Origin of the sequence: Streptomyces apricus, from assembly GCF_008369065.1 — a bacterium.
GTDB classification, from domain to species: domain Bacteria; phylum Actinomycetota; class Actinomycetes; order Streptomycetales; family Streptomycetaceae; genus Streptomyces; species Streptomyces apricus.
Genome location: NZ_VDFC01000004.1, coordinates 234,306 through 287,289, shown reverse-complemented (window position 1 = coordinate 287,289; position 52,984 = coordinate 234,306). Strand labels below are relative to the sequence as shown.

At 71.3% G+C, this 52,984-nt stretch carries 54 protein-coding genes; 33 read left to right on the top strand and 21 right to left on the bottom strand.

What is annotated here, in order from left to right; all coding sequences use genetic code 11:
* Positions 1-21: 21 nt before the first annotated feature.
* Entirely contained in the window at positions 22-273 is a 252-nt protein-coding gene (locus tag FGF04_RS02020; protein WP_149509408.1) for a DUF397 domain-containing protein, read from the bottom strand.
* 148 nt (positions 274-421) lie between these two features.
* On the opposite strand from FGF04_RS02020, the gene FGF04_RS02015 reads away from it, so the two are divergent.
* Together FGF04_RS02015 and FGF04_RS02010 are read left to right on the top strand one after the other, a co-directional pair.
* On the top strand, positions 422-1,423 hold the full coding sequence (locus FGF04_RS02015; RefSeq protein ID WP_149509407.1) for a C40 family peptidase: 1,002 nt from the start codon (positions 422-424) through the stop codon (positions 1,421-1,423).
* Positions 1,424-1,607: 184 nt separating this feature from the next.
* On the top strand, positions 1,608-2,309 hold the full coding sequence (locus tag FGF04_RS02010; RefSeq protein WP_149509406.1) for a phosphatase PAP2 family protein: 702 nt from the start codon (positions 1,608-1,610) through the stop codon (positions 2,307-2,309).
* Between the two features lie 143 nt (positions 2,310-2,452).
* Here FGF04_RS02010 and FGF04_RS02005 read toward each other — a convergent pair whose 3' ends face one another.
* A complete protein-coding gene (locus FGF04_RS02005) occupies positions 2,453-4,024 on the bottom strand; it encodes an FAD-binding oxidoreductase (protein ID WP_149509405.1) in 1,572 nt (523 codons plus the stop codon).
* A 383-nt stretch (positions 4,025-4,407) separates the two neighbouring features.
* Here FGF04_RS02005 and pstS point away from each other — a divergent pair, with 383 nt between their 5' ends.
* The 4 genes from pstS to pstB all read left to right on the top strand — a co-directional run bounded on the left by pstS (position 4,408) and on the right by pstB (position 8,551).
* Positions 4,408-5,535, top strand: a complete 1,128-nt coding sequence (pstS, locus tag FGF04_RS02000; protein WP_149509404.1) for a phosphate ABC transporter substrate-binding protein PstS — start codon at positions 4,408-4,410, stop codon at positions 5,533-5,535.
* 271 nt (positions 5,536-5,806) lie between these two features.
* Complete coding sequence (pstC, locus tag FGF04_RS01995; protein WP_408055575.1) at positions 5,807-6,667, top strand: phosphate ABC transporter permease subunit PstC; 861 nt, start codon at positions 5,807-5,809, stop codon at positions 6,665-6,667.
* A complete protein-coding gene (gene pstA / locus FGF04_RS01990; RefSeq protein WP_149509403.1) occupies positions 6,664-7,725 on the top strand; it encodes a phosphate ABC transporter permease PstA in 1,062 nt (353 codons plus the stop codon). The genes pstC and pstA overlap by 4 nt, the downstream gene beginning before the upstream one ends.
* Before the next feature lie 49 nt (positions 7,726-7,774).
* On the top strand, positions 7,775-8,551 hold the full coding sequence (gene pstB / locus FGF04_RS01985) for a phosphate ABC transporter ATP-binding protein PstB (protein ID WP_149509402.1): 777 nt from the start codon (positions 7,775-7,777) through the stop codon (positions 8,549-8,551).
* A gap of 132 nt (positions 8,552-8,683) precedes the next feature.
* Here the strand turns inward: pstB and FGF04_RS01980 are convergent, their stop codons facing one another.
* Both FGF04_RS01980 and FGF04_RS01975 read right to left on the bottom strand, forming a co-directional pair.
* Positions 8,684-9,682: an inorganic phosphate transporter gene (locus FGF04_RS01980; protein WP_149509401.1), complete on the bottom strand. Its 999-nt coding sequence runs from the start codon at positions 9,680-9,682 to the stop codon at positions 8,684-8,686.
* A 7-nt stretch (positions 9,683-9,689) separates the two neighbouring features.
* The gene (locus tag FGF04_RS01975) at positions 9,690-10,310 is read right to left on the bottom strand and encodes a DUF47 domain-containing protein (protein ID WP_107015224.1); all 621 of its coding nucleotides are present in this window, start codon (positions 10,308-10,310) and stop codon (positions 9,690-9,692) included.
* Between the two features lie 202 nt (positions 10,311-10,512).
* Here FGF04_RS01975 and FGF04_RS01970 point away from each other — a divergent pair, with 202 nt between their 5' ends.
* Positions 10,513-10,932 (top strand): metal-sensitive transcriptional regulator, encoded by a 420-nt coding sequence (locus FGF04_RS01970; protein ID WP_149509400.1) that lies wholly within the window; start codon positions 10,513-10,515, stop codon positions 10,930-10,932.
* Positions 10,933-10,971: 39 nt separating this feature from the next.
* On the opposite strand, the gene FGF04_RS01965 is transcribed toward FGF04_RS01970, so the two are convergent.
* Together FGF04_RS01965 and FGF04_RS01960 are read right to left on the bottom strand one after the other, a co-directional pair.
* Positions 10,972-11,166, bottom strand: coding sequence for a hypothetical protein (locus FGF04_RS01965; RefSeq protein WP_188113920.1), 195 nt, complete (start codon positions 11,164-11,166; stop codon positions 10,972-10,974).
* A gap of 177 nt (positions 11,167-11,343) precedes the next feature.
* Complete coding sequence (locus FGF04_RS01960; RefSeq protein WP_149509399.1) at positions 11,344-12,183, bottom strand: hypothetical protein; 840 nt, start codon at positions 12,181-12,183, stop codon at positions 11,344-11,346.
* A gap of 128 nt (positions 12,184-12,311) precedes the next feature.
* On the opposite strand from FGF04_RS01960, the gene FGF04_RS01955 reads away from it, so the two are divergent.
* On the top strand, positions 12,312-12,479 hold the full coding sequence (locus tag FGF04_RS01955; RefSeq protein WP_188113924.1) for a hypothetical protein: 168 nt from the start codon (positions 12,312-12,314) through the stop codon (positions 12,477-12,479).
* 117 nt (positions 12,480-12,596) lie between these two features.
* On the opposite strand, the gene FGF04_RS01950 is transcribed toward FGF04_RS01955, so the two are convergent.
* The 4 genes from FGF04_RS01950 to mshD form a co-directional block, all read right to left on the bottom strand.
* On the bottom strand, positions 12,597-13,037 hold the full coding sequence (locus FGF04_RS01950; RefSeq protein ID WP_235882132.1) for an NUDIX hydrolase: 441 nt from the start codon (positions 13,035-13,037) through the stop codon (positions 12,597-12,599).
* Positions 13,038-13,100: 63 nt separating this feature from the next.
* A complete protein-coding gene (locus tag FGF04_RS01945) occupies positions 13,101-14,138 on the bottom strand; it encodes a CHAD domain-containing protein (RefSeq protein ID WP_149509397.1) in 1,038 nt (345 codons plus the stop codon).
* Positions 14,119-16,350 carry an RNA degradosome polyphosphate kinase gene (locus tag FGF04_RS01940; protein ID WP_149509396.1) on the bottom strand — a complete coding sequence of 744 codons (2,232 nt, stop codon included), beginning with the start codon at positions 16,348-16,350 and terminating at the stop codon, positions 14,119-14,121. The genes FGF04_RS01945 and FGF04_RS01940 overlap by 20 nt, the downstream gene beginning before the upstream one ends.
* 137 nt (positions 16,351-16,487) lie before the next feature.
* Positions 16,488-17,453, bottom strand: coding sequence for a mycothiol synthase (gene mshD / locus FGF04_RS01935; RefSeq protein ID WP_149509395.1), 966 nt, complete (start codon positions 17,451-17,453; stop codon positions 16,488-16,490).
* Positions 17,454-17,668: 215 nt separating this feature from the next.
* On the opposite strand from mshD, the gene FGF04_RS01930 reads away from it, so the two are divergent.
* The 6 genes from FGF04_RS01930 to FGF04_RS01910 all read left to right on the top strand — a co-directional run bounded on the left by FGF04_RS01930 (position 17,669) and on the right by FGF04_RS01910 (position 24,560).
* Positions 17,669-19,477, top strand: coding sequence for a bifunctional metallophosphatase/5'-nucleotidase (locus FGF04_RS01930; protein WP_149509394.1), 1,809 nt, complete (start codon positions 17,669-17,671; stop codon positions 19,475-19,477).
* A 261-nt stretch (positions 19,478-19,738) separates the two neighbouring features.
* Positions 19,739-19,870 (top strand): hypothetical protein, encoded by a 132-nt coding sequence (locus FGF04_RS41605; RefSeq protein WP_268893759.1) that lies wholly within the window; start codon positions 19,739-19,741, stop codon positions 19,868-19,870.
* A gap of 109 nt (positions 19,871-19,979) precedes the next feature.
* Positions 19,980-21,821: an ABC transporter ATP-binding protein gene (locus tag FGF04_RS01925; RefSeq protein WP_149509393.1), complete on the top strand. Its 1,842-nt coding sequence runs from the start codon at positions 19,980-19,982 to the stop codon at positions 21,819-21,821.
* 165 nt (positions 21,822-21,986) lie between these two features.
* A complete protein-coding gene (locus tag FGF04_RS01920; RefSeq protein ID WP_149509392.1) occupies positions 21,987-22,682 on the top strand; it encodes a histidine phosphatase family protein in 696 nt (231 codons plus the stop codon).
* A gap of 94 nt (positions 22,683-22,776) precedes the next feature.
* Positions 22,777-23,418 (top strand): RNA polymerase sigma factor, encoded by a 642-nt coding sequence (locus tag FGF04_RS01915; RefSeq protein WP_149509391.1) that lies wholly within the window; start codon positions 22,777-22,779, stop codon positions 23,416-23,418.
* Positions 23,415-24,560, top strand: a complete 1,146-nt coding sequence (locus tag FGF04_RS01910) for a CU044_5270 family protein (protein WP_149509390.1) — start codon at positions 23,415-23,417, stop codon at positions 24,558-24,560. Before FGF04_RS01915 ends, FGF04_RS01910 begins: the two co-directional genes overlap by 4 nt.
* A gap of 44 nt (positions 24,561-24,604) precedes the next feature.
* Here the strand turns inward: FGF04_RS01910 and FGF04_RS01905 are convergent, their stop codons facing one another.
* The 3 genes from FGF04_RS01905 to FGF04_RS01895 all read right to left on the bottom strand — a co-directional run bounded on the left by FGF04_RS01905 (position 24,605) and on the right by FGF04_RS01895 (position 28,034).
* The gene (locus tag FGF04_RS01905; protein WP_149509389.1) at positions 24,605-26,077 is read right to left on the bottom strand and encodes a sensor histidine kinase; all 1,473 of its coding nucleotides are present in this window, start codon (positions 26,075-26,077) and stop codon (positions 24,605-24,607) included.
* The gene (locus FGF04_RS01900) at positions 26,074-26,805 is read right to left on the bottom strand and encodes a response regulator transcription factor (protein WP_149509388.1); all 732 of its coding nucleotides are present in this window, start codon (positions 26,803-26,805) and stop codon (positions 26,074-26,076) included. Before FGF04_RS01900 ends, FGF04_RS01905 begins: the two co-directional genes overlap by 4 nt.
* Before the next feature lie 89 nt (positions 26,806-26,894).
* On the bottom strand, positions 26,895-28,034 hold the full coding sequence (locus FGF04_RS01895) for a S1C family serine protease (RefSeq protein WP_149509387.1): 1,140 nt from the start codon (positions 28,032-28,034) through the stop codon (positions 26,895-26,897).
* 270 nt (positions 28,035-28,304) lie between these two features.
* On the opposite strand from FGF04_RS01895, the gene FGF04_RS01890 reads away from it, so the two are divergent.
* Positions 28,305-30,065, top strand: coding sequence for a trypsin-like serine protease (locus FGF04_RS01890; protein WP_149509386.1), 1,761 nt, complete (start codon positions 28,305-28,307; stop codon positions 30,063-30,065).
* Between the two features lie 177 nt (positions 30,066-30,242).
* Here the strand turns inward: FGF04_RS01890 and FGF04_RS01885 are convergent, their stop codons facing one another.
* Complete coding sequence (locus FGF04_RS01885; RefSeq protein WP_149509385.1) at positions 30,243-31,262, bottom strand: LacI family DNA-binding transcriptional regulator; 1,020 nt, start codon at positions 31,260-31,262, stop codon at positions 30,243-30,245.
* Between the two features lie 23 nt (positions 31,263-31,285).
* Positions 31,286-32,116 carry a winged helix-turn-helix transcriptional regulator gene (locus FGF04_RS01880; protein WP_149509384.1) on the bottom strand — a complete coding sequence of 277 codons (831 nt, stop codon included), beginning with the start codon at positions 32,114-32,116 and terminating at the stop codon, positions 31,286-31,288.
* A gap of 198 nt (positions 32,117-32,314) precedes the next feature.
* Between FGF04_RS01880 and FGF04_RS01875 the strand changes: the two genes are divergently transcribed.
* From FGF04_RS01875 to FGF04_RS01850, 6 genes are all read left to right on the top strand, one after another.
* Positions 32,315-33,241 carry an alpha/beta hydrolase gene (locus tag FGF04_RS01875; RefSeq protein WP_149509383.1) on the top strand — a complete coding sequence of 309 codons (927 nt, stop codon included), beginning with the start codon at positions 32,315-32,317 and terminating at the stop codon, positions 33,239-33,241.
* 50 nt (positions 33,242-33,291) lie between these two features.
* Entirely contained in the window at positions 33,292-33,546 is a 255-nt protein-coding gene (locus tag FGF04_RS01870; RefSeq protein WP_149509382.1) for a MoaD/ThiS family protein, read from the top strand.
* 7 nt (positions 33,547-33,553) lie between these two features.
* Positions 33,554-34,771 carry a hypothetical protein gene (locus FGF04_RS01865; protein WP_235882131.1) on the top strand — a complete coding sequence of 406 codons (1,218 nt, stop codon included), beginning with the start codon at positions 33,554-33,556 and terminating at the stop codon, positions 34,769-34,771.
* Positions 34,768-35,607 carry a sulfurtransferase gene (locus FGF04_RS01860; protein ID WP_149509381.1) on the top strand — a complete coding sequence of 280 codons (840 nt, stop codon included), beginning with the start codon at positions 34,768-34,770 and terminating at the stop codon, positions 35,605-35,607. Before FGF04_RS01865 ends, FGF04_RS01860 begins: the two co-directional genes overlap by 4 nt.
* 45 nt (positions 35,608-35,652) lie before the next feature.
* On the top strand, positions 35,653-35,940 hold the full coding sequence (locus FGF04_RS01855) for a DUF1416 domain-containing protein (protein ID WP_149509380.1): 288 nt from the start codon (positions 35,653-35,655) through the stop codon (positions 35,938-35,940).
* A gap of 126 nt (positions 35,941-36,066) precedes the next feature.
* Positions 36,067-36,327, top strand: coding sequence for a DUF3099 domain-containing protein (locus FGF04_RS01850; protein WP_149509379.1), 261 nt, complete (start codon positions 36,067-36,069; stop codon positions 36,325-36,327).
* 33 nt (positions 36,328-36,360) lie between these two features.
* On the opposite strand, the gene FGF04_RS01845 is transcribed toward FGF04_RS01850, so the two are convergent.
* Positions 36,361-36,723, bottom strand: a complete 363-nt coding sequence (locus FGF04_RS01845; protein ID WP_149509378.1) for a DsrE family protein — start codon at positions 36,721-36,723, stop codon at positions 36,361-36,363.
* A 314-nt stretch (positions 36,724-37,037) separates the two neighbouring features.
* Here FGF04_RS01845 and FGF04_RS01835 point away from each other — a divergent pair, with 314 nt between their 5' ends.
* The 3 genes from FGF04_RS01835 to ygfZ are packed head-to-tail and all read left to right on the top strand — an operon-like array spanning position 37,038 to position 39,183.
* Entirely contained in the window at positions 37,038-37,613 is a 576-nt protein-coding gene (locus FGF04_RS01835; protein WP_149509376.1) for an FABP family protein, read from the top strand.
* A gap of 57 nt (positions 37,614-37,670) precedes the next feature.
* On the top strand, positions 37,671-38,186 hold the full coding sequence (locus FGF04_RS01830; protein ID WP_149509446.1) for a Fur family transcriptional regulator: 516 nt from the start codon (positions 37,671-37,673) through the stop codon (positions 38,184-38,186).
* A 34-nt stretch (positions 38,187-38,220) separates the two neighbouring features.
* Positions 38,221-39,183, top strand: a complete 963-nt coding sequence (ygfZ, locus tag FGF04_RS01825) for a CAF17-like 4Fe-4S cluster assembly/insertion protein YgfZ (RefSeq protein ID WP_149509375.1) — start codon at positions 38,221-38,223, stop codon at positions 39,181-39,183.
* Positions 39,184-39,207: 24 nt separating this feature from the next.
* Here the strand turns inward: ygfZ and dtd are convergent, their stop codons facing one another.
* Complete coding sequence (gene dtd, locus FGF04_RS01820; protein ID WP_149509374.1) at positions 39,208-39,633, bottom strand: D-aminoacyl-tRNA deacylase; 426 nt, start codon at positions 39,631-39,633, stop codon at positions 39,208-39,210.
* 206 nt (positions 39,634-39,839) lie between these two features.
* Between dtd and FGF04_RS01815 the strand changes: the two genes are divergently transcribed.
* Positions 39,840-40,454: an RsiG family protein gene (locus FGF04_RS01815; RefSeq protein WP_149509373.1), complete on the top strand. Its 615-nt coding sequence runs from the start codon at positions 39,840-39,842 to the stop codon at positions 40,452-40,454.
* A 107-nt stretch (positions 40,455-40,561) separates the two neighbouring features.
* Positions 40,562-41,818 (top strand): GNAT family N-acetyltransferase, encoded by a 1,257-nt coding sequence (locus FGF04_RS01810; RefSeq protein WP_149509372.1) that lies wholly within the window; start codon positions 40,562-40,564, stop codon positions 41,816-41,818.
* A 198-nt stretch (positions 41,819-42,016) separates the two neighbouring features.
* Here the strand turns inward: FGF04_RS01810 and FGF04_RS01805 are convergent, their stop codons facing one another.
* On the bottom strand, positions 42,017-42,202 hold the full coding sequence (locus FGF04_RS01805; RefSeq protein ID WP_149509371.1) for a hypothetical protein: 186 nt from the start codon (positions 42,200-42,202) through the stop codon (positions 42,017-42,019).
* Between the two features lie 210 nt (positions 42,203-42,412).
* Here FGF04_RS01805 and FGF04_RS01800 point away from each other — a divergent pair, with 210 nt between their 5' ends.
* Positions 42,413-43,336, top strand: a complete 924-nt coding sequence (locus tag FGF04_RS01800) for a winged helix-turn-helix domain-containing protein (protein ID WP_149509370.1) — start codon at positions 42,413-42,415, stop codon at positions 43,334-43,336.
* A 73-nt stretch (positions 43,337-43,409) separates the two neighbouring features.
* Here FGF04_RS01800 and FGF04_RS01795 read toward each other — a convergent pair whose 3' ends face one another.
* Positions 43,410-43,598: a hypothetical protein gene (locus FGF04_RS01795; RefSeq protein ID WP_149509369.1), complete on the bottom strand. Its 189-nt coding sequence runs from the start codon at positions 43,596-43,598 to the stop codon at positions 43,410-43,412.
* Positions 43,599-43,789: 191 nt separating this feature from the next.
* On the opposite strand from FGF04_RS01795, the gene FGF04_RS01790 reads away from it, so the two are divergent.
* Positions 43,790-44,671 carry a GntR family transcriptional regulator gene (locus tag FGF04_RS01790; RefSeq protein WP_149509368.1) on the top strand — a complete coding sequence of 294 codons (882 nt, stop codon included), beginning with the start codon at positions 43,790-43,792 and terminating at the stop codon, positions 44,669-44,671.
* On the top strand, positions 44,671-45,408 hold the full coding sequence (locus FGF04_RS01785; RefSeq protein WP_235882130.1) for an HAD family hydrolase: 738 nt from the start codon (positions 44,671-44,673) through the stop codon (positions 45,406-45,408). Before FGF04_RS01790 ends, FGF04_RS01785 begins: the two co-directional genes overlap by 1 nt.
* 22 nt (positions 45,409-45,430) lie before the next feature.
* Here FGF04_RS01785 and FGF04_RS01780 read toward each other — a convergent pair whose 3' ends face one another.
* Positions 45,431-45,637 carry a hypothetical protein gene (locus FGF04_RS01780; protein ID WP_149509366.1) on the bottom strand — a complete coding sequence of 69 codons (207 nt, stop codon included), beginning with the start codon at positions 45,635-45,637 and terminating at the stop codon, positions 45,431-45,433.
* 153 nt (positions 45,638-45,790) lie between these two features.
* On the opposite strand from FGF04_RS01780, the gene FGF04_RS01775 reads away from it, so the two are divergent.
* The 4 genes from FGF04_RS01775 (at position 45,791) to FGF04_RS01760 (ending at position 51,981) form a co-directional block, all read left to right on the top strand.
* Complete coding sequence (locus FGF04_RS01775; RefSeq protein ID WP_149509365.1) at positions 45,791-46,663, top strand: GntR family transcriptional regulator; 873 nt, start codon at positions 45,791-45,793, stop codon at positions 46,661-46,663.
* Positions 46,664-46,808: 145 nt separating this feature from the next.
* Positions 46,809-49,055, top strand: a complete 2,247-nt coding sequence (locus tag FGF04_RS01770) for a phosphotransferase family protein (RefSeq protein WP_408055574.1) — start codon at positions 46,809-46,811, stop codon at positions 49,053-49,055.
* 102 nt (positions 49,056-49,157) lie between these two features.
* Entirely contained in the window at positions 49,158-49,775 is a 618-nt protein-coding gene (locus FGF04_RS01765; RefSeq protein WP_149509445.1) for a TetR/AcrR family transcriptional regulator, read from the top strand.
* A 73-nt stretch (positions 49,776-49,848) separates the two neighbouring features.
* Positions 49,849-51,981 carry a HelD family protein gene (locus FGF04_RS01760; RefSeq protein ID WP_149509363.1) on the top strand — a complete coding sequence of 711 codons (2,133 nt, stop codon included), beginning with the start codon at positions 49,849-49,851 and terminating at the stop codon, positions 51,979-51,981.
* Between the two features lie 76 nt (positions 51,982-52,057).
* Here FGF04_RS01760 and FGF04_RS01755 read toward each other — a convergent pair whose 3' ends face one another.
* Positions 52,058-52,912, bottom strand: a complete 855-nt coding sequence (locus tag FGF04_RS01755) for a nitroreductase/quinone reductase family protein (protein WP_149509362.1) — start codon at positions 52,910-52,912, stop codon at positions 52,058-52,060.
* Positions 52,913-52,984: the final 72 nt, after the last annotated feature.

Genomic DNA, 52,984 nt, shown 5'->3' with positions numbered 1-52,984 from the left:
GGTGAGGGAGGGGTAAGGGGGCTAGGAGTTCTCCGGCTCCCCGGACGGGATCTCGYCGCCCTCCACGAAGTGGTCGAACTCGCCCGCCTGGACGCCGAGCACGAAGGCGTCCCACTTCTTCCGGGTGGTCGTGACGACGGTCTCCGGGTCGCTGGTCTCGCGGATGTGCACGAGGTCGTCGTCGCCGAAGGCGAGCTCGATCCAGGGGCCGGGTCCCGTCGCGTCCTCGGGGGCGGCGCGGGTCCAGTCGAGGTCGGGGGGTACGTCAGCCACGCGGTGTCTCCTTGTCGGGCGCTGGATGCCTGGGAAACCGAAGGGCGGTCCCGGCCGAGTGTGGCAGGTCGGTGAGTGATCGTCCCGTGCCGGGGGCAGCACCTCTACACTGACGTTCGGACTACCGTGCGGCGAGGGGCGGTTGACGGTGCGTAAGGCCTGGATCGTGGCGACCGCCGCCGTGGGGGCGGGGCTGAGCTTCGTCATGGTGCTGGTGGTGGGTGTCTACCTGGTCGCCGGGAACCTCGCCAACGGGGTGGGGCAGGGAGCCGTCGGCCTGGCCAAGGGCGCGGTGCCGGCGGCCTATCAGTCGCTCGTGCAGAAGTGGGGCAATCTGTGCAGCGCCATCAATCCCGCGCTCCTCGCCGCGCAGCTGTACCAGGAGAGCGGGTTCAATCCCGACGCGAAGAGCCCGGCGGCCGCGCAGGGGATAGCGCAATTCATCCCCGGGACGTGGGCCACGCACGGAATCGACGGTGACGGGGACGGCGACCGCGACGTATGGGATCCGAATGACGCGATTCCATCGGCCGCCAAGTACGACTGCACGCTGGCGAAGTACGTCAAGGACGCACCCGGGGACCCGACGGAGAACATGCTCGCCGCGTACAACGCGGGGGCGTACGCCGTCATCAAATACGGGGGTGTCCCGCCCTACAGCGAAACCCGGAACTACGTGAAGACGATCACGACGCTCCAGGAGAGTTTCGCCGCTCCGGTCGGCCGGGTGCAGCCCTCGCAGCAGGCCGCCGGCGCCATCGACTACGCGCAGAAGAAGCTCGGCACGCTGTATCTCTGGGGCGGCAACGGCACCCCTGAGCAGGGCGGACGCTTCGACTGCTCGGGGCTGACCAAGGCCGCGTACGAACATGTGGGGATCACCCTGCCGCGGGTGGCCAACGACCAGTACAACGCCGGTCCGCACCCCAAGAGGAGTGAACTGCTGCCGGGGGACCTGGTCTTCTTCTCGGACGACCTCACCAACTCCCGCGCGATTCGCCATGTGGGCATCTACGTGGGCGGCGGATACATGATCAACGCGCCCCGTACGGGTGCCGTGATCCGCTTCGACGCCATCGACACCCCTGACTACTTCGGAGCGACCCGGGTGACCGAAGATGGCGCGAAAGCATTGCCCACCTCTGTGTGAAACCCTCCCCTGAGCTGCAGCGATGTATCTCTCTTCGATAACGTCTGCGTGATCATTCGGTGGAGAGCGGAACGTATGGAAGGGGAATGTGCGTTCCTGTTCCTGTAGCCGACGACGGGGGTTGATGGCGCGGCGCGTCCGATGGGGCGCGTCGGAAAGATGACGACGAAGGGCCGTAGCACCAATGGCTGGACTCGCCGATTCCGGGTCGAACCCAGACGTCGACTTGCTTTACGACATCAATGGCCTCGCCAAGGACGCGCCGCACTGGTTCGACCGCGTCATGGAGTTCGTGGGCGAGTACGGGCTGCTGCTCGTCATGGTCCTGCTGATCCTCGGCTGCTGGCTCGGTGTGCGGCGCCGCGGCGGGGACGACGCCGCGTCCTCCGTCGCCTCCCTGATCTGGGCGCCGCTCGCCGCCGGCGTCGCCGTCCTCGTGAACGTGCCGATACGGGGCTTCGTGGAACGGCCGCGGCCCTTCCTGGACCACGAGGGACTGGAAGTCCTCGTCAGCGGCAAGACCGACTACTCGTTCGTGAGCGACCACTCCACCCTGATGATGGCCATGGCCGTCGGGCTGTTCGTCGCGAACCGCAAGGTCGGGCTCGTCGGGATCGTGCTCGCGCTGCTCGGCGGGTTCTGCCGGGTCTACATGGGCGTGCACTACCCGACCGACGTCGTGGGCGGATTCGCGCTCGGGACCGCGGTCGTGCTGCTGCTGTCGCCGCTCGCCGTCGCCCTGCTGACGCCCGTGGTGAAGGCCGTGGAGCGGTCGCCGCGGGTGGGGTGGCTGGTCCGGTCGCCCCGGGCCGCCGGGGCGCGGGAGAAGGTCATTCCGGGGGCCCGCAGTGAGGCCGGGCCGGGAGATCGGGATCTCSCGGCGTAGGTCTTCCACCGGGGTGCGGGTGGGGTGACCGCGCGGCCAGGGGTGCGTTGTCGGGTGCGGGTTCGTGGGGGCCGGTCGCGCAGTTCCCCGCGCCCCTGATCGGCTCGGCCCTTCGGGCGCGCCTCACAAGGGCTGCGTGAATCTCACAAGGACTGCGGGAACTTGAACAGTTCGTCCGGGTCGTACTTCCTCTTCAGGGACTTCAGGTGGGCGGCCGCCGAGCCGTAGTACGCCTCGCGCCAGTCCGTGAGGGTCGGGTCCGTGTAGTTCTGGTAGGCCGCTCCCGAGGCGTACGGGCGCATCGCGGTGTGCGTGCGCGTCAGCCAGGACTCCGACGTCCTGCCCGAGGTGGCCGGCCGCCAGGCCGCGATGTACTGGGCCAGCATGCGCGAGCGGCGGTGCACAAAGGCCGTCGCCGTGGGGTCGACGCGGTTGACCGCGCCGCCGAGCGCCGTCAGGGCGATGCTGCCCGTGCCGCCCTGGACCCCGGAGATGTGGGAGAGCAGCGTCCGTAGGCCCGCCGCCGGTATCGGGCGGTCGAAGAAGTCCGAGCGGGCCGCGTACGTCTCGCGGTTCAGCGCGCCCTGCGCCGAGCGGCCCGGGGTTCTGCCCGGGAGGTGGCACTGGGCGTCGGAGAAGGACGAGCAGCCCGCGTACACCTCCATCGACTCCTGGTAGGAGCGCCGCTTGAGGAAGACGTTGCGGGCCGGGGCGCCGATCCGGTCGGCGAGGCGGTCGACGGCGTTCTGCAGTTCGCCGTAGGTGCCGAGCGAGAACGCGGAGACGGAGACCGTCGGGGTGCCGCCGTCCGCGTTCTCGACGTGGAGCGAGGACCAGATCTCGTCGGGCTGATCGGGGCCCCACTCCTGCCAGGCCGCCAGGACCGCCGCCGCCCTCGACCACGGCCAGGACATGTTCGCCGAGACGCCCTGCGGCGCCGGGTGGGTCCTGAAGCGCAGCTCGGTGACGACGCCGAAATTGCCGTTCCCCGCGCCGCGCAGCGCCCAGAAGAGGTCCTCGTTCTCGGTCGCGCTCGCGGTGAGCTGCTCGCCGCCGGCCGTGATCAGGGTCGCCCGGGTGAGGCTGTCGCACGTCAGCCCGTACGCCCTCGACACCACGCCGTGGCCGCCGCCCAGCGTCAGCCCCGAGATGCCGACCGTCGGGCAGGAACCGGCCGGAACGGTCACGCCCCTGGCGGAGAGGCCGCGGTAGACGTCGATGAGCTTGGCGCCCGCGCCGATCACCGCCTCGTCGCCGGACGCCCGTACCGCGGACAGCTTCGACACGTCCAGGACCAGCCGGCCGTTCCCGGAGGACCAGCCGGCGTAGGAGTGGCCGCCGTTGCGGATCGAGACGCGGACGCCGTGGGCGCGGGCGTAGGCGAGCACCGTGCGGATGTCGTCGGGGTGGGCCGCGTAGGCGACCGCCGCCGGCTTCAGGGAGTCGAAGCGGGTGTTGTAGAGCTGGCGGGCCGCCGCCCAGTCGGTGTCGCCGGGGCGCACCAGGGGTCCGTCCAGGCTCTCGGCGAGGGCCCGCCAGTCGGCCGGCGCGGTGCCGGCGGCCGTTCCCGTACCGCCCGGGGTGCGTCTGCCGGTCGGCGTGCCTGGCGCGCTCGTCCCGGCGGCCGGCCGCGGTCCGGGGTCCCCGCCGCACGCCGAGGCCGTCGCCGTCGCCGTGACCGCGGCGCCGCCGCCGATGAACGTCCGCCGTCGCATGTGCGCCTCCTGTGGCCCCGTGGTACGAGACGGGACAGCCGCCCGGCGGGTTCCACCGGCGGCCGTCGGCAATCCCACCGGCGACTCCATGGGTACGCAAAGGACGACGGCGGGTTCCGGCCGGGCCACCGGGCGCCGGGCGCCGGTACCCGCGCGTGTTCTCCCCGTGAGCGTTCCGTGACCTCACCGCACTGACGGCAGGGGTTCACCCTCCGTTCACTCACGACAATCGGCGGCTTCACCTCATCTGCCTAATTTCGGCCTTACCCGGTGCGTGGTGCGGACGGAAGCGAGCGCCTGTGCCGGTCTGCGAAGAACATGACCAGCAGGCTCCACCCATCGCACGCCGCCACGACGGCGGCTTCTGGAAGGAACACCCGAACGTGAAGCTTCAGCGCAAGAACCGGCTGCGCGGCCTTTCCCTCGGTGCTCTCGCCGTCACCGGCGCCCTGGCGCTGACGGCGTGCGGCTCGGACGACACCGGTGACAGCGGGAGCGACGGCGCCTCGACCGCGGCCAACAGCTCCATCAAGTGCGACGACGCCAAGGGCCAGCTGCTGGCCAACGGCTCCTCCGCGCAGAAGAACGCGATCGACGCGTGGGTCAAGCAGTTCGCGACCGCCTGCAAGGGCGTGCAGATCAACTACAAGTCCGAGGGCTCGGGCGCCGGTGTCACCGCGTTCACCCAGGGCCAGGTCGCCTTCGCCGGCTCCGACTCCGCGCTGAAGCCCGAGGAGGTCACCGCCTCCAAGGAGGTCTGCCAGGACGGCCAGGGCATCAACCTGCCGATGGTCGGCGGCCCGATCGCGGTCGGTTACAACGTCCCGGGTGTCGAGGGCCTGGTCCTCGACGCGGAGACCCTCGCGAAGATCTTCGACAGCAAGATCACCAACTGGAACGACGCGGCGATCAAGAAGCTGAACCCCGACGCCGAGCTGCCGAACCTCAAGATCCAGGCGTTCCACCGCTCGGACGAGTCCGGCACCACGGACAACTTCACCAAGTACCTGATCGCGGCCGCGCCCGACCAGTGGAAGTACGAGGGCGGCAAGGCCTGGCAGGCCAAGGGCGGCCAGTCCGCGGCCGGCTCCTCCGGTGTCGCCCAGCAGGTCAAGCAGACCTCCGGCGCCATCAGCTACATGGAGCTGTCCTACGCCAAGGACGGCATCGCCGCGGCCAAGCTCGACACGGGTGCGGCCGAGCCGGTCGAGGCCACCGTCGAGAACGCCACCACGGCCATCGCGGACGCCAAGGTCGTCGGCACGGGCTCGGACCTCGCCCTGGAGCTGAACCGCGCGACCAAGGCCGACGGCGCCTACCCGATCACCCTGGTCACGTACGAGATCGTCTGCGACAAGGGCAACAAGGCGGAGACGCTGCCCGCCACGAAGGCGTTCCTCACCTACATCGCCAGCGAGGAGGGCCAGAAGATCCTCGCGGACAACGACTACGCCCCGATCCCCGAAGAGATCATCGCCAAGGTCCGTACGACCGTCGCGAGCCTGAGCTGATCCGAGCGCGCGGTCCGGCCCCCTCCCGGGGCCGGCCGCGCGCCGTCCGGTGCACCGCCGCCTGGAGCCGCACGCCGCGTGCGGCTCCGCAGACCGGAGAACCTCATGGACATATCCACGAAAACTTCTGACGCTCCCCCCTCCTCCCCTCCGCCCCCCGACGCCGACCAGAAGCCCCGACGCCGACCAGAAGCGTGCGGCCCGCGGAGCCACCCGCCCCGGCGACCGGGTCTTCCTCGGCCTGTCCCGCGGCTCGGGCATCTTCCTGCTCGTGATCATGGCCGCCATCGCGGTCTTCCTCACGTACCGCTCCGTGATCGCGATCAGCAAGGACGAGAGCAACTTCCTCACCACGCTGGAGTGGAACCCGACCGCCGCCGAGCCGAGCTTCGGCATCGCGGTCCTGGTCTACGGCACGATCGTCTCGTCGATCATCGCGATGGTCATCGCGGTCCCGATCGCGGTCGGCATCGCCCTGTTCATCACGCACTACGCCCCGCGCAAGCTCGGCGGCCCCCTCTCCTACGTGATCGACCTGCTCGCCGCCGTGCCGTCCATCGTCTACGGCCTGTGGGGCGCCCTGGTCCTCGCGCCGCAGCTGATCGGCCTCTACGGCTGGCTCGACGACTACTTCGGCTGGACCGGCATCCTCGACTGGCAGGGCGGCGCGCCGCGCTCGCTGTTCACCGTGGGCGTCCTGCTCGCCATCATGATCCTGCCGATCATCACCAGCGTGAGCCGCGAGGTCTTCCGGCAGGCCCCGCAGATGCATCAGGAGGCCGCCCTGGCCCTCGGCGCCACGCGCTGGGAGGTCATCCGCATGTCGGTGCTGCCCTTCGGCCGCTCCGGTGTCATCTCCGCCTCGATGCTCGGCCTCGGGCGCGCGCTCGGCGAGACGATGGCCGTGGCCACGGTGCTCTCCCCGAGCTTCGAGATCAACGCCAGCCTGCTCGACCCGGGCGGCGGCACCTTCGCGCAGAACATCGCGAGCAAGTTCAGCGAGGCCAGCGAGATGGGCCGGGACGCGCTCATCGCCTCCGGCCTGGTGCTCTTCGTCATCACCCTGCTGGTCAACGGCGCGGCCCGCATGATCATCGCCCGCCGCGCCGAGTACTCGGGGGCCAACGCATGAGCCAGATCACCGACGCGCCGCGCCGCAGCTCCCTGCAGGGCGCGACGCTGCCCAAGTGGACCCCGTGGGCGATCGCCGCGGGTTCGGTCGCCCTGGGCCTGGGCATCAGTGCCGCGGCCGGACTGGACAGCAAGATCCAGTGGGGTCTGATGGCCGCCGTCTTCTTCGTGATCGCCTCGTACGGCGTCGCCGCGCGTGTCGAGGGGCCCCGGCAGGCCAAGGACCGGGTGGCGACCAGCCTGGTCTGGGTGGCGTTCCTCCTCGCCGTCGTGCCGCTGGTCTCGCTCATCTGGGTCACCGTCAAGCGCGGTGTGAAGGTCCTCGACGGCTACTTCCTCACCCACTCGATGGGCCTGATCACCGACACCGAGCCCGGCGGCGGCATCTACCACGCGATCCTCGGCACCCTGGAGCAGGTCGCCATCGCCACGGTGATCTCCGTGCCGATCGGCGTCCTGACCGCGATCTACCTCGTGGAGTACGGGCGCGGCCGGCTCGCCAAGGCCGTCACCTTCTTCGTCGACGTCATGACGGGCATCCCGTCGATCGTCGCGGGTCTGTTCGTCCTCAGCTTCTGGATCATCATCCTGGACATGGGCTACTCCGGGTTCGCCGGTTCGATGGCCCTGACCATCCTGATGCTGCCGGTGATCGTCCGCTCCACCGAGGAGATGCTCAAGCTCGTGCCGAACGAGCTGCGCGAGGCCTCGCTGGCGCTGGGCGTGCCGAAGTGGCGCACCATCATGAAGGTGGTCCTGCCGACCTCCATCGGCGGCATCACGACCGGTGTGATGCTCGCGATCGCCCGCATCACGGGTGAGACCGCGCCGGTGCTGCTGCTGGTGTGGGGTTCGTCCTTCATCAACACGAACCCCTTCGAGGACCCGCAGGCCTCGCTCCCGATGTACATCTACCTGCAGTACGCGAACAGCGGCGGCTCCGGTGCGGCGTACGACCGGGCCTGGGCGGCGGCCCTGACGCTGATCGCGTTCGTGATGATCCTGAACCTGGCGGCCCGCGGCATCGCCCGCTGGAAGGCCCCCAAGACCGGTCGCTGACGCGGCCACTCAGCGACCAGTCGTTCCCCCCGAAAGAAGCAGTGATCCCATGGCCAAGCGAATCGACATCAGCGGTCTCAACGCCTACTACGGCTCGTTCCGCGCCATCGAGGACATCTCGATGGCCATCGAGCCCCGTTCGGTGACGGCCTTCATCGGCCCCTCCGGCTGCGGCAAGTCCACCTTCCTGCGCACCCTGAACCGGATGCACGAGGTGACGCCGGGCGGCCGTGTCGAGGGCAAGGTCATGCTCGACGACGAGAACCTGTACGGCGCCGGGATCGACCCGGTGTCGGTGCGGCGCGAGGTCGGCATGGTCTTCCAGCGTCCCAACCCCTTCCCCACGATGTCGGTCTACGACAACGTGGCGGCGGGGCTGCGGCTCAACGGCAACTACAAGAAGTCCGAGCTGAGCGACATCGTCGAGAAGTCGCTGAAGGGCGCGAACCTCTGGAACGAGGTCAAGGACCGGCTGAACAAGCCGGGCTCCGGCCTCTCCGGCGGTCAGCAGCAGCGCCTGTGCATCGCCCGCGCGATCGCGGTCGAGCCGAAGGTGCTGCTGATGGACGAGCCCTGCTCGGCGCTCGACCCGATCTCGACCCTGGCGATCGAGGACCTGATCGGTGAGCTGAAGGAGCGCTTCACGATCGTCATCGTGACGCACAACATGCAGCAGGCGGCGCGGGTCTCCGACCGGACCGCCTTCTTCAACCTCTCGGCGGTGGGCCAGCCGGGCAAGCTCATCGAGATCGACGACACGGAGCGGATCTTCTCCAACCCGTCCGTGCAGGCCACCGAGGACTACATCTCGGGGCGCTTCGGCTGAGCCGGCGCCCCGCGCACGCCTCCTGGACCCCTCGCGGTGCTGTATGGCGGTGCCACCGCGGGGACCAAGAGGGCCCGCTCCCCGTTCAGGGGGGCGGGCCCGTTGGCGTTCGCGCGCGTTCGGTGGGGGTTCCTACAGGAACACCACGTTCACGACGTAGAAGCTGACCGCCGCGACCAGGCCGGCCGCCGGCATCGTGATGAACCAGCCGAGGATGATGTTCTTCGCGACGCCCCAGCGCACCGCGTTCACCCGCTTCGTGGCACCCACACCCATGATCGCGGAGGTGATGACGTGCGTCGTGGAGATCGGCGCGTGGAAGATGAACGCCGTGGTGAACATGATCGACGCGCCGGTCGTCTCCGCCGCGAACCCCTGCGGGGGGTCCAGCTCGATGATCTTCCGGCCGAGCGTCCGCATGATCCGCCAGCCGCCGGCGTACGTGCCCAGCGACAGCATCACGGCGCACGCGATCTTGACCCAGACCGGGATCGGGTCGCCCGCGTCCTCGACGTCCGCGATGACCAGGGCCATCACCACGATGCCCATCGTCTTCTGGGCGTCCTGCAGGCCGTGGCCGAGCGCCATGCCGGCCGCCGAGACGGTCTGCGCGATGCGGAAGCCGCGCTTGGCCTTGTGCGGGTTGGAACGGCGGAAGAGCCACATGATCGCGCACATCACCAGGTAGCCGGCGACCAGGCCGACGACGGGGGAGATGAACATCGGGATGACGACCTTCTCCAGGACGCCGGACCAGATGACGTCGATGCCGCCCGCGAGGGCCGCGCCCACCATGCCGCCGAACAGCGCGTGCGAGGAGGAGGACGGGAGGCCGAAGTACCAGGTGACGAGGTTCCACACGATGGCGCCGACGAGCGCGGCGAACAGGATCCACATGCCCCGGTTGCCGTGCGGCGTCTCGATCAGGCCTTCGCTGACGGTCTTGGCGACCCCGCTGCCCAGGAAGGCGCCGGCGAGGTTCATGACCGCCGCCATCGCGAGCGCCGCCCGCGGGGTCAGCGCACGGGTGGAGACCGAGGTGGCGATGGCGTTGGCGGAGTCGTGGAAGCCGTTGGTGTAGGTGAATCCGAGCGCGACACCGATGGTCACGATCAAGGCGAAGGTGTCCATGAAGGGGTCAGGACTCCTTGACCGCGATGGTCTCCACCGTGTTGGCCACGTGCTCGAACGCGTCGGCGGCCTCTTCGAGGACGTCCACGATCTGCTTGAGCTTCAGCACCTCGATGGCCTCGTACTTGCCGTTGAAGAGCATGGCCAGCAGCTTGCGGTGGATCTGGTCGGCCTGGTTCTCCAGCCGGTTGACCTCGATCCAGTACTCGGTGAGGTTGTCCATCGTGCGCAGGTTCGGCATCGCCTCGGCGGTCAGCTCCGCCGCCCGCGCCAGCACCTCGATCTGCTGCTCGACGCCCTTGGGCAGTTCCTCCACGTTGTAGAGGACGACCAGGTCGACGGCCTCCTCCATGAAGTCCATGATGTCGTCGAGGGAGGAGGCGAGGTTGTAGATGTCCTCGCGGTCGAACGGCGTGATGAACGAGGAGTTCAGCTGGTGGAAGATCGCGTGCGTGGCGTCGTCGCCCGCGTGCTCCGCGGCCCGCATGCGCTCGGCGATCTCGGCTCGGCCGGACGAGTCCGCCCCGAGCAGTTCCATCAGGAGCTTCGAGCCCGTGACGATGTTGTCCGCGGAGGCGGCGAACATGTCGTAGAAGCTCGTCTCCCTGGGGGTCAGACGAAATCGCACGTGGGGTCCTCGGATTGCTTCGGTGTAGGTCAGGCTGATGCTAAGCGCATCATCCGGCCACGGCTAACCGGCCGCCCCCCAGTGTCGCCCATCGGGCACAGTGATCAGCACGGGGTCCCATGAGGCCTTGGCCAAGGGCCCTATACCCAGCAAAGTTCGTTACCATATACCCGGTAGGGGTATCAGTCAGCAGGAGGACGCGATGACGACCACCGAGGCCGGCGCGACGGCGCCCTCCGGGAGGGCCGCGAAGACGCGTACCGCGGAGGGCGCCGGTGCCGCAACGGCCGGGGCGGAGGCGCCCGGCGCCGTGGAGGCCGTCACCGACCACGACCGCGGGATCCACGGCTACCACCAGCAGAAGGACGAGCACCTCAAGCGGCTGCGGCGGATCGAGGGCCAGGTCCGCGGCCTGCAGCGCATGGTCGACGAGGACGTCTACTGCATCGACATACTCACCCAGGTCTCGGCCTCCACGAAGGCCCTGCAGTCCTTCGCGCTGCAGCTCCTGGAGGAGCACCTGCGCCACTGCGTCGCGGACGCCGCGGTGAAGGGCGGCGCCGAGATCGACGCCAAGGTGGAGGAGGCGACGAAGGCGATCGCGCGCCTGCTGCGCACGTGATCCCTCCGGGGGCGGGGCTTGCGGGACCGCCCCCGCGGCTCACCTGGCCGCGTCGGCGCCGTGCTTTTCGAGGAAGCGTTCCTCCGCCGCCTTCAGGACCTCGTCGATGCGGTCGGGGCTGAGCCGGTCCTCATGGGCGGTCGAGGCCGCGATGATCAGGTCGCCGCACAGCTCGATCTCGGCGAGGGCCACGTGGTCCTGAACTGCCGTACCGCGCGCCGGAGCCACGTGCATCACCTCTTCCTGCCGTCACCGACTTCCTAGAGTAGGGAGGGGTCCACGGACAGCGCATGGCACCAACGGACCATTTCCGGCCCCGCGCATTCAGGCCTCCCCCCGTTCCGCCCGCTCTCTCCCAGGGACCTCCCCCGTTCCTCCGCCGGATCGTCACTGCGCGATCCGCGCCCCGCGTCACTCGGCGATCCGCCCGGCGTAGATGTCCCGCTCCGCCGGCAGGCGTACGTGCACGGCGGCGCCGAAGTCGTACAGCAGTGTCGTGGAGGACACCGCGACCGCGTCCTCCCGCTGCCCGTTGACGAAGCCGAAGCGGTGGCGGACCTTGCGGATGCGCCCCTGCTCGTCGAGGTAGACGTCGAAGGGGACCGCCGCCGTCGCGAAGCCCTCCGCCGCCGCCCGCAGGACCGCCCGGTTGTGCCGGGAGGCGTCGCGCGCGGCGACCGCGAGATCGGCGGTGCCCCGGTAGTGCCGTACCGCGGTGCCCGCGACCGACGTCCGCCCCACGTACGTCACCCGCCGCGCGCCCAGCAGCAGTTCGGCGGCGGCGAACGGGTCGGTGGCGCCGCCCGTGACGAGGTTCCCGTCGGAGAGCGTGGCCGTGTCGACGCGTACCCACTTGTCGGCGGGCACGCCCGCGCCGCGGTTCTTCATGTAGAGGGCGCCCGGTGCGAGCAGTTCGGTGATCGGGCGGTGCCCGTCGGTACCGGCCGGGTCCTGCGGCAGGAGCACCTTCAGCCGGCCCAGCCGGTCCCCGAAGTCGTAGACGCCCTCGCCCCGGATGGTCACGCGGGTGCCGCCGGTGGCCATCTCCATCGACGTGCGGACCTTGGAGGTGCCGGCGCGGACCAGCTTCCCGGCGGCGCCGTGGAGCACCTCGACCGGTTCCTCGGCCGCCCGGGCGTCGTCCGAGGCGGCCCCGCCGCCCGAGCAGCCGGCGGCGCAGAGCAGCAGCCCCGTCGCCGCGGCGGCCAGGGCGACCGCGCCGTCCTTGCGTGTTCGATGCCGCTCCACCATCGCCTGCTACCCCCAGCCGGGACGTCCTTGGGCGGGCTCCTTGCCCCGCCTAACGACCGGTGGGAGGTGTTGTCACGCCGGTACGCACCATGGGGAATCGTTTACCCGGCATCGGTACCGTGGGGAGGGTGGCACAGCCGGAGGGGACCAGCGCCCAGGAGCACCGCACGACGACGGCAGAGCAGGGGCGTTTCTGCGTGGCCCGCTGCACCTGCGGCTGGAGGGGCCCGGCCCGCCGAGCCCGCAGCCTGGCCCGCCGGGACGCGGAGACCCACGAGACCGGGGGCGCCCCCTGAAGGGGCGCGGGGAACTGCGCGATCAGCCCCCACACACCCGCACCCGAAACACAACCAGCTGCGCGCAGCGCACAACGCGCCGCGCGCAGCGACGGACACCCGGCGCTGCGCGCGGCGCTACACCCGCCTGAGCACGGCCAGGAACTCGTCGACGAGCTCCCGGTCCCGCGCCTGGGTGAGCCGCGCGCGGGCCGCCTCCGGCGCCAGCCACAGCACCCGGTCCACCTCCCGGCTGGGAACGAAGCGCCCCTCCGTCGCCTCGGCGGCCCAGTAGTCGACCTGCTTGGGCCGCCCGTTGGCCGGGTAGCGCAGGGTCGTCAGCCGGGGCCCGGGCGCGCAGCGGTGCCCGGTCTCCTCCTCGACCTCGCGCAGCGCACCGGCGAGCGCGCCCTCCCCGCGTTTCAGCTTCCCCTTGGGATGCGACCAGTCGTCGTACTTCGGCCGGTGGACCAGGCAGATCTGCGGTGCGCCGTCGCCGGGCGAGCGCCGCCACAGCACGCAGCCCGCCGCGAGCACCGGCTGCTCGTCCGTGGGCACCGGCTCCTCGTCCGTGGGCACGGGGCCGGGTTCTCCGTTCGCGTGCACTGGACCTCCCTCACACGTGACGTCCGCTCTCCGCGGTCACGGAGTGCCGACCGTCTCCCTCATCCAGGCCCGCTGAAACGTGAACCTGGCCGCTTCCACCTCGTGCCGCTGGTCGGCGTGCAGCACCCCGAGGGCGTACGCCGTCGAGGGCGCGATGCGCGGGGTGCGGGCCGCCGAGGCCGCCGCTGCGGCCGCCTCCGCCGCGTCACGGTGCCGGTCCAGGGCCTGACCCGCGTTCAGCAGGCGTACGTCCACGAGGTCCTCGTCGCCGAACACCACCTCGCGCGCGTACCGGTGCAGGCGCAGCAGGAGGCGTACCTGGTGCCAGGGGGCGTCCTGGGGCTGCGGGGCCGTGTCGGTGGAGAGGCCGTGGACCAGGGCCTCCGAGTTGTAGGGGTGGCCCGCGGTGACCAGGGGCAGCGCGGTGACGGCGTCGCGCAGGCGGTCCTCCGCTGCGGCGGCCAGTGGCTTGAGCCCGGAGCCGGCCGCGGCCGGCTCCGTCGCGGCGGCGGACAGCGGGACCTCGCTGGCCAGGACGGCCACGTTGTCGGCGACGGCGTGGAAGCGGCTGGAGCCCAGGGCCTGCAGCGCGGCCGAGTGGGCGCGCGTGCGGGCGAGGGTCAGCTGACGCTCCAGCAGGGCGCCCGCCTTGGCCGCGCCGACGGTCAGGGCGCCCTTCTCCGTGCGTACCCCGGAGCCGGCCTGGCCGGGGAACGCGGCCGAGCCCGACAGGCGGTGCAGCGCCGCGAGGAGCCGCTCCAGACGGGCCTCGTACGCGTGCTCGCGGGCCAGGGTCCCCGACAGCCAGGCCAGTTCGGGGCGCATGCCCTCCGACCAGGCCTCGTCGAGCAGGGGCCGGAAGGTGTGCAGGGTGCCGCTGATGCGGCGGGCCGAGCGGCGCAGGGCGCGCGCCGCGTCCACGGCCTCCTTCGAGCCGTTTACCGCCACCGCGCCGCCGGTCTCCCGGTGCTGGCGCAGCGCGCGGAGGAACTCCGTGGCCTGGGACCTCAGGTACGCCGCGAGGACGTCCCCGGCCACGGGTCCGGCCGTCGGGTCAGGGTGTTGCTGTGCCACGCCGGCGCCTCCGGGCGTCTATGAGCATCTCCTGGACGTTGCGCAGCGGCTGGCCCTCGGCGTCGGTCGCGTGCCGGGTCCATTCGCCGTCGGGGCCGAGGTGCCAGGAGGAGGTCGTGTCGGACATGCCGGTCTCGAACAGGCGGCCGAGGGCCGACCGGTGGGCCGGGTCGGTGATCCTGACCAGGGCTTCGATACGGCGGTCGAGGTTGCGGTGCATCATGTCGGCGCTGCCTATCCACACCTCGGGCTCGCCGCCGTTGCCGAAGCCGAAGACCCGGGAGTGCTCCAGGAAGCGGCCGAGGACGGACCGTACGCGGATGTTCTCCGACAGGCCCGCCACGCCCGGCCGCACCGCGCAGATGCCGCGCACCCACACGTCCACCGGCACCCCCGCCTGCGAGGCGCGGTAGAGGGCGTCGATGAGCGCCTCGTCCACCATGGAGTTGACCTTGATGCGGACGTAGGCGGGACGTCCGGCACGGTGGTGCTGGACCTCCTTGTTGATGCGCGCTATCAGGCCGTCGCGCAGGGACTTGGGCGCGACGAGCAGCCGGCGGTACGTCTCGCGGCGGGAGTAGCCGGAGAGCCGGTTGAAGAGGTCGGAGAGGTCCGCGCCCACCTGCGGGTCGGCGGTCAGCAGCCCCAGGTCCTCGTACAGCCGGGCGGTCTTGGGGTGGTAGTTGCCCGTGCCGACGTGGCTGTAGCGGCGCAGGGTGTCGCCCTCCTGGCGCACCACGAGCGAGAGCTTGCAGTGGGTCTTGAGGCCGACGAGGCCGTAGACCACGTGGCAGCCCGACTCCTCCAGCTTGCGGGCCCACTTGATGTTGGCCTGCTCGTCGAAGCGGGCCTTGATCTCGACGAGGACCAGGACCTGCTTGCCGGCCTCGGCGGCGTCGATGAGGGCGTCGACTATGGGGGAGTCGCCCGAAGTGCGGTACAGCGTCTGCTTGATGGCCAGCACGTCCGGGTCCGCCGCCGCCTGCTCCAGGAACGCCTGGACGGAGGTGGAGAAGCTGTCGTACGGGTGGTGCAGCAGGACGTCGCGTTCGCGCAGGGCCGCGAAGATGTCGGGCGCCGACGCCGACTCGACCTCGGCGAGGTCGCGGTGGGTGCCCGCGATGAACTTCGGATACTTCAGCTCGGGCCGGTCGAGGGCGCCGATGCCGAAGAGGCCCGTGAGGTCCAGGGGACCCGGCAGCGGGTACACCTCGGCCTCGGAGATCTTCAGCTCCCGCACCAGCAGGTCCAGGACGTACCGGTCGATGGACTCCTCGACCTCCAGGCGCACCGGCGGCCCGAAGCGGCGCCGCATGAGCTCCTTCTCCAGCGCCTGGAGCAGGTTCTCGGCGTCGTCCTCCTCGACCTCCAGGTCCTCGTTCCTGGTGAGGCGGAACGTATGGTGCTCCAGCACCTCCATGCCCGGGAACAGCTCCTCCAGGTGGGCCGCGATGACGTCCTCGATGGGGACGTAGCGGTCCGGGGAGGCCTCCAGGAAGCGGGAGAGCAGCGGCGGGACCTTGACGCGCGCGAAGTGGCGGTGGCCGGAGACCGGGTTGCGCACGACGACGGCGAGGTTCAGGGACAGGCCCGAGATGTACGGGAAGGGGTGCGCCGGGTCGACCGCGAGGGGGGTCAGGACCGGGAAGATCTGGTGGCGGAAGAGCGTGAAGAGGCGGGCCTGCTCCTTCTCGGACAGCTCGCTCCAGCGGACGAGATGGACGCCCTCCTCCGCGAGCTGGGGCGCCACGTCCTCCTGGTAGCAGGCGGCGTGCCGGGCCATGAGCTCGCGCGAGCGGGCCCAGATCATCTCCAGCACCTCGCGGGGCTGCAGGCCCGAGGCGGAGCGGGTGGCCACGCCGGTGGCGATGCGGCGCTTGAGGCCGGCCACCCGGACCATGAAGAACTCGTCCAGGTTGCTGGCGAAGATCGCCAGGAACTTGGCCCGTTCGAGCAGGGGCGTGTCGGGGTCCTCGGCGAGTTCGAGGACCCGCTCGTTGAAGGCGAGCCAGCTGCGCTCCCGGTCGAGGAAACGGCCCTGCGGGAGCTGGACGCCGTCCTGCACGGTGTCCTCGTACGCGTCGAGGTCGGCGTCGAGGTCGGGCTCCAGGTCGGAGACGTTCGCCGCCACGGTGTGCGGACGGTGCGCGGCGATCGAACCGACGGACGGTTGCGGATGCTGTACCTGTGCCTGGGCATTGGGCTGGCTCATGAACCCATTCTTCCGTGCCGGGCCGGAAACAGGCGCGTCGGAAGCAGCGGGCGGGAGCGCCGCGCGGAGGTGCGGGGCCCCGCTCCCCCTCGTGGGGGAGGGCTCGCGCTCCGGCGGAGGCCCTCCATAGGCCCCCCTCAGGACTCCGTGCGGTACATGAGATCCGTCTCGTGGACCGCGAAACCCAGCCGATCGTAGACGGCCACCGCCGCCACGTTGTCCGCGTCCACGTACAGCATCGCCGTCGGCAGTCCCGCCCCCGCCAGGTGCCGGAGGCCGACCGTGGTGAGGGCCTTGCCCAGGCCGCCCCCCTGCGCCCCGGGCCGCACCCCGACGACGTACACCTCTCCGAGTCCCTCGGCGGCGTGCACCTTCGTCCAGTGGAAGCCGACCAGTTCGTCCCCGCGGAAGGCGAGGAAGAACCCGGCCGGGTCGAACCACGGCTCGGCCTTGCGGTCGTCGAGGTCGCGCTGGGTGAGCGACCCCTGCTCGGGGTGGTGCGCGAAGGCGGCGGCGTTCACGGCGAGCCAGGCGGCGTCGTCCTCGCCCGGCACGAACGTCCGCACCCGCACCCCCTCGGGGAACACGGGCTCGGGCAGGTCGAGACCGGTCAAGGGCCGCCGCATCTGGCGCAGTTCACGGAACAGCGTCAGGCCGAGGACCTGCGCGAGGTGGCGGGCCGCCGGGTGCCCGCCGTGGGCCCAGACCCGCAGCCGCTTGCCGGACTCGGCGAGCAGGGCGTTGCCGAGAGCCCGCCCGTGGCCGCTGCCGCGGTCCTCGGGGCGGACGACCAGCTCGGCGGCCGGGGCCTCCACGGGATCGGTGTCCTCCAGCTGCGCGTACCCGACGAGCCGGTCCCGGACGCTCAGCAGCAGGTGCCGCACCCCGTCGCGGGCGTCGCCGCGCAGGCGCAGCCGGCCTTGCTCGGACACCGCCTGCTGTCCGTCGGCCCGGGCGGCCTCCGCGAGGAGTTCCAGCACGGACCCGCTCTGCTCGGGGCTGAGCGCGTCGAGGGTGTCGAGGGTGCGGACCGTGGGGGTGTCGGCCTGGCCGAGCGAGGCCGAGAGCTTGCGGGCAGCCGGTGCGGTGTCGTCGCTGGTCATGGGTACGAGAGTACGGCGTGTCCGGTTCATGGCGAAGTGGCCCGCCAAGGGGAGTCATGAGGGGTACGGGCCGGTGCGCGACCTGTCCGGTTCGTGCCGGAAAGCCCCTGGAAGCAACCAGTCCGTAACCCGGAACCCCCTGTCGCGCTACGCGCGTTGACCCTAGGCTGCGCCGGGACGAGGCCCACATTTCAGCCGACCCACAGGGGGGGCACATGTCAGCCACACCTCAGCCGTTCCGTCCGAGACGCCGCAGCACCCGCCTCCTCGCGGCGGCCGCGGGCGTCGCCACCGTCGGCGCTCTGGTCGCGGCGCTCCCGGCGTCCGCGGGCGAGTCGGCGAAGAAGCCCGGCCACCAGCAGCCGGGCCGCTACCAGGACGTGCAGCTGCTGTCGTTCAACGACCTGCACGGCAACCTGGAGCCGCCGTCGGGTTCCTCCGGCCGCGTCACCGAGAACCAGCCGGACGGCACCACGAAGACGATCGACGCGGGCGGCGTCGAGTACCTGGCGACGCACCTGCGCCAGGCCCGCAAGGGCAACGCGTACTCCGTCACCGCGGCCGGCGGCGACATGGTCGGCGCCTCCCCGCTGATCTCGGGCCTCTTCCACGACGAGCCCACCATCGAGGCGCTGAACAAGCTGGACCTCGACGTGACGAGCGTCGGCAACCACGAGTTCGACGAGGGCGCCAAGGAGCTGGGCCGCCTGCAGAACGGCGGCTGTCACCCCACGGACGGCTGCTACGTGAAGGGCAAGAAGTTCAAGGGCGCCGACTTCCCGTACCTCGCGGCGAACGTCCTCGACGAGAAGACCAAGAAGCCGATCCTCAAGCCCTACTGGGTGTGGAAGAAGAACGGCGTCAAGATCGGCTTCATCGGTGTCACCCTTGAGAACACCCCGGGTGTCGTCTCGGCCGAGGGCGTGAAGGGCCTGAAGTTCAAGGACGAGGTCGAGACGATCGACAAGTACGCCAAGGAGCTGGAGAAGAAGGGCGTCAAGTCGGTCGTCGCGCTGATCCACGAGGGCGGGCTCCCGGCCTCCTCGTCGTACAACTACGACTGCGACTCGCCCGGTGGTGGCGACGGCATATCCGGTCCCATCGTGGACATCGCGAAGAACGTCACCCCGAAGGTCGACGCGCTGGTCACCGGCCACACGCACGCCGCGTACGCGTGCACGGTCGACGACCCGTCGGGCAAGCCCCGCACGGTCACCTCGGCGGCGTCCTTCGGGCGGCTCTACACCGACACGACGCTGACGTACGACCGCCGCACCGGCGACATCGCCCGGACCGCCGTCGCCTCCGCGAACCACGTGGTGACGCGTGACGTGGCGAAGGCGCCGGACATGACCGAGCTCATCACCAAGTGGAACGCCCTCGCGGCGCCGATCGGCAACAAGCCCATCGGGTACATCTCCGGTGACATCTCCAACGCTGGCGCCGAGTCCCCGATCGGCGACCTGATCGCCGACGCGCAGCTCGCGTACGGCAAGGAGCTGGATCCCGAGACCGACCTCGCGCTGATGAACCCGGGCGGCATCCGGGCGCCCCTCACCTACGCCGCCAAGGGCACCGAGGGCGACGGCGTGGTGACCTACGCCGAGGGCTTCACCGTCCAGCCGTTCGCCAACACCGTGAACCTGCAGGACTTCACCGGCGCCCAGCTCGTCCAGGTGCTCAAGGAGCAGGTCACCGGCACGAACGCCGCCTCGCCGAAGGTGCTGCAGGTCTCGTCGGGCCTCACCTACACGCTCGACCTGACGAAGAGCGGCGCCGACCGTGTGGTCACCGACTCGATTCTGCTGAACGGCGCCGCGATCGACCCGGCCGCCACCTACCGCGTCGCGACCAACAGCTTCCTCGCGGGCGGCGGCGACGGCTTCACCACGCTGGGTCTGGGCACCAACGACCTGGTGGGCGACGACGACCTCGCGGCCCTGGAGAAGTACCTGTTGGCCACCTCGTCGGCGACGAACCCGATCGCGCCGCCCGCGGCGAACCGGATCACCATCGTCCAGTAGTCCCCCGGATCCCGGCGGACACAGGGGCGCGCACGGCCGGACAGGCCGGGCGCGCCCCTTCGTCCGTCATAAGTCCTGTGTGAACAGGAAATTGGTTCCCGGGCGCGCCTGAAAACCGTCTCAGACGCAATTCATCCAGGTCTCAGCGGATCTGGCGATTTCCACTCCGGTGCTCCCGTAGTGTTTTCCGTGTCGAAGCCGAACAGGGCTTACGGCGAAAAGGAATCACCCGCAGGAAAAACACAGGAAAGAGGAAATCCCATGAGCTTCCACAAGGTCGCCCCCGTCAAGAAGTCCCGCAAGGCCGCCCCGGCCCCGAAGAAGCAGGCCGCGAAGCCCGCGCCGAAGCGCGCCGCCAAGCAGCAGCGCCGCCGCCCGGTCGGCACCAAGTAACCGACGCCACGAGGCGGGGKTCCCGAATTCGATTCGGGAACCCCGCCTCGGCCGTTTACCGGGGCCGGTATGCGAAGAGGAACCGGGCAGAGAAAGGGGAAAGGGAGACATGCGTGAAGTGAAAGAGGCGTTCGCGCGTTTCTGGCCGTTGACGCGCGGCGACCGCAGATGGCTGCTGCTGATCATTGCGTGCGTGATCGCGGCCGCGTCGGCCGAGACGGCCTCCGTCCTCCTCTTCGCGGACCTCACCGACCACGCGCTGCGGGCCGGTTCGCTCACCGCGTTCTGGGGCCCGGCCGGTGCCTGGCTCGCCGTCGCCGTGCTCGGCGCGGCCGTCGGCTACCTCGGCAACTCCCTCGCCGTCCGCACGGCCGAGAGATTCGTGCTGCGGCTGCGCGCGGGCGTCTTCCGCCACGTCCAGGACATGCCCCCGGACTTCTTCCGGCGCCACCGCCGGGGCGACCTGGTGGAACGGCTCACGGGGGACGTCGAGGCCATCGAGCAGATGGTGGTCTCGGGCGCGGTCGGAGCGGTGTCCGCCGTGTTCTCGGCGCTCCTCTACTCCGCCGCCGCCCTCTGGCTGCGCTGGGACCTCGCCCTGGTCACCTTCCTCCTCGCGCCCCTCTTCCTCCTCGCGGCCCGCCGCTGCGCCGGCCGCATCAGGTCGGCCGCGCGGGACGAGCGGACCGCCGGCGGCGCCCTCACCTCGGTCGTGGAGGAGTCGCTGGGCACCGTCGTGCTCACCCAGGCGTACAACCGGCGCGGCGCGGAGGAGGAGCGCCTCGACCGCGAGGCGCGCGCCTGGCTGCGGGCCAGCGTGCGGGGAGCGCGGGCGAGCGAGCTGTACGAGCAGGCCGTCGAGGTCGTGGAGACGCTCTGCGTGCTGACCGTGATCGGGCTCGGCGCCTGGGAGATCGCGCAGGGCCGGATGACCCTCGGCCAGCTCCTCGCCTTCGCCGCCTTCCTCGGCTACCTCTATCCGCCGGTCCGCGACCTCGGCCAGCTGGGCCTCACCCTGACCGCCGCGACCGCGGGCGCCCGGCGGCTCCAGGAGGTCCTGGACGCCGAGCCGGCCGTCACCGACCCCCCGGCGCCGGTCCCGGCGTGGCCGGTGCGCGGCCGGATCTCCTTCCAGGGGGTGTCCTTCCGCCACCCGGGCGCGGGGCGCGACACCCTGCACGACGTGGCGTTCACCGCGGAACCCGGCGAGTTCGTCCTGGTCACCGGCCCGAGCGGGGCCGGGAAGTCGACCCTGGCCACCCTGCTGACCCGTTTCTACGACCCCTCGGCGGGCGTGATCCGCCTGGACGGCGTGCCGCTGCCGGACGTGCCGCTGGAGTTCCTGCGGGAGAACGTCGCCCTGCTGCCCCAGGAGACCCTCGTCCTGCACGGCACGATCCGCGAGAACATCGCGGCCGGGCGGCCGGGTGCGACGGACGCGCAGATCGAACGGGCCGCGCGGGACGCGGACGCGCACGAGTTCGTGCGCACGCTGCCCGACGGCTACGGGACGCTGATCGCGCCCGGTACGGCCGTCCTCTCCGGCGGGCAGCTCCAGCGGGTGGCACTCGCCCGCGCGGTGCTGCGGGCCGCGCCCGTCCTCGTGCTCGACGAACCGACGGCCGGCCTCGACGCGCTCGCCGCACGCCGGGTCGTACGGCCGCTGCGGCGCCTGGTGTCCGGCCGGACGACCCTGATGATCACGCACGACCTGACGCTCGCCCCGGACGCCGACCGCATCCTGGTCGTGGACGGCGGACGGCTGGTGGAGCAGGGCACGCACGAGGAACTGCTGGCCCGCGCGGGCACGTACGCACGGCTCGCGGGCCGGCCCCCGACGGACACGGCCGACGCGGCCGACGTGGCCGACGCGGCCGACGTGGAAGGAGCGGAAGGAGCGGAAGGAGCGGAGGGAACCGTGCGACTCCGGCTGCCGCAACCGAGCCGCTGACCCGGGGGGTCCGGGTGAACCGGATGAACCGGGTGGCCCGGCGGCCCCGGCCGGGCACCCGAGCCTCCGTTCCGTCGCCGACCCGGCCCCGGGACGGGCGCCGGGGCGCGCCGGGTGTCACAGTGGGGGTCCCCGCCCCGCCACCTCGGAGACAGAACCGCCCTCATGCGCCTGCTGCTGATTCGCCACGGTCAGACCCCTTCCAACGTCGCGCACCTGCTGGACACGGCCGTACCGGGGCCGGCGCTGACCCCCCTGGGGCAGCAGCAGGCGGCCGCCCTGCCGGAGGCGCTGGCCGGTGAGAGGATCGGCGCCCTGTACGCCTCCACCCTGATCCGCACCCAGCTCACCGCCGCCCCGCTGGCGGCGCGGACGGGGCTGGAGATCCGGGTGCGGGACGGCCTGCGGGAGCTGACCGCCGGCGATCTGGAGATGCGCGGCGACGCGAGCGCCGTGCACACGTACATGACCACCGTCTTCGCCTGGGCCGCCGGGGACGTGGAGCTGCGCATGCCCGGTGGAGAGAACGGCGTGGAGGCCCTGCGGCGTCTCGACGCCGTGGTCGAGGAGGCCGCGGACAGCGGCGCGCAGACGGTGGCGATGGTCAGCCACGGCGCGGCCATCCGCATGTGGGCGACCGCGCGGGCCGACAACATCGACGTGGACTTCGCGGCGGGCCACGCGCTGGACAACACCGGCGTCGTCATCCTGGAGGGCTCCCCCGCGGCCGGCTGGCGGGCGCGGACGTGGGCGGGCCGGTCCCTCGGCCCCGCGGACGAGAAGCCGGACACGAGCGGACCGACCGGAGAGCCCGTGGACGGCCCGGTCGACGGCGGCGTGGACGAGGCCGTCGACGGCTGAGCCGCCGGGCGCCCGCGGACGGCCCACCCGGTGTGACGCACGTCACGGGAAGGCGGCCCCGGGTCCCGTACAGCTCCCAGAGGTGACCACTCATATGCGAACCCGGGTACGGGCCGGGGACCCGGGCGCCTTCGCCGAGCTCTTCGACGCGTACTCCCGCGCCGTCTACAACCATGCCTTCCGGCTGACCGCGGACTGGTCGACGGCCGAGGACGTGATGGCGTCGACCTTCATGGAGGCCTGGCGGCTGCGGGACCGGGTCGACCCGGAGGGCGGTTCCCTGCGGCCCTGGCTGCTGGGCATCGCCACCAACACCGCGCGCAACCAGTTCCGCAGCAACCGGCGCTACCGCCGTGCCGCGGGCGCCGCCGCCGCGGCGGAGACGGCCGTGCCCGACCACGCCGACGAGGTCGCCGGTCGGCTCGACGACCGGCAGCGGCTCGCCGCGGCCCTCACCGCCCTCGCCACCCTGCGCCGCCCGGAGCGCGAGGTGATCGCGCTCTGCCTTGGGGAGGGGCTGGACTACGAGGCCGCCGCGGAGGCGCTCGGCATCCCCGTCGGCACCGTCGCCTCCCGGCTCTCCCGGGCCCGCAGGAAACTGCGGGCTGTCACCGAAAAAGACCTCGGAAAAGATCCCGGAAAAGACCGTGGAAAACGGGAAGTGCCCCGCCCTGCCCGACAGACAAGAGGCGATCACACCCAAGCGATCCGGCCCGCACAGGAAGGAAACCGATGAACGCGAACACGCCCCGGCAGGACTCTGCGGAGTCCGGGCCCGAGCGGGAGCACGAGCAGGACGTACGACTCCTGTCACAGCTCCTGTCCGGTACGGCGCGCGACCTGCCGTCGGGCCGTCACCGGTTCCACAAGGAGCGTCTGATGGCCCAGATCCACGAGCAGGCACAGCAGTCACAGGAAGGGCGCACGGCGGCCCCGGTCGCGCCCGCGCGGACACGGCGGTTGCGGCTGCCGCGGCTCGCGGTCACGCTGCCCCTGGGGGCGGCCGCCGTGGCCGCCGCGGTCGTCGCCGCGATGGTGACGAACGGCGCCGGCGGATCCGGCGGGGGCGGCCTCGCCACCGGACCCGCCCTCACCACGGACGTCGGTACGGCGACCACCTCGGGCGTGCCCCAGCTGCTCGACCAGATCTCCCTGGCGGCGGCCGAGGGCGAGCACCCGACCGTGAAGCCCGGCCAGTTCATCTACGTCGAGTCCAGGACCGCGGACACCTTCGTCAAGACCGTCGACGACAAGAGCAGCCTCGCCAGCCACGAACTGCACCGCCGGCAGGTGTGGAACTCCCCCGACGGCACCGAGGGCTGGCTCATCGACCCGGCCGTGAACGACAGCTCCGAGGGGGAGACCCTCAGCCTGCCCGACGAGCGGGGCAACCCCCTCGAAGCCGGCCTGAACCACCCCACGTACGACTACCTGGCCAAGCTGACCACCGACCCCGACAAGCTCCTGGCGAAGATCTACAAGGAGACCGAGGGCCAGGGCAACACCCCCGACCAGCAGGCCTTCACCACCATCGGGGACCTGCTCGGCGAGAGCTACCCGCCGGCGGAGCTGTACTCGGCCCTGTTCCGGACGGCCGCGAAGATCCCGGGCGTCGTGGTCGTCGACGACGCCGTGGACGCCGCAGGCCGGCACGGGGTGGCCGTGGCCCGGCTGGACGAGACCAGCGGACAGCGCGAGGAGTGGATCTTCGACAAGAAGACCCACGTCTTCCTGGGCGAGCGCGTCGTGCAGGTGAACCAGCCGAAGGGGGAGGGCGAGGACGCCCTGATGAAGCCCGGCACGGTGACCTTCACCAGCGCCGTCATCACCCGGGCCGTCGTCGACGGCATGAAGCAGACGCCTTCCCGGGAGGGCTGACCCCCCTCGGAGGGGTCCTGGACCTGGGAACTGCCGGACGAGCCCTAGTCCAGGACCTCCGGACCCCGGTCCAGGGACGGCGGCGGGACCGGGGCACCGGGCAGTCGGATCGCCGCGACCGTGCCGCCGCCCTCCGCGGGGCCGAGCGCCACGTCGCCGCCCGACTCCTGCACCGTACGGGCCACGATGGACAGGCCCAGGCCCGAGCCGGGCAGCGCCCGCGCGCTCGGGGAGCGCCAGAACCGGTCGAAGACGTGCGGGAGTTCGTCGGCGGGGATACCGGGACCGCGGTCCCGTACGGTCAGCTCGCCGTCCTTGAGGACGACGTCGATCACGCCGCCCCCGGGACTGAACTTCACGGCGTTGTCCAGGATGTTGACGATGGCCCGCTCCAGCGCGGTGGGCTCCGCCCGTACGAACCAGGGGTGCACGTCGGCCGTGATCGTCAGCTCCGGGCCGCGCAGCCGGGCCCGGCGCAGCGCCGACTCCACGACGTCCTGCAACGCCACCACCTGCACGCGGTCGGCCGGTGTGCCCGCGTCCGACCGCGACAGCGTCTGCAGGTCGCCGATGAGCGCGGCCAGTTCGGTCATCTGCGCCTTCACCGACGCGAGCAGCGCCTTGCGGTCCGCCGGGGGGATGGGACGGCCCGTCTCCTCGCTGCGGGTGAGCAGTTCGATGTTCGTCCGCAGAGAGGTGAGCGGGGTGCGCAGCTCATGGCCGGCGTCGGCGATGAGCTGGCGCTGCAGTTCGCGGGAGCTGGCGAGGGAGGCGGTCATCGAGTTGAAGGAGCGGGAGAGGCGGGCGATCTCGTCCTCGCTCTCGTCCTCGACGGGGATGCGCACGGAGAGGTCCTCGGTGCGGGCCACGTGCTCGACGGCCTCGGTGAGCTCGTCGACGGGCCGCAGCCCGGCACGGGCCACGGCCAGCCCGGCGATCCCGGCCCCGACGACCCCGATCCCGGAGACCACGAGGAGCAGCAGGGCCAGTTCGTCCAGCGTCGACTGGGTGCTCTCCAGCGGATACGCGATGACCAGCGCGGTGCCCTCCACCAGCGTCTGCCGGGGACCCGAGACGACCAGGGGCGCGGTCAGCACCCGGACGGACCTCCCTTCGCTGTCGGTGCCGTTGCGGTACACCTCGGCGTCGGGGGAGGGGTTCTCGGCCACCTTCGTGTCACTGCCGGTGACCCGCACCACGCCCGCCGACCTGTCCAGGGCGCACGGCGTGCCGTCCGCCTTGACCAGTTGCAGGTAGTAGTCGGACGGCGGACCGAAGGTGTTCTGGCGGGAGGGGGAGGAGTCGCAGTCGCCCAGTACCGAATTGATGGTGCTCAGATCGACGGGGCTGTTGACGCCGTGCAGGTCGTTGTCCACCTCGTCGTACAACTTGCCCTGTACGACGAACCAGGCCGTCACCGACACCGCCGCCACCGCGAACGCCACCGCCGCCGCGACCAGCAGCGCCAGGCGTGAGCGGATCGGCAGCGCGGTGAACCGGCGGACGACCCTCTTCACTCCGCCCCGCCCGCCCGCAGGACGTACCCCACGCCCCGCACGGTGTGCACCAGGCGCGGCTCGCCGCCCGCCTCCGTCTTGCGCCGCAGGTACATCACGTACACGTCCAGCGAGTTGGAGCTCGGCTCGAAGTCGAAGCCCCAGACCGCCTTCAGGATCTGCTCCCGCGTGAGGACCTGGCGCGGATGGGCCAGGAACATCTCCAGCAGGGTGAACTCGGTGCGGGTCAGCTCGACGGGCCGGCCGCCCCGCGTGACCTCCCGGGTCGCGAGGTCCATGCGCAGGTCGGCGAAGGTGAGCGCGTCGTCCGCGGGGGCGCCGACCGCGGCCGCGGCGTACGAGCTGCGCCGCAGCAGGGCCCGTACGCGGGCGAACAGCTCGTCCAGTTCGAACGGCTTGACCAGGTAGTCGTCGGCGCCCGCGTCGAGTCCGGTGACCCGGTCGCCGACCGTGTCGCGGGCGGTGAGCATGAGGATGGGCGTCGTCGTGCCGGCGCCGCGCATCCGGCGGGCGGCGGTCAGGCCGTCCATCCGCGGCATCTGGATGTCGAGGACGACCAGGTCGGGCCGGTACGCGACGGACTTCTCCAGGGCGTCCGCGCCGTCGACGGCGACCTCGGTGTCGTACCCCTCGAAGGCGAGGCTGCGCTGGAGTGCTTCGCGCACGGCCGGCTCGTCGTCGACGATCAGGATGCGCTGGGGTTCACGGTCGCCTTCGGCGGGGCTCATCGCGGTCGGTTCCTCGGTGCGGTGGGATGGGATCGGGGCGTTCTCAGCCTCGCACGTCCGCGGCGGGCCGTGGGGGCCGGCGGCGCGGCTCAGCCGTCCGCGCCGCCGGCCCGCAGCGAGGCCAGGTCGGCCTTGACCGTGTTGACGGGGATGGCGAAGCCGAGTCCGACGCTGCCGGCGCTCGACGAGGACGAGGAGTCCGTGGCGGCCGAGTACATCGCGGAGTTGATGCCGATGATGTTGCCGTTCATGTCGATCAGCGCGCCGCCGGAGTTGCCGGGGTTGAGGGACGCGTCGGTCTGGAGCGCCTTGTAGGTGGTCGTGGAGGAGCCGGTGTCGCCGTTGAACTGCCGGCCGCCGAACTCGAACGGCCACTGGCCGCCGCTGCCGCCGCCCTGCTGCTGTTGCTGCTGTCCCTGGCTCTCGTCGGTGGAGACGGTGACGTCCCGGTCGAGCGCGGAGACGATGCCGCTGGTGACGGTGCCGGTCAGGCCCTCGGGGGAGCCGATCGCCACGACCTCGTCGCCGACCTTCACGGCGTCGGAGTCGCCGAGCGTCGCGGGCGTGAGCCCCGACGGCGCGTCCTCCAGCTCGATCAGCGCCAGGTCCTTCTTGCTGTCGGTGCCGACGACCTTCGCGGTGTACGACTTGCCGTTGTTCAGCTGCACCTTGATCTGCGAGGCACCGGAGATCACGTGGTTGTTGGTGATGATCTCGCCACCGGTCGTGATGATCACGCCGGAGCCGGTGGACGAGCCCGCGTTCGAGGTCGCGCTGATCTCGACGATGCTCGGGCTGACCGCCTCCGCGACCCCGGCGACCGTGCCCTTCTTGCTCGCGGCCACGACGCTGGTGCTCGTGCTGCTGCCGGCGGCCACGGTTCCGTCGCCGGTCAGCTCCTGGAAGGCGTACGCGGTTCCGCCGCCCACGGCCGCCGCGGCGATCGCGACGGCGGCCAGCAGGGCCAGCGGCCCCTTGGCGCGCTTGCGGGGCGCCGGGGCGAGCGCCGGGACGGGCTCGGAGAGGAGCGCGGTGGGAGCGGCGCCCTGCTGGTCCGGCCGGTAGGCCGGCGGGGGCGGCCACTCCGGGTTCACGGAGGAGGCACGGTTCTGGTCCTGCGCCTGCTCATGCGTCTGCTCGTGCGACTGCTCGTACGGCTGTCCTGAGTACGTGGACTGCTGGTGGTCGCCCTGGGGGTACTCGCCGCTGCGGCGGAAGCTCTCGGTCATGGGTCCGACTCTGCCGCCCGACCATGAAAGCTCCCTGAGTGCTCCCTGAGAAGCCCGACAGAACCTCGTATGCCCGATATAAAGGCGCCCGGTTCCTCTGGCGTCCGGGGCGCCCGGGAAACGAGGGGTTGCCGCACGGTGAGGTGGAGGAAGCGGCGGACGAACACTTGCCGGCCCGCTGTGAAGTACGTGTGCGCGGGGTTTCCTACGCCGCAGAATCGGTGGGTTCACCCCGTACCACCACCCACATCACCCCTTCAGGAGCCCTGAGTGATACCTGCCCTGCGCAGCCGCTGGAGACGTCCCGCCACGGCGTTCCCCGCGGCCGCCCTCGCGCTGGCGCTGGGATGCGCCGGCGTCCTCGCGGCCCCGCCGGCCACCGCGGCCGACGGTCCCGCCGGAGGCCTGCCCGAAGCGGGCCTCGCACAGCCCGCCGCGCCGGCCGCCTCCCAAAAGGAGCTGCGCGACCGCGTCGTCGACGCCGCGAAGGCGACCGGCGAGACCCCGGACGGCGCCTCGCCGTCGAAGTCGCCGTTCGTCATCGGCGGCGGCCAGACCACCATCGCCGCCGCCCCGTGGATGGTCCAGCTCGGCTACTACGAGCCGGACACCGGCGACGGCTACTTCTGCGGCGGCACCCTCGTCGCCCCGAACAAGGTCCTCACCGCCGCGCACTGCGTCGCGGGCCTGGACTGGGTGGGCAACGGCGCGGTCCTGGCCGGCACCACCGACCTCGACGACTACACGACCGGCACCCCCGCGGGTGTCCTGCGGCAGTGGAACCATCCGCGCTACGACGCCGAGACCACCCGGAACGACATCGCGGTCCTCACTCTGGACCGCCCGCTGCTCGACCGGCCGACCCTGCGCCTGGCCGCGTCCGACGACAGCGCGCTCTACCAGCCCGGGACCACCGGCACCGTCTACGGCTGGGGCCTGACCTCGGGCGCCGAGGACGCCACGCTCTCCACGAAGCTGAAGAAGGCGAGCCTGCCGCTGGTCGCCGACGCGACCTGCAAGAGCGCCATGGCGTCGGTCCTCGACGGGGACTACTTCGCCGCCGGCTCGATGACCTGCGCGGGAACGCCCGCCAGCGGCGCCGACGAGGGCACCACCAGCCCCTGCAACGGCGACTCGGGCGGCCCGCTCGTCGTCGGCGGCAAGATCGTCGGCATCGTCTCCTGGGGCGTCGCGGGCTGCACCGCGAAGGGCGCCTACCCGGTCTTCACCAAGGTCAGCTCGTACACCTGGGCCGCCCAGCCGCGCATCGACGACACCGACCTGTCCTACGACGGCCGCGCCGACCTGCTGGCCCGCACGCCCTCGGGCGGCCTCTTCCAGCAGAGCAGCAAGGGCACCTCGCTCGCGCAGCGCGCCTACCAGGGCAACGGCTGGCAGAACGCCACCTGGGCCCTCCAGGCCGACCTGGACCGGGACTACTACCAGGACCTGATCATCCGGGACAAGACGGACGGCAAGCTGTACCGCAGCTACCTGGACCACTCCGCCGGCGACTGGGCCTGGATGCAGATCAGCTCGGTCTGGGGCGGCTACACGTCCTACGCGATCCCCGGCGACATGACGGGCGACGCCCGCCCGGACCTGCTCGCGGTGGACGCCGACGGCTCGGTCTACCTCTACCCCGGCAAGGGCAACGGCCAGTTCTACGGCAAGGTCAAGGTCGTCAGCGGCGCCTGGAAGAACGTGAAGATCTTCGGCCACGGTGATCTCTCCGGCGACGGCAAGCCCGACCTGCTGGTCCGCTCCACGGACGGCACGCTGTGGCTCTACCGCGGCACGGGCAAGGAGAAGACCCCCTGGTCGGCCCGGATCAAGGCGCGTACCGGCTGGAACTTCACGTCGTACGTCTCCAGCGGCGACGTGACGGGCGACGGCATCGCCGACGTCATGACCCGCGACGCGGCGGGCACGCTCTGGCTCTACCAGGGCACGAACAAGGCCACCACAGACCTGTTCGCACCCCGCACCAGCCTGGGCACAGGCTTCAACCAGTACAACTTGCTGTTCTAGCGGAACCGAAGCACGCGCCGGCCCTCGCTACCGGTCGGGGGCCGGCGCCCTGCTTTTCTCTTTCAGGGGCGCGGGGCTGCGTCACGTGCGGCTCCGCCGCGCGGGCACGACCGCCTGCTTTCAGGGGCGCGGGGAACTGCGCGATCAGCCACGACGCACCCGCAGCCGACAACGCGCCTAACAGCCGCAGCTACGCCGGACCACCAACGAGGAAGGGAACAACTTCAACCGCTCCCGCCGAGCCCCAGCCACCCGCAGCCCATCATCGAGCACCAGATCCACCGCCGCCCGAGCCATCGCAGACCGATCGCTCGCGACCGTGGTCAGCGGCGGATCGGTCAGCCCGGCCTCCTTGATGTCGTCGAACCCGGCGACGGCCAGCTCCCCCGGCACATCGATCCGCAGCTCACGGGCCGCCCGCAGCACCCCGATGGCCTGGTCGTCTGTGGAGCAGAAGATGGCCGGCGGCCGGTCGGGCCCGGCCAGCAGCCGCAGCCCCACCTCGTACGCGTCGTACCGGTTGTAGAGCGCCTCGAAGAGGCGGCCCTCGGTCGAGCGCCCCGCCCCGTGCATGGCCCGCCGCCACCCCTCGACGTGGTCGGAGACCGGGTCACCGACGGTCGGGGTCTCGGCGACACCGCCCAGACAGGCGACGTACGCGTATCCGTGGTCCAGCAGGTGCTGCGTGGCGAGCTGCGCGCCGCCCACGTCGTCCGTGACGACCGCGACGTCGTCGATCGCCTCGGGCCGCTCGTGCAGCAGCACCACCCGGGCGTCCCACGCCTCGATCTCGGCGGCGGCCAGGTCGTTCAGCGCGTGGCTGACGAGGATGAGCCCCGAGACCCGCATGCCGAGGAAGGCCCGCAGATAGTGGACCTCGCGCTCGCCGACGTAGTCGGAGTTGCCGACGAGCACCATCTTCCCGCGCTCGGACGCGGCCTGTTCGACCGCGTGCGCCATCTCCCCGAAGAAGGGCTGGCGCGCGTCCGGCACGATCAGGCCTATGAGGTCCGTACGCCGCGACGCCATGGCCTGGGCGACCCGGTCCGGCCGGTACCCCAGCTCCTTGATCGCGGCGAGGACGCGCTCGCGCGTGGCCGGGGCGACCGGCCGGGGTCCGTTGTTGATGACATAGCTGACGACGGCGGTGGAAGTACCCGCCAGTCGCGCCACGTCGTCCCGAGTCACCTTGGCCACGCGCGGAGTCTACGCGGATGGACCTACCGCCGGGCAGGTCGTACGGCCTCTTCCCGGTCCCCGGTGGAGGCCTCCGCGGCCGCCCCGCCGGTGCCGGCGGCGTCCAGGTGCGCCGTCTCGTCCGCATCCTCCGGCTTTGGCCGCGCGGCCTTGGCCTTCGCCTCGTCCGACGCCCGTTCCACCTTCTCCGGCGTAACGAATCGATAACCGACGTTCCGGACGGTCCCGATCAGCGACTCGTGCTCGGGGCCGAGCTTCGCGCGCAGCCGCCGCACGTGCACGTCGACCGTGCGCGTACCGCCGAAGTAGTCGTAGCCCCAGACCTCCTGCAGCAGCTGGGCGCGGGTGAAGACGCGGCCCGGGTGCTGGGCGAGGTACTTCAGGAGCTCGAACTCCTTGAAGGTCAGGTCCAGGACCCGGCCCTTGAGCTTGGCGCTGTAGGTGGCCTCGTCCACGGAGAGGTCGCCGTTGCGGATCTCCATGGGGGAGTCGTCGTTGACGATCTGCTGGCGGCCCATGGCCAGCCGCAGCCGCGCCTCGACCTCGGCCGGACCGGCCGTGTCGAGCAGCACGTCGTCGATGCCCCAGTCGGCGGTGACGGCCGCGAGGCCGCCCTCCGTCACGACGAGGACGAGCGGACAGCCGGGCCCGGTGGAGCGCAGCAGCTGACAGAGGCTGCGGACCTGCGGGAGGTCGCGGCGGCCGTCGACGAGGATGACGTCGGCGCCGGGGGTGTCGACGAGGGCGGGGCCCTCCGCCGGAGCCACGCGCACGTTGTGCAGCAACAGGCCGAGGGCGGGAAGCACCTCCGTCGACGGCTGAAGGGCATTGGTAAGGAGCAGCAGAGAGCTCATCGCGCCCCACCTGCCTGGGTCGTCATACGGTCACGCACGGTTCGCTCGCCCATAACGTCTGGTTCCTCCTCGGTCCCTGCGAGGACGTTTTCGGCACTGCTCAACGTCGTATACAGCGTTCGTATACAACGCTCCAGAAAGCGCAAAAGGACCCGGGGGCTTCTCTGCCCGAGTCCTCTGCCCAGCAGAATAGCCCACATGAACCGAGGTCCGGCAGGTCGTGTGACGCGATCTTTCACTCGTCCAGAACCTGAGACGGCGGAAAGATGTACATCCGGGGGGCCGGAGGGGGCCCCGCGAGGAGCCCTCCGGAGGTTCCTGCGCACGGCCGACGGTGTGACGATCGACGCCGCATACCGCCCCGGAACGTACACGTCCGACACCTCCGCGACTCCTGTCGTCGTCGTGGCACACGGCTTCACGGGCGACCTGGAGCGCCCGCACGTGCGGCGGGCGGCGACCGCCTTCGCGCAGTACGCGGCCGTGGTCACCTTCTCCTTCCGCGGCCACGGGGCCTCCGGCGGGCGCTCCACGGTCGGCGACCGCGAGGTGCTCGACCTGGCGGCGGCCGTGGAGTGGGCGAGAGAGCTCGGTCACACCCGGGTGGCGACCGTCGGATTCTCCATGGGCGGCTCGGTGGTGCTCCGGCACGCGGCCCTGCACCCGCGGAGCGATCAGGAGCACGAGGGGCGCACGGGAGCGCATTCGGACGCGGTGGTGTCGGTCAGCGCTCCCGCCCGTTGGTACTACCGGGGTACGGCCCCTATGCGCCGCCTGCACTGGCTGGTAACGCGGCCGGTGGGCCGCGCGGTCGGCCGTTACGGGCTGCGCACCCGTATCCACCACCGTGACTGGGACCCGGTCCCGTCCTCCCCGGTGGAGTCGGTCCCCCTGATCGCGCCGACCCCCCTGCTCGTCGTCCACGGCGACCGGGACGGCTACTTCCCGGTGGACCACCCGCGGATGCTGGCCGCCGCGTCGGACGGCCACGCGGAGCTGTGGCTGGAGCGGGGGATGGGCCACGCCGAGAACGCGGCCGACGACGCGCTGCTCTCCCGCATCGGGGAGTGGGCGGCCCGGCACGCAGGCATGCCCGGCACACAGGAAGTTGACGGCGGGGCCTAGCCTGGCGGTGTCCGTCACCCGTTTTTCTTCACCGTCGATCGAGGAACCAGATGGCACAGGGCACAGTGCGTTACTGGGCCGCCGCCAAGGCCGCCGCAGGTGTCGCCGAGGAGCCGTACGAGGCCGAGACCCTCGCGCAGGCGCTCGACGCCGTACGCGAGCGACACCCCGGCGAACTCTCCCGTGTACTGCGGCGATGCTCGTTCCTCGTCGACGGCGATCCCGTGGGCACCCGCGGGCATGAGACGGTACGGCTGGCCGAGGGCGGCACGGTCGAGGTGCTCCCGCCGTTCGCAGGAGGGTGACGGGACCATGAGCAACCAGCCGTACGAAGGCCGGTACGAGGGCCAGCACGAGGGCTACGACCCGTACTGGCAGCAGCACCAGAGCCAGCAGCAGCAACATCAGCAGCAGCCCGCGTCCGGGTGGCCCGGGCAGCAGCAGTACGACGAGGCCGCCGCGCAGCAGCAGTACACCCAGCAGTGGGAGGGCCAGACCTGGGAGACCCAGGTCCAGCCGCCGGTGACACCGGCGCCGCCGGCCGCCGACACGGCGTACCTGCCGCAGCAGGGACCGGGCGAGACGCCGTACGGGACGCACGGGGCGCATGGGACGCACGGTGCGCCGCAGTACGGGGTCGCGGGGCAGCCGATGCCGCAGCAGCAGTACCAGCCGCAGCAGCAGCCGCAGGGCCGGAGCCAGGGGTACCCGGTGCAGGAACCGGCTGCGGCGGCCGCTCCCGCAGCCGCTCCTGAGACTCCCGCTCCCGGCTCCGGCTCCGGTTCCGGATACGGTCCGGCCACCGTCGCCGGCAACGCGCGGATCACCGACGCGCAGCGGGCCCGCGCCGAGGGGCGTTCGCCGATCATCGAGCCCGGCGGGCAGCCGGCCGCGCTGACGGCCGTCCTCGGGCTGCTGCTCGCGGGCGCGGCCGCGGTCGGGCAGTACGCGCTGGTCGTGCCGCTGGTGATCCTGCAGGCGGTGACCGCGGCGGGCTGGTTCCGGCTGAACGGGATGTGGCCCGCCCGGCAGGGCATCGTGCTCGCCTTCGCGGGCGCGCTCACCGCGGACGCGGCCCTGCTCGCGGCCGGCCGGGAGAACGCGCCCGCCGCGATCCTCGGCGCGCTCGGTGTCTGGGTGCTGCTGACCCTGGTCCTTCAGCTGCGCAGCCACGCCGAGCCCGACGAGCGGATGTACGGCCTGATGGCCACGGTCGTCTCGGCGGCGCTGGCGATCATCGCGACGGGGCACCTCGCCGCGGAGCCGGACGCGGTGACCGTGGGCGGGATCGCGGTCGCGGCCGCCGTCCTCGCGCGGGCGCTGCCGTTGCCGACGGCGGCGTCGGTGGTGGTCGCCGTGCTCGCGGCGGCGGGGGCCGGTGTCGCTGCCGGCGGGCTGACCGGGGTGGGGGGCGTACGCCCCGCAGCCCCGGCCGCCGAGCGCGTACCCGCAGGCCGCAGGCCCACCGCACCCGCATCCCGCACCGACGCCCCGCCCCGCCGTAACTGCCCCGGAGGAGAACGAGCATGAGCCGCAGTGACGTCCTGGTAGACGCCGACTGGGTCCAGGCACACCTGGACGACCCGAACGTGGCCGTCGTCGAGGTCGACGAGGACACGTCCGCGTACGACAAGAACCACATCAAGAACGCCATCCGGATCGACTGGACCAAGGACCTCCAGGACCCGGTCCGCCGCGACTTCATCGACCAGGAGGGCTTCGAGAAGCTCCTGTCGGAGAAGGGCATCGCCAACGACACCCTGGTGGTGCTCTACGGCGGCAACAACAACTGGTTCGCGTCCTACGCCTACTGGTACTTCAAGCTGTACGGCCACGAGAACGTCAAGCTCCTCGACGGCGGCCGCAAGAAGTGGGAGCTGGACTCCCGCGACCTGGTCGACGAGGTCCCGACCCGTCCGACGACCCAGTACAAGGCCAAGCCGCAGAACAAGGCGATCCGCGCCTTCCGTGACGACGTCGTCGCCGCGATCGGCCAGCAGAACATCGTCGACGTCCGTTCGCCCGACGAGTTCTCGGGCAAGCTGCTCGCCCCCGCGCACCTGCCGCAGGAGCAGTCGCAGCGCCCCGGCCACGTGCCGACCTCGCGCAACATCCCGTGGTCGAAGAACGCCAACGACGACGGCACCTTCAAGTCCGACGACGAGCTCAAGGCGCTCTACGAGGACGAGCAGGTCGACCTGTCCAAGGACACCATCGCCCTGTGCCGCATCGGTGAGCGCTCCGCGCTGACCTGGTTCGTGCTGCACGAGCTGCTCGGCGTCGAGAACGTCAAGAACTACGACGGTTCGTGGACCGAGTACGGCTCCCTCGTCGGCGTGCCGATCGAGCTCGGCGCCAACAAGTAATCCGTACGGCCCAAGGACCCAAGGACTCAAGGACGGAAACGAAACATGTGTGGAGCGAAGGCCGGCGGCCCCGACGCCTCGACGATCAAGCCCGGTGAGACCACCATCCAGGGTCAGGTGACCAAGGACGGCGAGCCGGTGGTGGGCTACGTCCGCCTCCTGGACTCGACGGGCGAGTTCACCGCGGAGGTCCCGACCTCGGCGACCGGACAGTTCCGTTTCTACGCGGCCGAGGGCACCTGGACCGTCCGCGCCCTCGTCCCGGGCGCCACGGCGGACCGTACGGTCGTCGCCCAGACCGGCGGGCTGTCCGAGGTGGCCATCGCCGTCTGAGCCGTCCGGCGGTCCGCACCGTATGAACGGCCGAAGGGCCGCACCCCCGGGGGTTGGACGCTTTCCGGTACGGGGTGCGGCCCTTCGGCTCGCCCGCTCCGCGCGCAGGCGTCCTACGCTGGACGTATGTATGCGCGAAGGCGGCACGTCTACTTCGCCATGATGGGGACGTGCATCGGGTTGTTCGTCCTCGCCTGGGCGGTCGTACGGCTCTGGTCGGTGCCCGTGGCCGTGGGCATGTGCGTGGTGGCGATGGTGATCCCGCCGCTGGCGGCGATGGTCGCCAACCGGCGCGGTCCCGACGACCGCTGGTGGGACGCGCCCTCCGGCGACGCCCGCTCCGACGAGTGGTGGGACGAACTGGACGGCAGGAAGCGCCGCGGGTAGCACCGCAGACGGCGGTACGGGCGGCGGCGGCCGTCAGTAGACGAGTGCCTGGGTGCCGTCCGCCATGGCCTCCTGCACGAACACCTGCGCGCCCGCGATCCGCACGCCGTCGATGACGTCCTTCTCCGAGATGTCGCGGCGGGCCGCGCACTGCGTGCAGAGCGTGAGGCGGCCCCCGGCCAGGACCGATTCGAGCAGGCCGGGCAGCGGGGCCGCGTGCGGCAGCTCGAACTCGGCGGCGCGCCCCGGCAGCGCGAACCACGCGGACTCCCCGGTCAGCCAGAGCGAGACCTCCACCCCGCTGGCCACGGCGACCGCCGCCACCGTGAAGGCCTGTGAGCAGCGTTCGGGGGCGTCGGCCCCCGCCGTCACCTTGATCACGAGCTTCTTCGCCATGCCCGCATCGTAATCAACGCCCCGATCGACGCCCCGCACGGACCGGAGCGGCCTCCCGGGCCGGCCGGCGGACCTCGACGGACCTCGGCAGGCCTCGGCGGACCTCGGCAAGAGGTCCGGCCCCCGCCCCATTAGAGTGGGGACCGGCTCTGTACCGCCCACCACCGCGTCACCCGAGGAGCACCCCGTGCTTGAGTACTTCTTCGAAGTCCTGCTCGTCCTGGTCTGTGTCGGCGTCCTCGCCTTCACCGGCCTCGCCGTGAAGAAGCTGTACCAGGGCCAGCGCTGACCCCCACCTAGGAACTGCCGACCTCATGATCGAGATCCCGTCCGACCTGCACAAGGACCTCGTCCCGCTCGTCTTCCTGCTCGGGCACTGGACCGGCGCGGGCGTCCACGACTTCCCCGGCGACGAGAAGTGCAACTTCGGCCAGGAAGTCAGCTTCACCCACGACGGGCGGGACTTCCTGGAGTACCACTCGCACACCTGGGTCCTGGACGCCGAGGGCAACAAGGTGCGCCCGCTGGAGTCCGAGTCCGGCTTCTGGCGCATCGACAAGGACCGCAAGGTCGAGGTCGTGATGGTCCGCGACGACGGCGTGGTCGAGGTCTGGTACGGCGAGCTGGCCGACAAGAAGCCGCAGATCGACCTGGTCACGGACGCCGTGGCCCGGACGGCGGCCTCGGGCCCGTACAGCGGCGGCAAGCGCCTGTACGGCTACGTGAAGAGCGACCTCATGTGGGTCGGCGAGAAGCAGACCCCCGAGGTCACCCTGCGCCCGTACATGTCCGCGCAGCTCAAGAAGGTCGTCAGCCCCGAGGACGTCGAACGCTGGGCGAAGGCCCTCCCGGACGACATGCCGGACGACGGGATCGCCTTCTTCAAGTAGTCCTAGACTTCCGGTGTGGTGAGCACCGGAAGCAGCACCGAAGGCACGGGCACCGGCATGGGCACGGACACCGACTGGAAGAGCGACCTGCGGCAGCGCGGCTACCGGCTGACGCCTCAGCGCCAGCTCGTCCTCGAAGCGGTGGACACCCTGGAGCACGCGACTCCCGACGACATCCTGGTGGAAGTGCGCAGGACGGCGTCGGGGGTCAACATCTCCACGGTGTACCGGACCCTGGAGCTCCTGGAGGAGCTCGGGCTGGTCTCGCACGCGCACCTGGGGCACGGGGCGCCGACGTACCACCTCGCGGACCGGCACCACCACATCCACCTGGTCTGCCGCGACTGCACGAACGTCATCGAGGCGGACGTCGAGGTCGCCGCCGACTTCACCGCCAAGCTCCGTGAGACCTTCGGCTTCGTCACCGACATGAAGCACTTCGCGATCTTCGGCCGCTGCGCGGACTGCGCGGCGAAGGAGGACACGGCGGAGCCGGACGCCCCGGGGGCCGGGGGCGCCCGGGGGAGCGGGAACACCCGGGGGACCGGGAACACCCGGGAGAGCGGGAAATAAAAACGTCCGCCGCTCGGTCGTAGGCTGTGTGGATATGAAGAGCCCTCTGCTGTCCCTGCCCGGTGCCGTTCCCGCCGAGGGAGTGGACGAAGGCGTAGCCGCGCACTACGGCGACCTGTTCCGCGAGCAGCGTGCCCTCGCCGACGGCACCGGATTCGTGGACCTCTCCCACCGCGGGGTGGTCGCCGTCACCGGTGAGGACCGGCTGAGCTGGCTGCACCTGCTGCTCACCCAGCACGTCAGCGACCTTCCGGCGGGGCAGGCCACCGAGGCGCTGATCCTCTCCGCGAACGGCCACGTCGAGCACGCGCTCTACCTCGTCGACGACGGTACGACGACCTGGGCGCACGTCGAGCCCGGCACCCAGGAGGCGCTGATCGCGTACCTGGAGTCGATGAAGTTCTTCTACCGCGTCGAGGTCACCGACCGCACCGGCGAGTTCGCGGTCGTGCACCTGCCGGCCGGTTCCATCGCCGTGGCCCCCGAGGGCGCCGTCGTGCGCGAGACGTCGTACGGGCGGGACCTGTTCCTGCCGCGCGTGGACCTGGAGGCGTTCGACGGGGCCGGTCCGGCGGTCGGACTGCTCGCGTACGAGGCGCTGCGCGTCGAGCAGCACCGCCCGCGGCTGGGCTTCGAGACCGACCACCGCACCATCCCGCACGAGCTGGGCTGGATCGGCAGCGCGGTGCACCTGCAGAAGGGCTGCTACCGCGGCCAGGAGACCGTCGCCCGCGTGCAGAACCTCGGCAAGCCGCCGCGCAGGCTCGTCTTCCTGCACCTGGACGGCAGCGAGGTGCACCTGCCGCCGCACGGCGCGGAGCTGCGCCTCGCGGACGACGGGCCGGAGGGCCGGAAGATCGGCTTCGTCACGACCTCCGTACGCCACCACGAGCTGGGCCCGATCGCCCTCGGCCTGGTCAAGCGCAACGTACCGCTGGACGCCCGGCTGGTCGCCGACACGACGGCCGCGGCCCAGGAGGTCGTGGTCGAGCCCTGACCCCCGTGCACGGGGCACCCGGGCTCACATCTCGATGAGCACCGTGAACGGGCCGTCGTTCGTCAGGGAGACGCGCATCTTCGCGCCGAACCGTCCCGTGGCCACCGTCGCCCCCAGCGACCGCAGTTGCGCCACCACCTCGTCCACCAGGGGCTCGGCCACGTCGCCGGGGGCCGCCGCGTTCCAGGTGGGGCGCCTGCCCTTGCGGGCGTCCCCGTAGAGGGTGAACTGGCTGACGACGAGCAGCGGCGCATTGATGTCGGAGCACGACCTCTCGTCGGTCAGCATCCGCACGGACCAGAGCTTGCGGGCCAGCTGGGCCGCCTTCTCCTTGGTGTCCTCGTGGGTCACCCCGACGAGGACGCACAGCCCCTCGCCGTCGATCTCCCCGACCGTCTCGCCGTCCACGACGACGCTCGCGCCGTCCACCCTCTGCACCACCGCACGCATGCGGACCATCATGCCGTGCGTCCGGCGGGCGGCCGGACGGGGTCCGGACGGAGGTCGCACGGGGCCGCACGGGAGCGGCTTTCACATTGTTCCCCAACGGTTCCCCAACGGTCCATCTACGGCCGATCGGGGGCACTCGGTCACATAGCGGCCACTCGGGGTGGCACGATGCTCACACACGCCGGTCGAGGGGACGGTCGAGGCACATGAGCACACCGAGTACGGGGCAGTCGTCCGGGCCCGTTCCACTGACCCGGGCGTGGCCGCCCGCCCGGGGGACGGACGGCCCGGTGCCGGACCCCGCGCCGCCGCTGGGCGGCCTGCGGCTGCCGGAACTGCGCGGCCTGCGCCGGGACGCGCAGCGCGACGAGGCCGACCTGAGTTACGTACGGCGGCTGCTGCAGGGCCGGATCGACATCCTGCGGGCCGAGCTGGGACGGCGTACGGGACCCCGCGCGGACCGCGCCGACGACGCCGGGACGCCCGTCGTGGAGGAGGCGTCGGTCGTCGCGCGGCTGTCGGAGATCCTGACCGACGCGCCCGCCCGGCACCGCTCGTCGGCGCGGCACGTGACCGTCGCGACGCCGTACGGCGAGGAGTACCGGCTGCTGGCCGCCGACATGCTCGCCGAGGTCGAGCTGTCGGACCTCCGGGCGCGTACGGACGCGGAACTGGACGCCGGGATGGCGCGGCTCGTGGGCTACGAGCAGCAGGTCTCGCGGCGGCGGCAGGAGCTGCAGCGGACGGCCGACGACTGCAGCGCGGAGATCGCCCGCCGGTACCGCGAGGGCGAGGCCCAGGTGGACGACCTGCTGATGTAGCCGGCGACCGGGTCCCGGCGGCCGGCTCCCGGGCCCCGGGTCCGTGGTCGGGGCCGGCGCGCGAAATCCGCACGACACCCTCTGCCCCGTATGCCTAGCGTGAGCCCATGAGTTCGCGCCACGACATCGACGTACGCCCCATCCGCGCCGACGAGATCCCCGACTGGATCCGCGCCATGAACACCGGGTTCCTGCGGCCACCGAGCGTCTCGGAGGCGGAGATCGCGGACCGCAGCACCTACATCGTGCCCGGGCGGACCTTGGGAGCGTTCGACGGGGACCGGTGCGTGGGGACCTTCCGGTCGTTCGCGCAGGAGGTCACCGCGGTCGGCGGCGCGGCCGTCCGGGCCGACGCGATCTCGAACGTCACCGTGACCTCGACCCACCGCCGCCGGGGCGTCCTCACGCGGATGATGGCCCAGGACCTGGCGGCCGCGCGGGACCGCGGGGACACCGTGGCGACGCTGATCGCCGCCGAGTACCCGATCTACGGCCGGTACGGGTTCGGGGCGGCCACCACGGCCGCCGAGTGGACGGTCGACGTCCCGCGGGCGGGACTCGACCCCCGGTGGGCCGGGCCCGGCGACGGCGGTCGCGTCGACCTCGTGGACGGCGACGAGGTACGCAAGACCGGACCCGGGCTGCACGAGCGGCTGCGGCGCTCGCAGCCGGGCGCGATCGACCGGAGCGAGCGGTGGTGGCAGACCGCCACGGGTGCGCTGCTGCTGGACCGGGCGCCGTGGACCGAGCCCTTCCACGCCCTCTACCGCACCGCGGACGGCGAGCCGGAGGGCCTGCTCACGTACACGGTGGACGACCGCTGGGGGGACGCGAAGCAGCCGCAGCAGACCGCGAAGGTCAAGGACCTCGTCGCCGTCTCGCCGGCCGCGGAACGCGCCCTGTGGCACCACGTCTGCTCGATCGACTGGGTCACGGCCGTCCGGACGGGCTGGCGTGCCCCGGACGACCTGCTGCCGCACCTGCTCCCCGACCCGCGCGCGGCGGCGATCACCACGCAGGCCGACTGGCTGTGGATACGGATCCTGGACGTCGTGGCGGCCCTGGAGGCACGCACGTACGCGTCGGCGGGCGTCCTCGTCCTGGAGGTGACCGACCCGGACGGCCTCAGCCGGGGCCGGTACCGGCTGGACGCCTCACCCGAGGGCGCGAGCTGCACGCCGACCACCGAGGAGGCCGGACTGGTGCTGCCGGTGGCCTCGCTGGGGTCGCTGTGGCTCGGGGACGAGTCGGCGGTCCGGCTCGCGGCGCTGGGCCGGGTCCGGGAAGTACGAGCGGGCGCCGCCCTGTCGGCCGACGCCCTGCTGCGCACATCCAGGCGACCGTGGTGCCCGGACATGTTCTGAACACCTTCCGGAGTGCTTGTCGCGGTCTGCGTGCTGCGTGCTGCGTGTGGTGCGTGTGCGGTGCTGTGGTGCTCCGTAGCTTTTCGGTTGTCGTGTTCGGTTGTCGTCTTCAGTTGTTGTGGTGGTGCGGCCGACCGGGCTCCCGGCTCCCCTCCGGAAGGGAACCCGGTCGGCCGGCTGCCGGGCGGTGAGGCCCGGTCAGCCGGACTGGGCGAGCAGCATCACGAGGATCACGGCCCCGATGCCGCCGATCATTGAGTTCCTGGCCTTGATGCCGATGGCGAGGGCGACGAAGGCGACGACGCCCATCACGCCGTACCTGACCTGGAGCAGCTGCTCCAGGGCGATGGCGAGGACGGCGACGACGATGGCTATGTACGGCATGCGGTCCCTCCTTCGGGACGGGGCGGCAACCCCTGCCGGGACCGATCCACCTGGTCGTCGTTCGCGACTCTGGTGGCCAACCCCCCGGAAGTTTGACCATGTTGCTGAAGTTGGTGACCAACTTCAATGAAGTTATCTCCGTTTGGATGCGTCTCATAACCACCTTCACGGTAACTGCCCAAAGATGGCGCGAAGTTGTAGGGTTCGGCTGTGGACCCGGAACATGCCGCCGTCAACGGGCGGAAGAGGGCACAACAGACGCAGAGGTCGCAGCGGACGCAGACGTCGCACCACGAGGTGGCCGACGAGCTGCGCAGCCGCATCCTGTCGGGTGCGCTGCGGGCGGGGGCGCGCATGCCCACGCAGGCCAGACTGGCCGACGAGTTCGGCGTGGAGCGCGGGACCGTGCGGCAGGCGCTGCGCATCCTGCAGTCGGAGAACCTGCTGTCCAACGTGTCCAAGGGCAGCCCGGCGACGGTCGCGGAGGACGCGGGCAGGTCACTGAGGGGGCCGGCGGCCCCGCCGCGGACCACCATGGTGGCGCTGGCCTCGCGCATCACGGCCGCCTTCGCGGCGCCGCACGTGGAGATCGACGCGCTGTGCCTGACGGCCGTCTCGCTGACCCTGGCGATGGGCGAGCCGCTGCGGCTCATCCACGAGGGGCGAACGAAACCGGCCAGGATCGACGTCCGCGTACTGCTGCCCTCGCGCGACATCGACCTCGCCTTCCCGGCGGCGGTGGACGCGACGGAGGACGGGGAGCGGGTCCAGCGGCGCTGGCTGGCCCAGCGCAACGCCCAGGGCCAGGTCCTCAAGCACAACCTGCTGGCGCTGCGGACGACGCACGGCATCGACGTGCACATCACGTTCCGGGCCCTGCCGTTCACCCCGCCGGTGAAGTTGTACCTGCTCAACGGGGCGGAGGCGCTCTTCGCGTACTACACGCTGGCGCGGCGCGGCGAGGAGATCGACCACCAGTACCTGGAGACGTACGACGCGGAGGGGACCCAGTCGATGCTGTTCCCCTTCGAGCAGGGCGAGGGGCTGCGCTCCACGACGTTCGTGGAGCAGTCCTACCTGTGGTTCAACGCACTGTGGGAGACCATCAGCTCGGAGCTGGTGCTCACGGGCTGAGATCTCCCACAGGGTGGTGCGGCCGGTCTCGTGCGGGGCCTGGGCAGTGTGCGCCGTGGGCGGTTCCCACAGCTCACAGGGCCGGTCCTGCGAAGATCAGGGCCAGGACGACGGCCCCGATGGAGCTGCAGGTGGGGCTGCGGACCTTGAGTCCCACGGTGAGCAGCAGCAGTCCCACGGCGCCGCTCACGCCGTACCGCCACTCGACGAACTGCTCGAATCCGACGACGAGGAGGGCGGAGAGGAGAGCGATGGCGGGCATGGTGGATCCTCCTTCGGTTCTTGCGGGGCGGATGCGGAATCGTCGTACATGCCAAGTCCTCGCGAGAGGAGGCGAGCCTTCCGCCATCTCTTGGAAGTTGGCAACCAACTATGCTTAAGTTATCCCCAGTTGGTACCTACTCGCAAACAACTTTCAAACAACTCCCTTCATGTCGACCAAGGTTGTAGCGTTTGGTCGTGACCCAGGAGAACGTGGCAGTGAACGGCAGCAGAAAGCTCTCGGCGCAGGAGATCGCCGACGTCCTGCGCGACCGCATACGCGCGGGCACCCTGCGCGCCGGCGACCGCCTGCCCACCCAGGCCGAGCTGGCCGAGGAGTTCGGCGTGGAGCGGGGCACGGTCCGCCAGGCCCTGCGCGCCCTCCAGGACGACGGCCTCCTCAGCAACGTCAGCAAGGGCAGCCCGCCCCGCATCGCGGACACCCCCCCGACCCGGGACGAGCCCCAGCCGACGATGGTGGGGCTGGCGCCGCGGCTGGTGGAGGCGTTCGGCGCGCGGCACGTCAGCGTGGACGCGGCGTGCCTGACCGCGGAGACGCTGATGCTGGCCCTGGGCGAACCGGTCCGCCTGATCCACGAGGGCAGGATCCGTCCCGAGTCGATCGACGTGCGCATACTCCTGCCCTCCCGTGACATCGACCTCGCCTTCCCGGTCTCCGTGAAGACGCAGGAGAACGGCGAGGACCCGGTCCACCAGCGCTGGCTGGAGATGCGCAACGCCCAGGGCCACGTGCTGCGCCACAACCTGAGGTCGCTGCGCACCTCGCACGGCATCGACGTCCGGGTGACGTTCCGGGCACTCCCGTTCACCCCGCCGGTGAAGCTGTACCTGCTCAACGGCACCGAGGCGCTGATCGCGTACTACATGATCATGAGGCGCGAGGAGGCCGGCGACAGCGGCACGCTGGACATGTACGACACGCTGGGCTCGACCTCGCTCCTCTTCTCCTTCGAGGAACGGACGGGCCAGCGCGACGCCGCGTTCGTCGAGCAGTCCCAGAAGTGGTTCGACGCCCTCTGGGAAACCATCACGACGGACCTGACACTCTCCTAGTGACTCCTGATGCGAAACAGACCGGTCCGGTGGCTGCAGGGACAGAGGACCTGCGTGCGGTGATCGAGCGGGCCCGCTTCATCCTCTTCGACTTCGACGGACCGATCTGCCGGCTCTTCGCGGGGCACTCGGCCCGGTACGTGGCGAGGGACCTGGTGGAGTGGCTCGAACGCCAGGGCCTGCGCGAACTGCTCACCGACGAGGAGCGCGTCCATCCCGACCCGATGGCGGTCCTGTACGCGGTCAACCGCCGCCATCCGCGCAGTGACCTCGTGGTCGAGCTGGAGGACCGCCTCACCCAGCAGGAGCTCAGGGCGGCACCGTCCGCCTGGCCCACCGAGTTCGCGGACCCGCTGATACGGACCTGGAGCGCGGTGGGGGCGCGGCTCGCCATAGCGACGAACAACTCACCGCGCACGGCGGTCACCTACCTGGAGAGCCGTGGCTTGTCCGACTGCTTCGCGCCGAACGTCTACGGCCGCACACAGGACCTGGACCACCTCAAGCCGCACCCCCACTGCCTGAACCGGGCCCTGAACGCCATGGGCGCCGCCCCGCGGTCCGCCCTCATGATCGGCGACGCTCCGTCGGACTACGTGGCCGCGGAAGCGGCCGGAGTCCCGTTCCTCGGCTACGCACGTAACGCCGAGAAGGCGACACTGCTGCGGGACGCGGGAGCCGGGCAGGTGGTGGGCTCCCTGGAACCGGTGCTGCGGATCCTGCGAAGCCGGGCATGAGGCGCCGCCCCCTGCGGCGGGCTCAGGCCTGAACCTGGAGGGTCAGCAGGAAGAAGAGACCTGCCGACCACCAGGCCGTCCGGGGATGCCCGGCCCGTGCCCCCACCACCGCGAGGGTCAGCAGAACCATCCCGGCGAGCCCGAGCCTCGACCGGACCAACTGCGACATCGCGAACTCGATGCAGACGCCCAGTAGCTGGAAGAAGACCATGTACCCCACCCCGTCCACTCCACTGATTCGATCAACAAGCCGTCCAATTGGACTGGTTGTCTTGGAATGGGTGTCCCCGGACCGGTAGATCCCTTAACCGGCAGGCAAGTTGGACCGTAAACATGACTGAAATGCGGTTTGTCGACGATCCGGGAGAGGTACGTTCGTCACGTGGGTCAAGAGCGGAGCGGAGCGGGAGGCGGCAAGGAATTCCTGCGCGTCCTGGACGAGCTGCGCACCCGTATGGCCGCGGGTGACTACGCACTGAACGCCTTACTTCCGCCGCAGCGGGAGCTCGCCAAGGAGTTCGGGGTCTCCCGGGACACCCTGCAGCGCGCACTGAAGGAACTGGTGAGCGAGGGCTGGATCAGGTCCACACAGGGCAGCGGATCACGAGTGATCAAGGTCCAGCACATTCAGCCCGTGACGCCGAGGCCGTCGATGCAGGGCCGGACGGCCATGCTGGGACCCATCATCGCCGAGGCCTTCGAACAGCCGGAAGTCTCGCTCGACGTCTACACCCTCACGTCGGAATCTCTCGACGCCCACATCCGGGTCCAGGCGGAACGGATCCGCGCCGGGCAGATCAAGCCCCAGCGCATCACACTGCGCATGCTGCTGCCCGCCGAGGAACTGGAACTGCCCTACCCCCGGTCCGTGGAGGCCCCGGACGATCCGCGGGTCAAGGCACGATTGCTCGCCATCACCCGTCGCCACACGGCCTCGCTGCGGGAGGTGCTCCAGGAACTGCGGGTCCAGCGCGCCGTTCCGCACATCGACCTGCAGATCCGTCACGCCCCGCTGATGCCGACCTTCAAGCTCTACATGCTGAACGGATCGGCCGCGCTGCACGGTCTGTACATCGTGACCGAACGGCGCATCGTCCTGGAGGGCGGTGAGGAGATCGACGCCCTCGACGTACTCGGTGTCGGAGCCACTCTGATGCATTACGTCGCGGACAGCGACCCGACCTCGACGGAGTCGGTCTACGTCGCCACCATGCAGTCCTGGTTCGACTCCGTATGGAACCTGCTGGCGACCTGATCCGTATTGATCCCCTACGCGTCGATGCGGAATTCGCCGTGCCCTCACGCCTCGATCGGGGGTTACCCCATTGAGACGAATCCGATGCGACAGCCGTATTCAACGGTGTCTAGGGTTTGCGCAACCTCAGTTACAGGAGTTGCCCGTGGGCACATCCACGGTTCCCAAAGGTGCCCCACGGGAACCACGCGTCGCCGATGCTGCCTACGACGAGTTCGTGGAACAGGCGAAACGGGTCGGGGTGGTGAGCGGCGGCCACCACAACCAGAACTATGTGCTGCCCCTGACGGAGCCGATGGCGCGTCAACTGGGGCGTGAACCGGGCACGAATGTGACCGTCCGGATCCGTCGGCCCGAGGCCGTGCCGGTGGTCATCAGGACGTGGACGCGCGAAGCGGAGATCCTTGCCGCCGTCGGCGACGTCCTGCCGAACGTGCCGCAGTGTCTGGCGCAGCGGAACGGCTCGGCCGTCCACAGCTACGTGGAAGGTGTCCCGCTCTCCGCCGTCTGTCCCAACGGCAAGCCGGTCGACCGCATACTCATCAACGCCCTGGCCGGTCTTCTGGCGCAGATGTCCCCGGTGGGGAGGGAGGCGTTGCCTCCGCTGCCCACCGGCTGGCCGTCCAACGGCAAGGACGGCCGGGCTTTCCTCCGCACGCTGGCGCATCTTGCCGACCGTCAGATCCGTCAGCCCAATTGGGCTGCCTTCGGCGGCCTGTTCGCGGCACTGGGCATCCCCGACGACGCCCTCGTCCGGCTGGCCGAGCGGGTTCCCGCCATGGCCCGGCGTCCGTACAGCCTGCTCCACGCGGACCTGCACCGGGACAACGTGATCGTCACGTACGAGGGCGAGCCGCCGCTGATCTGCGTGGACTGGGAACTCGCGACCTACGGTGATCCGCTGCACGACCTGGCCACCCACCTGGTCCGCATGCAGTACCCGGATTTCCAGTGGGACGAGGTCGTCGAAGCCTGGGCGGCGGCCGTGCAGACCACTCGGCCCATAGCCGCGAACGGTCTGTCCAAGGACCTCCGCCACTACCTGGCGTTCGAGCGCGCGCAGTCCGTCTACCCGGACGTGATGCGGGCGGCGCGTTCGCTGGAACACTCCCTCGACCAGCAGAACCTGGACCGGGCGACCGAGTCGGTCACCAGGGCTCTGGAAGCCGCCGCCGACCCTCTGCGACTCGTTCGAGTACCGGACGGAGCAGAGGTCGAACGCGTCCTCGTCCGCTGGCAGGCGTCCCGTCACGATCGTCGGCCGAGGAGCGGCGGAACGGCCACGGTGCACCGGTGGACGCCGGACGAACGGATCCCCGAGCACCCTGACTTCCCCCGCTCGTCCGTGATCGACGCCCTGATCGCCGAAGGCGCGGCGCCGGCCCACCGAGTGTTCAAGGGAACGGCCCATCTCAACTCCGTCGTGCACGTGCCGGGCGTGGAGTTCCCCGTCATGGTGCGGCGCAAAGTGGCATCGGTCTGCCGTCGCGAGCGCGGTTTCCTGAGCGAGCACGCCGTCCTCGCGGCCATCGAGCGGTCCGGGGTCGCGGTGGCGGCCCCGAGGGTCCTCGCGCTGGGCGAGAGCCATGCGAGGGACCCCTTCGCCATCCACACCTATGAAGGCGTACCCGACGACGACCAGCCGCCCAGCCATCCGGTGAACGGCCTCCTCCCCCGTGAGGCGGACGGTCTCGTCGACCAGCTCTGCGCGCTCACCCTGGTCGACCCGACCTCGGTGGATCCGGCCACCACGGAGTGGGCACGGAACGAGGACTTCTACGAGTGGCTGAGCAGGCAACTCGTCCTGCTCGTGGAGAGGTTGCCCAAGAAATCACAGCAGCTGGCCGGAGCGCTGGGGCTGCCGAAAGCGCAGCGGCTGGGCGAGCTCCTGTCACGGCATCGGGTCGCCCCCCGGCAGTCGACCCTGCTCCACGGCGACCTGAATCCCTGGAACCTCGTACGCCGTGACGACGCATACGCGCTGACCGTCATCGACTGGGAGATGGCCCTGATCGGTGACCCGCTGTACGACCTCGTCCGCCACATGCACCTCACACCGACCCGGCCCGAGATCCGCGACCGCATGTTCCGCCGGTGGGCCGGAGAACTGCCGAGGACGCACACGAAGGACTGGGAGAGCGACTGGCAGGTCTACCGGCGGATCGAGATCGTCCGCTCGGCCTACGTGGACCTCGACCGCTTGGTCACGGGTGCGAGCCTCGACGCCCCCAATGTCAGTCGCGCGGTGCAGTCGTACGGGATGACGCTGAGGGCGGCGAAGGGATCGCTCGGCCTGCCCTCCCGTGAACTGCCGAACCCCTATCTCGTCCACGCGCTGCCGCAGGGGGACCGGGGCGCCACCAGGCGGACGAGGTCGCCCGCCGGAAGGTGAGGCGGGGGTCCCGAAGGTGGCTAGGCTCAAGCCATGGGTGAGACGGGTGCGGTGGACGCCAGTGGTACGAGCGGTGTGCGCGCCGTGGGAGCCGCCGGTGTCATGGGGCTGCGTGAGCGCAAGAAGCTTCGGATGTACCGCGACGTCTCCGACATCGCCATCTCCCTCTTCCTCGAAAAGGGATTCGAGAAGGTCTCCGTCGCGGAGGTCGCCGCCGCCGCGGAGATCTCCAAGCCGACCCTCTTCCGGTACTTCCCCTCCAAGGAGGACCTCGTCCTCCACCGGTTCGCCGACCACGAGACCGAGGCCGCGCGCGTGGTCGCGGAGCGGGCGCCCGGACGGTCCGCGCTCGACGCGCTGCGGCTGCACCGCCTCGCCGGGATCGAGCGCGGCGACCCCGTGACCGGCGTCAACGCCGATCCGCACGTCCTCGCCTTCCACCGCCTGCTGTACGGGACGCCCTCCCTCGTCGCGCGCCTCTACGCGTACCTGGAGCGGTCCGAGGCCGCCCTCGGCGCCGCGCTCGGCGGGACGCTGGAGGCGCGCCTCGCCGCCGGACAGATCGTCGCCGTGCAGCGGATCCTGGCCATGGACAGCTGGCGGCGCATCGCGGACGGCGAGGACGTCGCCGTGGTGCGGCGGGACGCCGTCGCCGCCGCGGAGGCCGCCTTCGCGCGGCTGGCCGAAGGGCTCGCGGAGTACGCGACGGCCCAGGCGTAACCCCTCCACTCGATGCGGATCGTTACGGAGTAAAAAAATTAACCTGGTCTTGTTATTCGCGTATCCTCGGCGGATGACGTCCACCGACCCCTCCCTCACGGACCCGGACCCCCTCACCGCCTCCCTGCGCCGCGCACGCGCCCACCACGACCTCTGCCGTGCCGCCCTCGCCGCCATGGTCGAGGGGGCGCAGGAACACGTCGTCACCGCAGAGGACGTGTCCGCGTCCGGCGCTGACGCCGAAGTGCTCGGATACGTGCTCCGCAGCCGGGCCAAGGAGATGCGGGAGCTGCCGGAAGGGCCGTTGTTCTTCGGGAGGCTGGACTTCGGGGCGGACCGCGGGAGCGCCGGCGACCACGCCGGGCAGAGCTACCACATCGGGCGGCGGCGGATCAGTGAGCATCCGGCCGCCCCGCCCCTCGTCGTCGACTGGCGTGCCCCCGTCTCCCGCGCCTTCTACCAGGCGAGCGCCCGGGATCCACAGGGTGTGGACGTGCGGCGGCGGTTCGGCTGGTCGCCGGGCAGCCGCGGGGAGTCGGCCGACCTCACCGGCATGGAGGACGAGCACCTCGGAAGCCGGCCCGCGCAGCAGCACAGCCCCGAAAGCCGGCTTCCGGAGAGCCGCATCCTCGCCGACGAGATCGAGCGGCCCCGCGTCGGCCCGATGCGCGACATCGCCGCGACCATCCAGCCCGACCAGGACGACCTCGTACGGGCCGGTCTCGGCGTGTCCGTGTGTGTGCAGGGCGCCCCCGGCACCGGGAAGACGGCCGTCGGGCTGCACCGGGCCGCGTACCTGCTCTACACCCATCCGCAGCGCATCCGGCGCGACGGGCTGCTGATCCTCGGCCCCAACCCCACCTTCCTCTCCTACATCGCGGAGGTGCTCCCCGCGCTCGGCGAGACCGGCGTACGGCAGACGACGATCGCCGACGAGATCCGCAAGGGAATCGGCAGCGGAAGTGGTCCTCAGCCGGTGCGGGGCGAGGACGACGAGCGCGCCGCCGCCGTCAAGCACGACGCCCGCATGGCCCGGGTGCTGCGGCGCGCCCTGTACGCCCGCGTGGACCCGGCCGCGGCGCGCGAGGACCTCACCGTGCCCGACGGCACGTACCGCTGGCGGGTGCCCGCCGCCGTGCTCGCCCGGATCGTGGCGGACGTACGGGCCGAGGAGCCGCCGTACGCCACCGGGCGCGAGCGCGTGCGGACCCGCGTCGTGCGGTACGTGCGGGAGCAGGCGGAACGGCGCGCCGGCCCCCGCGGCGGCGCCTGGGCGCAGAAGGTCGCACGGGCGCGCCCCGTCGGCGCGTACGTCGACGCGGTGTGGCCCGGGGTGCGGCCGCAGGAGGTCGTCGCCGGGCTGCTGACCCAGCCGTCCGTGCTGGCCGCGGCGGCGGACGGGGTGCTGGACGCGGACGAGCGGAAGGCGCTCCGGTGGGCGCGGCCGCCCCGGTCGTGGAAGTCCGCCCGGTGGTCCGCGGCCGACCTGGTCCTGCTCGACGAGGTCGCCGGGCTGATCGGGCACCCGGACCGGTACGGCCACGTGGTGGTCGACGAGGCGCAGGACCTGTCGCCGATGGAGTGCCGCGCGATCGGCCGCCGCGCCGCCTTCGGGTCGGTCACGGTCCTCGGCGACCTCGCCCAGGGGACCACGCCGTGGGCCGCCCGGACCTGGGACGAACTGCTCGTGCACCTGGGGCGCCCCGAGGCGTCCGTGGTGCCGCTGACCACCGGTTTCCGGGTGCCGGAGGCGGTCGTCGGGCTGGCGAACCGGGTCCTGGCCCTGCTGGACGTGGAGGTGCCCCCGGGCCGGTCGCTGCGCAGGGACGGCGAGGTGCGGATCCGCCGCACGGACGACGTGCCGCACGAGACGGTCGGGGCCGTCCGCCGCGCGCTCACGTACGAGGGGTCCGTGGGGGTCGTCGCGGCGGACCCGGACGTCGTACGCGTGCGGGAGGCGCTGCACGCCGCCGGGATCGGGACCGCCGACGCGGACCGGCCGGGCGCCCGCGTCACCGTGCTGGCGGCCGGTGTCGCGAAGGGACTTGAGTACGACCACGTCGTCGCCGTGGAACCGGCGGCGATCGCGGAAGGCTGCGGGGGAGTACGGGGCCGGGGGCGCGGGCTGCACCTGCTGTACGTGGTGCTGACCCGGGCGGTGTCCAGGCTGGACGTCGTGCACGCCCGCCCGCTGCCGTTCGGGTGAGGACCGGCCCGCACGCCCCCTCGTCGCCGTGCGGGCCGGAGAACCGGACGCCCCGGTGGACGCCATGGCGGATTCCTCAGTGGGCGGCCCCGGCCGGCAGGTCGAGCACGGGGATCAACTGCTCCTCCTCGTACGCCAGATGGGCCTCCAGCTCGGCGCTGAGGCGCTCCACCTCCTCGCGCACGTGCCCGGGATCCGCCGATTGCGTACCGACGACCTGCTTCAGCTCCGCGGTCAGGGCGGCGATCCGCACGTGCTCCTCGCGCAGGCGGTCCAGGACCGGGGCGAGTTCCGGGTGGCGGCCGGCGAGGAAGGGGAACATGGCGGTGTCCTCGCCGGTGTGGTGGTTGTGCAGGCCCTGGCAGAAGGTGAGGCAGTTGATGCGCAGCTGGGCGCCCAGGGTGGGGCCCGCGTCGGCGATCTCCCGGCGCACGATGGCCAGTTCGCGGCGGAAGGCGTCGTGGATCACCTTGACGTACTCGCCCATGGAGGAGGCGCTGACGTTCGGCGGTCCGCCGGTCGCGATCTCGTGCAGCACGACCACCGGGATCACCCGGCTGGTTCTGGCCTGGTATTCCGCCCAGCCGGGTTCGGCCTCCACCGCGCGGGCGAAGAGCTCGTCCCGTGCGGCGCCCTCCAGGACCTCGGCCCTGGCCTCGTACGTGAACACGCCCGTCTCGACGCCGACCCGGGGGTGTGCGACGAGGTTGTGGAACCAGTCGGGGTGCTTCGGCGCGCCACCGGCCGAGGCGATGACCAGGACGCGGCCGTCCCCGTCGGGGTGGTAGCCGACCGGGGTGGTGTGCCGCTCGCCGGAACGGGCTCCGGTGGTGGTGAGCAGGAGCAGCCGGGCGCCCTCGAAAGGGCCGCCGACCTCGCCCGAGTTGGCTCGGAATTCTTCGATGACCTGCTGGTTGAAATCGTTGGGCATTCTCTTCTTTCTGCTCGGTCGATTACGGAAAAGGGCAGGGGGAATCACCGCGGGGCGGAATCGGGCCGCCTG

Coding starts and splice junctions, on each gene's coding strand:
- FGF04_RS02005 (WP_149509405.1), bottom strand. CDS start 4,024: ATGCGACGGCGGACGTTCATCGGCGGCGGCGCCGCGGTCACGGCGACG.
- pstA (WP_149509403.1), top strand. CDS start 6,664: ATGAGCCAGATCACCGACGCGCCGCGCCGCAGCTCCCTGCAGGGCGCG.
- pstB (WP_149509402.1), top strand. CDS start 7,775: ATGGCCAAGCGAATCGACATCAGCGGTCTCAACGCCTACTACGGCTCG.
- FGF04_RS01980 (WP_149509401.1), bottom strand. CDS start 9,682: ATGGACACCTTCGCCTTGATCGTGACCATCGGTGTCGCGCTCGGATTC.
- FGF04_RS01970 (WP_149509400.1), top strand. CDS start 10,513: ATGACGACCACCGAGGCCGGCGCGACGGCGCCCTCCGGGAGGGCCGCG.
- FGF04_RS01965 (WP_188113920.1), bottom strand. CDS start 11,166: ATGCACGTGGCTCCGGCGCGCGGTACGGCAGTTCAGGACCACGTGGCC.
- FGF04_RS01960 (WP_149509399.1), bottom strand. CDS start 12,183: ATGGTGGAGCGGCATCGAACACGCAAGGACGGCGCGGTCGCCCTGGCC.
- FGF04_RS01940 (WP_149509396.1), bottom strand. CDS start 16,350: ATGAGCCAGCCCAATGCCCAGGCACAGGTACAGCATCCGCAACCGTCC.
- mshD (WP_149509395.1), bottom strand. CDS start 17,453: ATGACCAGCGACGACACCGCACCGGCTGCCCGCAAGCTCTCGGCCTCG.
- FGF04_RS01930 (WP_149509394.1), top strand. CDS start 17,669: ATGTCAGCCACACCTCAGCCGTTCCGTCCGAGACGCCGCAGCACCCGC.
- FGF04_RS41605 (WP_268893759.1), top strand. CDS start 19,739: ATGAGCTTCCACAAGGTCGCCCCCGTCAAGAAGTCCCGCAAGGCCGCC.
- FGF04_RS01925 (WP_149509393.1), top strand. CDS start 19,980: ATGCGTGAAGTGAAAGAGGCGTTCGCGCGTTTCTGGCCGTTGACGCGC.
- FGF04_RS01920 (WP_149509392.1), top strand. CDS start 21,987: ATGCGCCTGCTGCTGATTCGCCACGGTCAGACCCCTTCCAACGTCGCG.
- FGF04_RS01915 (WP_149509391.1), top strand. CDS start 22,777: ATGCGAACCCGGGTACGGGCCGGGGACCCGGGCGCCTTCGCCGAGCTC.
- FGF04_RS01910 (WP_149509390.1), top strand. CDS start 23,415: ATGAACGCGAACACGCCCCGGCAGGACTCTGCGGAGTCCGGGCCCGAG.
- FGF04_RS01900 (WP_149509388.1), bottom strand. CDS start 26,805: ATGAGCCCCGCCGAAGGCGACCGTGAACCCCAGCGCATCCTGATCGTC.
- FGF04_RS01895 (WP_149509387.1), bottom strand. CDS start 28,034: ATGACCGAGAGCTTCCGCCGCAGCGGCGAGTACCCCCAGGGCGACCAC.
- FGF04_RS01880 (WP_149509384.1), bottom strand. CDS start 32,116: ATGAGCTCTCTGCTGCTCCTTACCAATGCCCTTCAGCCGTCGACGGAG.
- FGF04_RS01875 (WP_149509383.1), top strand. CDS start 32,315: ATGAACCGAGGTCCGGCAGGTCGTGTGACGCGATCTTTCACTCGTCCA.
- FGF04_RS01870 (WP_149509382.1), top strand. CDS start 33,292: ATGGCACAGGGCACAGTGCGTTACTGGGCCGCCGCCAAGGCCGCCGCA.
- FGF04_RS01865 (WP_235882131.1), top strand. CDS start 33,554: ATGAGCAACCAGCCGTACGAAGGCCGGTACGAGGGCCAGCACGAGGGC.
- FGF04_RS01860 (WP_149509381.1), top strand. CDS start 34,768: ATGAGCCGCAGTGACGTCCTGGTAGACGCCGACTGGGTCCAGGCACAC.
- FGF04_RS01855 (WP_149509380.1), top strand. CDS start 35,653: ATGTGTGGAGCGAAGGCCGGCGGCCCCGACGCCTCGACGATCAAGCCC.
- FGF04_RS01850 (WP_149509379.1), top strand. CDS start 36,067: ATGTATGCGCGAAGGCGGCACGTCTACTTCGCCATGATGGGGACGTGC.
- FGF04_RS01845 (WP_149509378.1), bottom strand. CDS start 36,723: ATGGCGAAGAAGCTCGTGATCAAGGTGACGGCGGGGGCCGACGCCCCC.
- FGF04_RS01835 (WP_149509376.1), top strand. CDS start 37,038: ATGATCGAGATCCCGTCCGACCTGCACAAGGACCTCGTCCCGCTCGTC.
- FGF04_RS01830 (WP_149509446.1), top strand. CDS start 37,671: ATGGGCACGGACACCGACTGGAAGAGCGACCTGCGGCAGCGCGGCTAC.
- ygfZ (WP_149509375.1), top strand. CDS start 38,221: ATGAAGAGCCCTCTGCTGTCCCTGCCCGGTGCCGTTCCCGCCGAGGGA.
- dtd (WP_149509374.1), bottom strand. CDS start 39,633: ATGCGTGCGGTGGTGCAGAGGGTGGACGGCGCGAGCGTCGTCGTGGAC.
- FGF04_RS01815 (WP_149509373.1), top strand. CDS start 39,840: ATGAGCACACCGAGTACGGGGCAGTCGTCCGGGCCCGTTCCACTGACC.
- FGF04_RS01810 (WP_149509372.1), top strand. CDS start 40,562: ATGAGTTCGCGCCACGACATCGACGTACGCCCCATCCGCGCCGACGAG.
- FGF04_RS01805 (WP_149509371.1), bottom strand. CDS start 42,202: ATGCCGTACATAGCCATCGTCGTCGCCGTCCTCGCCATCGCCCTGGAG.
- FGF04_RS01795 (WP_149509369.1), bottom strand. CDS start 43,598: ATGCCCGCCATCGCTCTCCTCTCCGCCCTCCTCGTCGTCGGATTCGAG.
- FGF04_RS01765 (WP_149509445.1), top strand. CDS start 49,158: ATGGGGCTGCGTGAGCGCAAGAAGCTTCGGATGTACCGCGACGTCTCC.
- FGF04_RS01760 (WP_149509363.1), top strand. CDS start 49,849: ATGACGTCCACCGACCCCTCCCTCACGGACCCGGACCCCCTCACCGCC.
- FGF04_RS01755 (WP_149509362.1), bottom strand. CDS start 52,912: ATGCCCAACGATTTCAACCAGCAGGTCATCGAAGAATTCCGAGCCAAC.